Source organism: Roseobacter sp. HKCCD5988, assembly GCF_037830355.1.
Taxonomy (GTDB): domain Bacteria; phylum Pseudomonadota; class Alphaproteobacteria; order Rhodobacterales; family Rhodobacteraceae; genus M30B80.
This window is the reverse complement of record NZ_JBBLYJ010000001.1, coordinates 1413042-1470712: the sequence shown is the minus strand read 5'-3', so window position 1 is coordinate 1470712 and position 57671 is coordinate 1413042. Positions and strand designations below refer to the sequence as shown.

The following is a 57671-nucleotide window of genomic DNA, read 5'->3' as shown; positions in this document are numbered from 1 at the left end:
GGGATCATGATCGACCACGCGCATTCTATCGTGATCGGTGAAACGGCCGTGGTCGGCGACAATGTGTCGATGCTGCATTCGGTGACCTTAGGCGGCACAGGCAAAGAGGAAGAAGATCGGCATCCCAAAATTGGGGATGGCGTGTTGATCGGCGCAGGCGCCAAAGTTTTGGGCAATATCCGTGTTGGTCACTGCTCGCGCATTGCTGCTGGTTCTGTTGTTCTGCACGAGGTGCCTGATTGCACCACAGTAGCGGGGGTGCCTGCAAAGGTCGTGGGCGAGGCAGGGTGCGCACAGCCCTCTATCAGCATGGATCAACTTTTACCGACTGGCAAAAACGAATAAGGAAAAGCCCGCCAAAATGGCGGGCTTTTTTCTTTATCAGCTTGCCGCGCGCGATTGGCGCTTACGCTCGTGCGGATCAAGGAAGCGCTTGCGCAAACGGATCGAATTTGGCGTCACTTCAACCAGTTCATCATCATCGACATAGGCGATGGCCTCTTCGAGGCTGAATTGAACATGCGGGGTCAGGCGCACTGCCTCATCAGAGCCAGAGGCGCGCACGTTGGTCAATTTCTTGCCCTTAAGCGGGTTCACTTCTAGATCATTATCGCGGCTATGTTCGCCAATGATCATGCCTTGATAGACCTTTTCCTGCGGGCCAATGAACATGCGGCCACGCTCTTCAAGGTTCCACAGGGCATAGGCCACGGCCTCGCCATCTTCCATCGAGATCAAAACGCCTGCGCGCCGACCAGGGATTGGCCCTTTATGGGGCGCCCATTCGTGAAAGACGCGGTTCAGCACGCCTGTGCCGCGCGTATCGGTCAAGAATTCCCCGTGATAGCCGATCAAACCACGCGATGGCACGTGTGCCACAATACGGGTCTTGCCGCCATTCTGCTTCATCTCGACCAGATCGCCCTTGCGCGGGCCCGTGATTTTCTCAATCACCGCCCCTGCATATTCATCATCCACATCGACAGTCACTTCTTCGATGGGTTCTAGGCGTTGACCGCCTTCCTCACGGAACAACACTTGCGGGCGGGAAATCGACAGTTCAAACCCCTCGCGGCGCATGTTCTCGACCAAGACACCCATCTGCAATTCGCCGCGCCCTGCGACCTCAAACGCCTCGCCGCCAGGTGTATCAGTGACCTTGATGGCCACATTCGATTCCGCCTCTTTCATCAGACGCTCACGGATCACACGGCTTTGCACCTTTTTGCCATCGCGGCCTGCAACAGGGCTGTCATTGATGCCGAAGGTCACGGTAATCGTAGGCGGATCAATCGGTTGCGCAGGGATCGCCTCTGTGACTTGGGGCGCGCAAATTGTATCTGCCACAGTGGCCTTGGTCATACCCGCAAGGGTCACAATATCCCCCGCTTCAGCTGCATCGATGGGTTGCTGGCCTAAGCCGCGGAAGGCCAAGATTTTGCTTACCCGAAAGCTTTCGATCTGGGTGCCATCACGCGACAGCGCCTTAACGGTTTCATTTGGCTTTAGCGTGCCGCTTTCAACGCGCCCTGTCAGGATGCGCCCAATAAACGGGTCAGAACCAAGCGTTGTGGCCAGCATCCGAAACGGCGCGCTGCGTTCTGCAATCTGACGCGGGGCAGGGACATGGCGCATCACCAGTTCAAACAGCGCCGTCAAATCCTTGCGCGGCCCTTCCAGCGATGTATCCGCCCAACCAGAGCGCCCCGATGCATAGAGATGCGGGAAATCAAGCTGCTCATCACTTGCCCCAAGCGAAGCAAAAAGATCAAAACATTCGTTCAAGGCGCGATCAGGCTCGGCATCTGGTTTATCCACCTTGTTCAGCACAACAATGGGGCGCAGGCCTAGCGCCAGTGCCTTGGACGTTACGAATTTCGTCTGCGGCATGGGCCCTTCGGCGGCATCCACCAACAACACCACGCCATCCACCATGCTCAAAATGCGCTCCACCTCGCCGCCGAAATCGGCGTGGCCTGGAGTGTCCACAATATTAATGCGCGCGCCATTCCATTCCACGCTGGTGGCTTTCGCCAGAATAGTGATCCCGCGCTCGCGCTCTAGGTCATTGCTATCCATCGCGCGCTCAGCCACGGCTTGGTTCTCGCGGAAGGCGCCCGATTGCTTGAGCAGCTCATCAACAAGGGTTGTTTTGCCATGGTCGACATGGGCGATAATCGCGATATTACGCAGTTCCATCGGAATTCCTTATCCGCAAAGGGGGAGAGTTTCGCAGGCCCATAACGGCAAAGCCCGACAAAAGCCAGACGCAAATGCGCGGGGCAGGGATTGGGTGTGCAGGGATGTGGCGGAGAGACAGGCCGCCATTTAATTGTGTCATCCGAGCACATTCAGGTTAAAAATATAATTTTTTACAAGGCCTTGATCGATTTTACTTGTGCACCCTATCTCAGCTAGTCTCAGATGATCGCAAGCATTTGGGTAGGTAGGAAGGTTGGTAATGCCAAAGCTAGCTAAGGAACTATCAGCACTTGAGGTTAAGCGTCTGGAGCATGACGGGGGTAAGTCAAACAAGGTCATTTCGGTCGGCGGGGTGCAGGGTCTGATGCTGCAGATCACGCCGAGTGGGTCCAAGTCATGGCTCCTCCGTACGCCAGTGGGCGGCAAGCGCAGGCATATCGGCTTGGGTAGTTATCCCACCGTGACGCTGGCGCAGGCGCGTGAACGCGCGCGTGCTGAGCTGGAGAAGGTCTGGCAGGGGCTCGACCCTGTCGAGGAGCGCAAGGCGCTGCGCTCCCGGCTGCAGGCCGAGCAGAAACGCGGGCTGACCTTCGAGAAGGCTGTCGAGAAGTTCCTTGATAGCAAACTGACTGAGTTCAAGAACCCCAAACACTGCGATCAGTGGCGCTCGACCCTGGGCACATACGCAAACCCGAAGTTGGGGAAGATGCTGGTGGGTGACATAGGCGTCCCGGACGTGCTGCGCGTACTAGAGCCGATGTGGCAGACGAAGACGGAGACGGCGACCCGCGTGAGGGGGCGTATCGAGGGGGTGTTGGCATGGGCGACCGTGGCGGGACATAGGGAGGGTGACAATCCGGCCCGGTGGAAAGGAAACCTTGACGCAATCCTGCCCAAGCCCTCGAAAGTGGCGAAGGTCACTAATCACCCCGCGCTGTCAATCGGCGACGTGGTTCGTTGGTTTGCTGATCTGAAGGGGCGCGATGGTGTAGCTGCCCGAGCGCTGGAATTCATGGCCCTAACGGCTGCGCGGTCGGGTGAAATCAGGGGCGCTACATGGGCTGAGATCGACCTCAAGGCCGAGCTTTGGACCATACCTGCGCAGCGGATGAAGGCTGGAAAGGAGCACCGAGTGCCGCTCACCGCGCAGGCGGTCGCGCTGTTGCAGGCGCTGCCGCGCGATTTGGGCTCGCCTTACGTCTTTCCGGCGGTGAGGGGTGGGATGCTGTCTGACGCGGCACTAAGTGCCTGCATGAAGCGCATCAACGAAGCTCGGGATGGAGGATACCTAGACCAGCGGTCTGGGCGTCCTGCGGTGCCCCATGGCTTAAGGTCGACATTCAGAGACTGGGCCAGTGAGAAGGGCGTATCACGTGATCTAGCAGAGCGCGCGCTTGCGCATACGATCCGTAATGCCGTCGAAGCAGCCTATCACCGGACGGATTTAGTAGAGCAACGGCGTGGCGTAATGGACGCATGGGCGGCACATGTCACGGGAGTGGCTGCTGGTGGGAATGTTGTTGCGCTGGGAGGGAGGGGGTGAGGATGAAAGAAACAAAAGCACAACGGAAAGCCAGAGAGCGTGCAAAGGCAAATATGCGACAGCAGATGGACAAGGCCGCCGCAAACGTGCCCGACTACTTTCTTAGTCGGCTTGGTCAGCCGTCGCCACTTGCTGACGCGATAGTGTCCGAGACTCCGAATGCGAATGATAAATTTCTTCAATATACGGACGACGAAGAGCATCAGCTGATCAAGCCACCAGAAAGGGGTCCGGCAGGCGGCAAAGGGAAGGCAGCAGCAGCTGATGAGCGGTGCCGTGATGCTCGTACGAGGAACCTCAAGTACTGGGGGCTAAAACACAAGGCGGAGCAGATCGCGATTGCAGAAGGGCTAAGTAAAAGGACCGTTCTACGGTACTTTGAGCGCATGCCAAAATAATCTGGACAGACCAAGTACTGCCCCTGCCATCAGCCGATATGCGTGTGTCATCCAAACGCAACTAGAGGGCACCATGGCCATACCGCAAAGACTTGAAACACTTACCAGCCTGCCTGCTGAGGCATTGGTTTCGGCGAAGGAGCTGTCGATCCTCTCAGGGCGCAGCCGCGCCTCGATCTGGCGTGACGTGCAGGCTGGGCGTTTGCCGCAGCCCATTGCTATTGGACCGCAGGCCCGCCGGTGGCGCGTGTCCGATGTTCGTGCCTACTTGAACGGAGGCGTGTCATGAAACGCGACTATTTCAATCCACCCTCGGCATGCATGGGCGACGTCGTTCCCTATGAACTCAAGGCGCAGAAGCTCTGGTTACTTTGGAAAGCGGTCATAAAGGCCGACAAACCCAAGCCCGACAAGGTGCCGTACTATGCGAATGGAGCAGTGCGGAGCGGCTCTCTTGGTAACCCGGAAGACGTGGCCAATCTTGTGACCTTCGACGAAGCTTTGGCGGCTTATAACGCCGCTCCGCAGCATTACGCGGGCATGGGCATCGCGCTCCTGTCCAGTACGGGTATCGGTGCACTCGACCTCGACAACTGCATCGACGCGAGCGGCAAGCTCATCAACGATTTGGATGTTCGGCGCATAATGAAGGCGTGTAAGGACTGTTATATTGAACGCAGCCCATCGGGGCGCGGTCTAAGGGTAATTGGATCGACGAGCGGATTCGCCCAAATCGCAGACAAGGGCACAGGGTTCGAGGCGTATGCTCAAGGCCGGTTCGTGACCGTTACCGGGGAAGTGCTTATGAACGCCGGAGCATGGGAGTCGGTAGACGCTGGTGTAGCCGCCATGCGTCTTGCGGTGCAGGCTAAAGGCGGCCTGTCCGGAGCACCCGTAAAGAACGCGGGTGCAAAGGCCGTAAACTTCGGTGCCTATGGCCCCGACCCAGAGACACCCGCGAATGTCGAGCGGGTGCGCGGTGCCTTGGCAGTGCTTGACCCCGATATGCTCCACCCGGAGTGGGTATCCGTGCTGATGGCGATCCGTTCCACGGAGTGGGCGTGTGCCGAAGGTCTCGCACGCACATGGTCAGAGGGGGGTGAGAAATACACCGACGCCGCTTTCGACAAGGCGTGGAATAGCATCGAACCGGCGGGCGGCATAACCCTCGGGACACTGTTCGGCATGGCGAAGGCGGCAGGCTGGGAAGACCCTCGGCGTGTACGGCTTTCGACGGTGCTTGTGACTGATCAGGTCGAGGAGCGGGACGTTCTCAACGGCAGTATATTCGCAAATGTCTGGCGGGGGCGGTTGCTGCGCGTGGACCAGACCGGCGATGTGCTCAGGTTCGACCCGCACGCCGGGTGGAGCAAGGCAGGTGACCCGACGAATATGATCCGGCGGGCCGCCCGCAAAACCATCGCGTATATCCACGAGACCGGTGCGGCCTTAATGGAGAAGGGACAGGTCGAGACGAGCCAGAAGGCCGCGAAGCACGCGGCGGCCAGCAGTACTCTGCCGCGCATGGACGCAATGGCAGCCGTGGGATGGACGCACGATGGCATGACGGTGGCGGCTGCCGACCTCGATGCTCAGCCAGACCTCTTGGGTGTCAGGAACGGCGTGCTCGACCTGCGCAAGCGTTCGCTTATCGGGTTCCGCCCTGATCATCTCATCACAAAGCGAGCAGGCGTCGAGTTCGCTCCAGAAGCCGCTGCACCGCAGTTCGAGGCGTTCCTAGCTCGTGTCCAGCCCGATGCTGCGGTGCGCAGATTGATCCAGCAAGTTGCTGGGCTGACCCTTTGGGGCAAGCCAGGCGAACAGCGTCTGTTCTTTTTTCACGGTGGTGGTGCAAATGGGAAGACCACCTTCGTTGACGCCCTGATGTTCATACTTGGCGATTACGCTGTGAGTATACAAGCCGAGGCCCTTATGCGGCAAGATCGGTCCTCCCAAGGACCAAGCGCCGACACCCTTCGCTTACAGGGCGCAAGGGGCACATTCGCTAGTGAGGTACGGGAGGGGCGCTTGGACGAAGAACGTGTCAAGCTCTGGACCGGTGGCGATGTGCTGACTGCGCGGCCGGTATACGGGAGGTCATTTATCGACTTCGCTCCGTCACATACGTTCATCATGGCCGGGAACCACCGCCCAGCGATTCACGACACGAGCCTGGGCATATGGCGCAGGGTGACGCTGATCGACTGGAGCGTCCAAATACCCGAGCATGAACAAGATTCGAGACTTCAGGAACGTTTACGCCGTGAAGGCAGTGGCATCCTGAACTGGGCGCTCGACGGGGTGAAGGACTATTGGGCACACGGGCTGGCCGTGCCCGAATCTGTAAAAACCGCGACGGAAGGCTACCGGACCGATGAGGACATCATAGGTCAGTTTATAAGCGACCGGTGCCGCATGGGCGCAGACCTGAGTTGCCCGACAGGTGATCTTTACGCCGCATATATTAGTTGGGCGGCCGAAAACGGCAGCCGGGCTGCCACTAAAAACACCTTTACACGTCGTCTGAGCGACCGGGGGCATCCAAAGGTTAATTCGGGTCGCGAATATGCCCGGATAGCGCTGCAGCGTGATACGATACACTTGAAATAAAAATATACACGGGCTGCCCCACCTTCTACTGGAGCAGCCCCTCGCATGTGTGGTTATGCGCACTTTGCTCAGTTTCAGAGCTCATCCCGAAACTTTTTCTATAGAGCTTCACATAGGGACTTTATGGGAAATGGACCCAAACCGCGCAAACCACGCAATACTTTACAACCGCTGCCCCGGTCGAAAGGAAACAAGACATGGAAAAGAAGAAGCTGACCTTCATGCCCGATGGAAACAATACATACGCCGGGTTCTATGGAGATGAAATTGTTGCCCTAATTACACCCCTTGATCCGAAAGCAATATTTGGACCTACAACATGGCAATGGTCCGCGCGCAGTGAAGGTGACCGGTACGGGCGCGCGGGATGGACCTTCCCAGACAGAGAAGGCTCTTGCGCGCAGCGAGAGGGTGAGCTTGAGGATGCAGCGCATAGGGCGGCGCAACACGTTGGCCACGGGTTTATCAGAGCCATGAATCTTTGTCCTGAAGACTGCCCTGTATGTCCGGAAGTCGTTATCCTGCCACCACAGGAAGTTGACACATGAAACGCTACATCGACCATCTGCGGGCCGAGCGTGAACGCGCCAAGAACGAATCTAAAGAGGCCATCCGTGCAGCGGAGCGCAAGCGCCTGCGCGACAGTCGCATTCAATGCGACATCCCACTGACCAATCAGATCGAGGCCCTCATGCGCTCCCTGCCGCCCGCACAGCGCAACCGCCCGTGGGCCATGGACGAACTCGTGGCGCGGCTGCACGGTCGGTACAACGCCCGCCCCTGCGCAGGCAGTATCGGATTGGCTCTAAGACGGTTAGGCTGGACACGAAGCAGGGACTGGTCACAAGATGGGGGAGGTAGAAGAGTTTGGAGGACCACTGTGTGAAAAAATTTCTGCAGATTTTTTTTTGTATTGCTTGGACTTTGCCGGTGTCCGCACAGAATATCGATTTGACATTGTCACCTTGTGTAGTGGCATCTCAAACTGATCAAATATTAAATCGATTGTCTGTGCTTAGTGGGATTCCGAATCCTGAGACAAATAATGGATTAACGCCAGAGGCGCTGAGGGTCGCTGATGTCCAGGTTTGCCAACAATATTTGCGGGGTTTTGTTGCAGGCCAAAGAATGAGTTTGGGTGAGAGTGGTTTTTCAACTGCATGTGAATACATCTCCAGATACGGCACCGCGTCATATGCTTCATTGATGGTCGCAGAAGGTTATGGACCCACATTCTCCAAGTAAGTCGCTGATTTCGCTGTCGTAATCGTGATATTTCGCATATAAATCATGGCGTTGACGGCTGCGAGGGGCGCGTTTCATGGATCACCTGGAGGGTGCGGGCTTGGCGCGGGGAGATCGGGTTGATTTCGACCGCCGTGTGCGTCTGGAGTTCCGTGGTGCGCAGATCAGTTCAGACGGTGGCCTGCTGGTGATGCGCGAGCTTGATGACGTGCTCGGCCTGTCCAATCTGGCGTCGGAGGCGCTGCGAGACAGCCGCACCGGGAAGAACACGCTCCATCGGCTTGACGGATTGTTCCGGCAATCGGTGTTCGGACGACTGGCCGGATACGAGGATGTGAACGATGCCGACCGCTTGGCCCTCGATCCCGTGATGCGTCAGGTCGTTGGCGGCAGGGCCGTCGAGGCGCAAGCTGCTTCGGCATCGCAGATGGGACGGTTCGAGACCGAGACGCTGGCTCTGGCCGCGAACCGGGCGGCGCTGGCCGATCTGAACGGCCAATGGATCGACCGGTTTCATGACCGCAACGGGTTGAAATACATCGTGCTGGACATGGACAGCTCGGTCAGCCCCACCCACGGCGATCAGGAAGGTGCTGCCTGGAACGGGCATTTCGACTGCACCTGCTATCACCCCATCTTCTTGTTCAACCAGTTTGGCATGCTGGAGCGCTGCGCCCTGCGTAACGGCAATGTCCACAGCGCCGATGGCTGGCGGGATGTCCTTGATCCCGTCATTGCCCGATATGCTGGCCGCGACCTTGGTGGACGCTTCTTCCGGGCCGACGCTGCCTACGCGATCCCCGCGATCTATATGCGGCTGGAAGAAGCCAGGTTCTTCTACGCCATCCGTCTGCCCGCCAACGCCGTCTTGCGCGAGAAGATCGCGCATCGGCTGACACGGCCCGTGGGACGGCCTTCGCTGACCAAGGTCAAACGGTTCTTCGAGGACTTCGAGTATCAGGCGGCGTCCTGGGACAAGCCGCGCCGCGTCATCGCCAAGATCGAATGGCATCCGGGCGAGCTGTTCCCCAAAGTCGGCTTCATCGTCACCAACCTGCCGATGGAGCCAGACTGGGTGGTGAGGTTCTACAACCAGCGCGGCACCGCAGAGCAGCACATCAAGGAAGGCAAATATGCCTTTCGCTGGACGCGGCTGTCATGCCGGAAGTTCCGGCACAACGAGGTGCGGCTGCAACTGCACGCGCTGGCCTACAACCTGGCAACCTTCCTGCGCTGCATCGAACTGCCCGAGGCCATGGCGGACTGGTCGTTGACCAGCCTGCAACTCAAGCTGATCAAGATCGGCGCCCGCGTCGTCCGCCACGCCCGCGCCATTACCTTCCAGTTGGCCGAGGTCGCCGTCACCGGCCCGATGGTGCGGGCCGTCCTTGCCGCCATCCGCCGTCTTCGAACGCCTCCGTCATGCGCATGACCACGATCCATGCCCAAGCTGAACGAAAGCGGCAGGACAGGTCCGTCTGCCGCGCGGAAAAGCGGCTCTGCCGGGCCAGAATGCTGCGGGTTCGAGGCTTGATCCACCCGACTTCGGCCGTTTGCGCGACGACAGACACCGCTCGGGGCCAAAAAAACGCTTGCCCAGCGAGCAAAATCAGGCGATCTTGAAGTCAAGCGGCAGGCCACTTGGGGAATGTCGGCTTGCATCGGCGCGAGGGAGGAAACCATGGCACCGCACCCCTACTACAATCACGACGTGCACGGCGCATACGACCTGATCGGGATCGGAGATCTTGATCTGGAAGAAGGCGGCACGCTGCGCAATTGCCAGTTGGCCGTTGCAACGCAGGGCACGTTGAACGCAGATCGCAGCAATGCGGTCCTTGTCCCGACCTGGTATTCGGGCACCAGCAGGATCATGCAGGACGTCTACGTCGGCTCAGGTCGCGCGCTGGACCCTGCAAACCATTTCTTCATCTTCGTGAACCAGATCGGGAACGGGCTCTCTACCTCGCCGTCGAATACTTCGGGCCCCGGCGGCGGCGCGGATTTCCCGTTCGTCCGCATCGGCGACGATGTGGTTGCGCAGCATCGACTGGTGACACAGCACTTCGGGATCGAGCGGTTGGCACTGGTCATCGGCGGATCGATGGGTGCGCAGCAGACCTACGAATGGGCGGTGCGCTTTCCCGACATGGTTGCACGGGCGGCCCCGTTGGCCGGTACCGCAGCCAATACCGAGCACGACTTCCTGTTCACCCAGACGCTGATGGAAGCCATCACCACAGATCCAGGTTACGCTGGCGGAGCCTATCAGACCTCCGCCGATGTGGCGGCCGGACTGCGGCGCCACGCGATGCTCTGGACGGTGATGGGCTGGTCGACCGAGTTCTTTGCCAAAGGACGGCACCGGGCGCTCGGCTTCACTGACATGGGACATTTCGTAGATGCCTTCATGTGCGGCTATTTCGGACCGATGGACCCCAACAACCTGCTGCGCATGGCGTGGAAGTGGCAGCGCGGCGATGTTTCGCGTCATGCGGGTGGAGATCTTGCGGCGGCCCTGAGCCGCATCACTGCGAAGATGTTCGTGATGCCTATCAGCCACGACATGTTCTTCCCGCCATCCGACTGCGAACGCGAAGCCGCGCTGGTTAAGGACGCCCAGTTCAGGGTGCTGGACAGCATCGACGGACATCTGGGCCTCTTCGGGACGGACGCGGCGATGATCGCGCAACTCGATACAAACCTGCGCGACCTCATGGGTTGAACAGTCGGACCCGTCGGCACATAGAAATGGCCGGCGGGCTTCTTTCAACTCTTTTGGGAACGGCGAAGGCTGGAAGCCATGGACAGGAGTGACCGCTCCATCTTGAGGACCCGAGAGCGGCAGCGCATTCCGCCATGGCCGGAAACCTGTAGTCGCGGGCACGCCGATACGGCGTTCTGCCGCGAAGTCGAACAGCCCGGCCTTTGCCTTTACGATTGAGAGTATTGCTCTGCGAATTCGGAACCGAGTCGGCTATGCGGTGGAGAAGGTTTGACGTCAGGCCCATCCCCTCCGCCATTTTCAGGAATGTCTTTTAAATTTTATGTTTAGGCCATTTATCTTGGGCTGGGTTGCCCGTTGGTAACCTATTTGATCGCGCGTTGTTGCTCTGACGGTTTCCCTTTTTGGTCACGGCCTGCGTTCAGTGGGGTGGCCTTTGAAATATTGTGCGGGTCGCGACGGCACAGGGATAGATGTTTTCAATCAGAGATCCCGGGGTTCAAGTCTTTTTGCTGGTGCCAAAAATTCAAATAGGATCAGTATCGCGTGGGCGAGGGGATAAACGGAAGAAAGCGCAATTTTGATGCTTGCCACGAGATCTGTAATTGGGATCTGCGCAATTCTACGCTCCATGTTTTTCACCAAGGATGACAGCCTGATCACCCGGCTTGCGCAGATCGACACCGCGAACACCCCCGTGCATCTGCTGGTGGGTGCCTATGATCTGACCTGCACGCCCGAAGATGCGCGCCGCACCGCCGCGGCCATTCCCGGCGCCACCCTTGCGGTGATGGACGAACTTGGCCATTTCCCGATGAGCGAACACCCCGCGGGCTTTCGCCCCTTTTTCCTCGATGCGTTGGCCCGCATGCCCATGGCCTGCGCCCACGCCGTTTGAAAGGCACGACCCCCATGACCAACCCTTGCATCATCTGCGTCGCGATCACCGGATCGTTGCCCACCAAGGCCAACAACCCTGCCGTGCCGATCAGCGTTTCGGAACAGGTCGAAAGCAGCCATGCCGCCTTCGAAGCCGGGGCAAGTATCATGGAGCTGAATTTTCTCGCTATCAAGCATTCCTGACGTGGACTGCTTGCAACCTGGTCCAGTAGCTATTGCAAAACTTAATCACAAAGCTGATGTCGGTTTTGTGTTATTCATGGCGTTAACGACTTGGTGCAACCTTCAGGGAGACAGGGGTAGATCCTTCAAACCGCAAGCTTTCAAGTGGGCATAGGTCTCATCGTAGTAACTTGGCGTTCGCGTGGGGTCCAATGAGCTACCTAGCGGGACAAAGATGATCATGCCCTGCCGGGCCCTGGTCAGGATCACACGATAGGCGTTTTTCAGGTAGAGTTGACGCTCAGCCTGATTGACTTTCTGCCAGGCGGTGCCCCGAAAGCTGTAGAACTGCCAATCGTCGCCAGTATGTCGGAAATCAGCATCCCAACAAACTCCAACCCAGTCGAGTTCAAGCCCCTGGACGTCGAACTCGGTTGCAACCTCTTCAAGGTAGAACGATGAGCGCACATCTGTTCTTTCGTTTAAGAACCAAGTTGAAGCGTCGATCTTTGCCTTTACGTTCACGCCCTCGGGGCGCAGGCGATGCGCGCCTGAGGATGAAACCAGCCCAATGCGTTCGCTTCCGCGGGCGATGTTCCGAAGCCACCCCCGCGCTGCATCGAGATCTCGCGTTAGCCAAATCGGGTAGCGCCCCTCAATCTGACGATAGACTTCCTTCGCTGCTTCTGTACGATTGTCAACAATGCTGCCAATAAAGCTCGATAGCGCTTCCGCCCTGAACGATCGCATTGATACGCTCAGATGGAGTTCGGGAGATCGTTGAACTGGAAGCTCGTGCAGAAGGCGCACTGATGTCGCGTCCGTTACGTACTCTCCGTCCTCGAGCCGATCTGAGATGTAGATGTCCCAGTTCTTAAAGCGGTCGTTGAGCGCCGATAGCCATTCTCCAAGCCCGGCCTCACCTGTATTGATCTCCTGACCGCCTCCAATCAAGCAAACCACCACACACCAATCGTCGTGACGATCCATCACGCTAATCAAGAATTCTGGTTCCGACATGTCGAAGCCGAGATGTCCACGCTTTGTTTGCATGAATCGGCTTGCCTGCTCACGCGTCCAGGCGCGTTGTGCTTCATCGAATACTGCAACTTTCTCATGGGGCGCGGCAGTATTGTTTAATGCCTCGTCCCGAAAATGGTGGATGTTTTGAATGAAGCTAGAAACTTTACGATGGGCATCTGTTTTTGACGTTCCTTCACGCGTGGCCTCATCCCGCGATAAGGCTTCGCGTAGCACCGAGACCAGGGGACCATTTCCAGAGAGGAACACAGCGTGCTCATCAGAGTGTTCCTGTGCGCGTTTGGTCGCGATGTTGAGGCCGGCTAAAGTTTTGCCGGCCCCTGGAACACCAGTAACGAAGCAGATTGACTTTCGTCCCCCAATTTTGGAGCGATCGATAATCTCTGAAATGCAGCCTGTTGTCTGTCTAAGGTTCCGAGCGCCAGCATCCGATCGGGCGATTTCCTCGACGGCATGATTTTGGTAAAGCGCCTGGGCCGCTTCAACAATTGTAGGCGTCGGCTGATAGCCAGACCTCAGCCAATTCTGAACATTGATGGGGTCAAGCGCAGTTGCGCCAGTGCAGTAGACGAACAACGCAGGCAGTTGGTCAATCCGTGCAAGAACGGGGTACGCGATACCATCCGGCGCGAACCTCACGTTTGGCAGCCCTGCGACTGCCGCCTCGGTTGCGAGGACTATAGGGACGATCGGCAGTTCGTGGCTGCCCTTATGAAAGTTCTTCAGGTCCAGAGCGTAGTCATGGACCTGTTCGATAGCTGAGCGGTCAAAGTTCCGAGCGCCCACCTTGAATTCGAGAATAAAGACTACGCCGTCGAAAAGAAGAACCACATCTGCACGCTTTCCCATTCTTGGGATCGCAAACTCGAACAGGATGTGACCGCTCGCGAGGTCCGACAGCACCGGCTTGAGTAAGTTTATCTGGTTAATCCAGGCGCCGCGCTGCTGGTGTTCTAGAGCGAAGCCATGATGCTGCACGAGAGTGCCCAAGATGGAATCTTCATCGGCTTCAAGAAACGCCGCAATTGGAGCGTCGTAATACGCCACCTGCATCAACTTCACCCGGGTTATTTACCTGACCCCTTTTTAGTAGGGCATGTAACTGATTTTTTCTACTGTGCGTAAGCGGACTGTCATGTGCTTTGTGCTATCTCTGACGGTATCGGGTTGCATTGAATGGCTATCACAGGACGAACTGCCGCGGGAATCTCAGAACTGTGAGTACCGCGCCACAGGTTAAGAGCAGCCCTCATTGCAAGGTCAAGCAGGATGCGCTCGGAGAACTCGCACAAAGCTGTCAAAGTCTACAAACGTTACACCTTTTCTTGACCACCCTACGCAGTTACAGCCAACCCATTATACCCCGGGGCGGGGTCCATCCTCTGGCCATGTGGCCGCCCCCCCCCCCTCGCACTCCCCAGGGTCAAGACTCGCCAGCCCATCCACAGTGGACCTCACAACGGTGTTCAACAACAGTCACGATGGGTCGTCTGGTGGGTGGGTTGGGTGAGTGAGCGCAAAAATAACTCAACAAGATCAATAGCTTGAAAAGGATATTGGCGGAGAGACAGGGATTCGAACCCTGGGTGGAGTCACCCCCACAACGGTTTTCGAGACCGCCCCGTTCGACCACTCCGGCACCTCTCCGCGCTTTGGGTCAGGGTGGTGGGGGAATAGCGGCAGGCGGCAGGGCGCGCAAGGGGGTGTGGGCAGCTGCTTGCAAGATTTTTTGCGGCCTTGAATGCATAGCCCTGTTTGCCATGATTTGCCTCTGACTTCACCTTGACAGTCAAACGCCCTTGGGGCATACGCAGCACACAGGCCGCGCGAGGTGACTCGGGCGGTTTCTGATTTTTGTGATGAACGCCCTGAAATCAGGGTGCGCAGCCAGAGGCGCAAGTGGGTCAAACCCTTGCATCAACACCCCAAGGCGGGGGCCGCACGGCGCGAAACTGGAAAGGAAAGGCCCATGTTCGCGGTCCTTAAGACAGGCGGCAAACAGTATAAGGTGCAGGCGGGTGACGTTCTGCGCGTTGAAAAACTGGCGGCTGCAGCGGGTGAAACCGTTCAATTCAACGAAATTCTGATGGTCGGTGGCGACAAGCCAATGCTTGGTGCGCCGCTTGTGTCTGGTGCTGCTGTTCAGGCCACTGTGATCGACCAGATCAAAGGCGAAAAGCTGATCCACTTCGTCAAGCGCCGCCGTAAGCACAGCTCTAAGCGCACGAAGGGCCATCGTCAGCAACTGACCCTGTTGCGTGTGACAGAGATCCTTGCCTCGGGCGCGGATAAATCTGGCGTTAAGGCGGCTGTTGGCGCGGGTTCTGTTTCTGCGGCTGAAATGGCGGCCTTGGTTGCAGCAACCCCTGCAAAAGCCCCTGCCAAGAAGGCAGCGGCGCCGAAGGCGGCAGACGCGGCAGAGAAGCCTGCAAAGGCAGCCGCGAAAAAGCCTGCGGCCGCAAAAGCAGAGGATGCAAAGGCAGACGCCCCTAAAAAGGCCCCTGCCAAGAAAGCAGCCCCCAAGAAGGACGCCGCCGAGAAGAAAGCCGCAGCACCTAAAAAGGCAGCTGCGAAACCCAAAGCCGCGAAAGCGGACAAGGCATAAGGAGAGAGACACATGGCACATAAAAAAGCAGGTGGCTCGTCCCGCAACGGCCGCGACAGTGCTGGTCGCCGCCTTGGCATTAAGAAATTCGGTGGCGAAGCCGTAATTCCAGGTAACATCATCTGCCGTCAGCGCGGCACAAAATGGTGGCCGGGTGAAGGTGTTGGCATTGGCAAAGATCACACGATCTTCGCAACCGCCAAGGGCAATGTCAGCTTCCGCAAGGGCTTTAAGGGCCGCACATTTATATCCGTGTTGCCGACAGCAGAAGCTGCTGAGTAACGCCACGCTTTTCGCGATGATTTCGAAAAGGGGCCGGCGTTTCAGCCGGCCCTTTTTTCGTTGGTTAAGCCCTAAAATGGGGCAATAGGTGCGATCATGAAGCAAGACAAAATCACCGCGCAATCTGTCATCACGACAGGTCGCTTTCAGCTGCGCCCCTTAAGCATCGCGGATACAGGGTTGATGTCGCTTTACGCATCCGACAAACGCGTGGCCGAGATGACACCCAATATCCCGCATCCGCTGCCACCAGGGGCAGTTGAAGCCATGATTGAGCGCGCCTTGGCGGATCAATCCCAAGATGTGATTTGGGCAATTGATGCCAGCCCTTCAGGTGGGGCGGAATTGGTTGGCGTGATCGAATTGCACCAAATGGATCGCAGGCAGTCGGAAATCCGCTATTGGGTGGCCCCCACAATGTGGAACACGGGTATCGCCTCTGAAGTGGTGCGCGCCCTCATTGCTGCCAATCCGCTAGCCAATGACACAATTTTCGCAAGCGTCTTTCAAGACAACCCAAGCTCGGCGCGGGTTTTGGTGAATGCAGGCTTTGAATATCTGGGCGATGCAGAAAGCTATTCAGTCGCGCGTAGCGCGGCATTGCCCACATGGACATATTTGAAAAAACTGATCTAAGGCGCTAAGGCAGGTTAGACATTCCTAATTTGGCAAGGGAGCGCCATAAGCTGCCCGCGAAAGGTGAACTTATGAAATTCCTTGATCTTGCCAAAGTTTATATCCGCTCGGGCGCGGGCGGTTCTGGCTGCGTCAGCTTTCGCCGTGAAAAATTCATTGAATATGGCGGCCCTGATGGTGGCGATGGCGGGCGCGGCGGTGATGTCTGGGCGGTTGCGGTTGATGGGCTAAACACCCTCATTGATTTTCGCTATCAGCAGCATTTCTTTGCCAAAAACGGGCAGCCTGGCATGGGGCGGCAGCGCACGGGCAAAGATGGTGACGAGATCATTTTGCGCGTGCCTGCGGGCACAGAAATCCTAGACGAGGATATTGAAACCGTCATCGCCGATCTGACCGAGGTTGGCCAGCGCGTGCTGTTGGCCAAGGGAGGAAATGGTGGCTTTGGGAATTTACATTTCAAATCTGCCACCAATCAGGCCCCCCGCCGTGCAAATCCTGGCCAAGAGGCGGTCGAGCGCACCATTTGGCTGCGCCTTAAACTGATTGCGGATGCGGGGCTTTTGGGTTTGCCAAATGCGGGGAAATCGACATTTCTCGCAGCAACGTCCAATGCCCGCCCGAAAATCGCGGATTATCCCTTTACCACCCTGCACCCGAATTTGGGGGTTGTTGGGGTCGATGGGGTCGAATTTGTGGTTGCTGACATCCCTGGTTTGATCGAAGGCGCATCTGAGGGCAGGGGGCTTGGCGATCTCTTTTTGGGTCATATCGAACGCTGCGCGATCTTGTTGCATCTCATTGATGGCACATCCGAGGATGTCGTGGGTGATTGTGAAACCATTCTGACCGAGCTAGAGGCCTATTCAGACGCGCTGTATGACAAGCCCCGTGTCACAGTTCTCAATAAAATTGACGCGCTCAGCGATGAAGAAATCGCCGAAAAGCGCGAGGCCTTGCAAAAGGCGATTGGCGGTAAAGTCATGTTGATGTCAGGGGTCGCAAAAACAGGCGTGACCGAGGTGTTACGGGTCTTGCGCGCGGGGATTGATGACAGCAATCTGCGCCAAAAGAAATTGGACGCAAAGGAAGACGAAGCGTGGCGGCCATAACACAGCCCCAGCAGGCGGTGCCGCAACTGGCACAGGCGCGGCGATTGGTGGTTAAAATCGGCTCGGCCCTTTTGGTCGATGGTGTATCAGGCCAATTGCGCGAGGCATGGTTGCAAGATTTGACCGCGGATATCGCGCGGCTGCGCAATCGCGGCACGGATGTGATCGTGGTGTCGTCTGGTTCAATCGCGCTTGGTCGCGGCGTGCTTGGATTTGGGGCCAAGGCGCTCTCCCTTGACGAGGCGCAGGCCGCCGCCGCCGTAGGGCAAATCCGTTTGGCCCGCGCCTATGAAGAATATCTCGCCCCGCATGGGATCACGGCCGCACAAATCCTGCTGACCTTGGATGATAGCGAGGATCGGCGGCGCTATTTGAACACGCGCGCGACTTTTGCAACGCTTCTCGCACAGGGTGCTGTTCCCATCGTCAACGAAAATGACACTATTGCCACTGATGAAATCCGCTATGGCGACAATGATCGTCTGGCGGCGAATGTGGCCGCCATGGCGGGCGCGGATCAATGTATTTTGTTGTCAGATGTGGATGGGCTTTATTCCGCCAACCCTTCACAAGACCCAAGCGCCATACATTTCCCCGTGATCCATGACATCACCCCTGAGATCGAGGCGATGGCAGGCGATGCGGGAACGGGTCTGTCAAAGGGTGGAATGAAAACCAAACTGATGGCCGCACGCAATGCCATGAGTGCAGGATGCGCAATGGCGATTGCCCAAGGGGCGGTGAGTGCGCCCCTTTCGGCGATTGAGGGCGGCGCGCGGGTGACATGGTTTATTCCAACACTCGACCCCCAAGATGCGCGCAAGCGTTGGATTTTGGGAATGAAGCCCAAAGGCAGCCTGACCTTGGACGCTGGCGCGTTGCGCGCGCTCAATCTGGGGAAGTCTCTACTGCCTGCTGGGGTGCATAAAGTTTCAGGCAGTTTCTTGCGCGGCGATCCTGTAGAACTGCTTGGCCAAGACGGCGCGCATATCGGAATTGGCTTGTCGCGCTATAGTGCCGATGAAACCAAGATTATTGCAGGCCATCATTCTGATCAGATTGAAGAATTACTTGGCTATCCAGGGCGCGCGGCCTTGGTGCATCGCGATGACATGGCCTTATAAGGGAGGGCTGCGCCAGTGACAGAGGATATCACAGGATTGATGAACGGTCTATGCTCGGGCGCGAAAACTGCGGCGCGCGCCTTGGCCATAGCATCGGCTGAACGCAAACATGCAGCCCTGATTGGCGCGGCAGACTATGTGTGGAAATTCCGCGCGGATATTCTGGCCGCGAATGCGCAAGATCTGGATTACGGACGTGGAAAAGGGCTGACAGCGGCGATGATGGATCGCCTCACCCTGATCGAGGATCGACTGCGCGATATAGTGAGTGGCCTGCGGGCGATTGCAGAACAGCCCGATCCGATTGGCGCCACGATTGCAGAATGGGACAGGCCCACAGGGTTGCATATCGCCCGCGTGCGCACCCCGCTTGGCGTGATTGGCGTCATCTATGAAAGCCGCCCCAATGTGACTGCGGATGCAGCGGCGCTATGCCTGAAATCTGGCAATGCCGTGATCTTGCGGGGGGGATCGGAAAGCTTTCATTCTTCGCGCGCCATCCACGCTGCGATTGTGCGTGGCATTACTGAGGCTGGCCTGCCCGCAGAGGCCGTGCAAATCGTGCCAACACGGGATCGCGCGGCTGTCAGCGCCATGTTGAATGCACAAGGACAGATTGATGTCATCGTGCCGCGCGGTGGCAAGGCCTTGGTCGGTTTGGTGCAGGCTGAGGCCCGCGTGCCTGTCTTTGCCCATCTTGAAGGCATCTGTCATATCTATATCGACAAGGATGCCGATTTGGATAAGGCGCTGCCCGTGGTGTTAAATGCAAAAACCCGCCGCACAGGTATTTGTGGCGCGGCTGAATGTTTGCTGATCCATCAAGACGCGATCAATAGCCATGCGGAACCCATTATTGCCGCACTTCTTGCCGCAGGGGTTGAGGTGCGCGCCGATGGGGCTTTGGCCGATATCGCAGGCACAAACCGCGCCGCACCAGACGATTTTGGCAAGGAATTCTTGGATATGATCATCGCCGCCAAGCCAGTGGAAAACCTATCTGCTGCGATGGATCATATTGCCCAGTTTGGCTCGGGCCATACGGATGCGATCCTGACGGAAAACCCTGAGGCCGCACAGATTTTTGCCGCGAATGTCGACAGCGCGATTGTGATGGTCAACGCCTCAACTCAATTCGCCGATGGTGGGGAATTTGGAATGGGCGCTGAAATCGGTATCGCCACAGGCAAAATGCACGCCCGCGGGCCTGTAGGCGCAGAGCAGCTGACCTCATTCAAATATATCGTCAAAGGAAATGGGACGACCCGCGCATGAGTAAAGATCCCAAAACCACCAGTCAGATCATCCGCCGCCAAGCCATGGATATTGGCGTGGCGCGGCCAGTGGCCACACCTTTGCACCAATCCGTAGTCTATGCCGCAGGCAGCCCTGACCAACTGGACGCACAATATCGTGGGCAATTGGCGGGCTATACCTATGCACGCGAAGGTCATCCTAACGCAGCCGCATTGGCCGCGCGTATTGATGCCCTAGAAGGCGCAGAGGGCGGCCTGATCACGGGGTCTGGCATGGCCGCGATCACCGCCGCACTTCTGGGGCTTTTGAAGGCGGGCGATCACATGATCGGCGCCGACCAGCTATATGGCCGCTCCTTGCGGTTGATGTCGCAAGACCTGCCGCGTTTTGGAATCGAGACGGGTCAATTTGATCCGACCGATGCGCCAAGCCTCAAACGCGCCCTTCGCCCCAATACAAAATTGGTTTTGGTCGAGGCCCTCTCAAACCCCACCTTGCGTGTGGCCGATATGGCAGGCATTGCCGAGATTTGCACCCAACATGGTTTGATCATGGTGTTGGACAACACCTTTACCACGCCCGCAATGATGCGCAGCTATCAGGTCGGGGCAGATATCATCATCCATTCCGTGACCAAGCTTTTGGCGGGCCATGCCGATGTGACCTTGGGCTATGTTGCCGCGAAAAACCCAGACCATCGCAAAGCGATCTATGATTTTGCGGTCACCACGGGCTTGACGCCTGCACCCTATGAATGTTGGCTGGCCGAACGGGGTCTGTTCACCTTTGATCTGCGCTATGCGCGGGCAGAGGAAAATGCAGCCGCCTTGGCCGAATTTTTGGCCCATCATCCAAAGGTAAAGCGCGTGCTATATCCAACGCGTCCCGATCACCCTGATCACAACCGCGCCATGGCGCTATTTGAGGGGCAGGGGGGCAATATGCTGTCCTTTGAGATTGAGGGCGGTCGCGATGCGGCCAATCGTTTTGTGCAAGCGGCCCCCAATATCGCCTTTGCGCCCACATTGGGGGATGTGGCCTGCTCTCTTAGCCATCCCGCCTCGAGCAGTCACCGCGCCTTAACGCCAGAGGGGCGCGCGGCCCTTGGCATCAGCGAAGGCTTTTTCCGCCTGTCAGTCGGGATTGAAGATGTGACGCAACTGAAATCCGATTTCACAGCGGCATTGGCAGCGGTGTAAACCCTGATCTACCTGTCCTTATCGCCCAAAACCAACAGGCTAACCGTGAACCCCAAGGCCTGATTTTCCAGTTCTTGTCGGATCAAAGCGGGGTCAGGCAGCTTATCGCAAATGACCACCAGCCGCCCCCGAAATACGGCCTTGCGCAGTTGAACCGCCAATTCAATCGCGTCAAATTTCGGGCCAATCAAGGGTGAGATCACCATATCAGGGCGCTCAGTGGCCAAAATTTCGGGCATTTTATCAATATTTGCCGCAATAACCATTTCCGCGGCATCAACCACCATGCGCGGCAAACGAGAGGCGAGATTTGGGGGAACATCCACCAAAACCAAGTTGCGCATCTGACCCAACGCGGTGTCATTATTCGAAGCCGATGACATCGTCCCGCACTTTCAATTCGGACATCTAAGACCTGACGCCTAATCCATTATCCGCCGCAAAATCGTTACAGATGCAACGAATTAGAATGAAAAAGCACAAAAAAAAGGGGCGGTCGACATTTTCTGAAACTTGGCGAAGCTAAAGTGCATATTGATTCGACCCTTTACCCCCAAAAAAGGCCCAAAAAATGACCAATACCCATTCCTTTGAGGCAATTGTGACAGCCATGTTCGATTGCGTGCCTGACCCAATGGTTCGCTTGGGGCCAAATGGTATTTTGCTCGAACAAAACGAAGAAGCTGAGGCCATGTTTGGAACATGGGCGCAAGGCCGCTCGTATGTGACACTGTTCCGCCAGCCTACTTTGGCGCGGGCGATTGAACAGGTTTTGCAATCTGGCGTCTCATCCGAGGCGGAATTTATCCAAACCAGCACCGCAGGGGCCGAGCGGTTTATCGTGCGCATCACGGCCTTGCCCGAAGCAAAGCTTGGTATTGTCTTGCATTTCGAAGATGTCACCCATTTGACCGAGGTTGAAGAAATGCGCCGCGATTTTGTGGCCAATGTCAGCCACGAATTGCGCAGCCCGCTTACGGCAATTCTTGGGTTTATCGAAACACTGCGCGGGCCTGCCGCCAAAGACCCCGCAGCGCAATCGCGTTTCTTGCAGATCATGCAGGATGAAGCACAGCGGATGAACCGCCTAATCGGGGATCTTTTGTCGCTGTCACGGGTTGAATCACAACAGCGTCAGCGCCCCGATCAAGTGATTGATGTGATGCATGTTGTCTCGCGCGTGCAGGCAGCCTTGCGCCCCTTGGTCGAAGAAAGCGGCTGTCAGGTGATGATACAGCGCCCCGATGATGTTAGCACCGAATTGCGCGGCGACAGCGATCAACTGACACAGGTTTTCCGCAACCTTATTGAAAACGCCCTGAAATATGGCGGACAGAACAAGACCCTAACAATCAAGATGCGCCACGAGACAGGTCAGGGCAGCCTTAAGGGCAGGCTTTTATGTGTCGATGTCATCGATCAAGGGGAAGGAATTGATGCCTTGCACATCCCGCGCCTGACAGAGCGATTCTATCGCGTGGACAATCACCGCAGTCGCGCCATGGGGGGAACGGGTTTGGGCCTTGCGATTGTAAAACACATCGTCCAGCGCCATCGCGGGCGTTTGAAAATCACTTCGGAACAGGGGAAAGGCAGCTGCTTTTCCGTGATTCTTCCGAGCGAATAACCATCGAAATCCGCTATTTTCCTAAAGTAATGCTCAAAATTTCGGAATTTCACAGAATTTTCACAAAATTTGGGCGATCCGAGGGCATTGTCATATAAATGTTACGTTTCTGTCACAAAAGCTTGGCGAACCACGCATAGGCAGGCCCACAAGAGCGCGGCACTGGTGCCCGTTCTGCCAACCCGAAAACCACTTGGAGTGACAGAAGAATGTCTTTCACAAAATTGACCGTTTCCGCCCTTGCCTTGGCGGCATTGTCCGCAACGGGCGCAGCCGCGCAGAGCCGTGACTATGTCAGCATCGCGGGCTCATCCACGGTTCTGCCTTATGCAAATATCGTTGCCGAAGCGTTTGGCGCTGAAACCGATTTCGCAACCCCCGTTGTTGAGGGTGGCGGTTCGTCCACTGGCCGCCGCATGTTGTGCGAAGGCGTTGGCGAAGGCACAATCGATATCGCGAACTCCTCTAGCTTGATGAAAGACTCCGAGCGCGAAGTATGCGCAGGCAACGGCGTAACCCCAATCGAAGTTCGCATTGGCTATGACGGCATCGTATTCGCCTCTGACATCAATGGCCCTTCTTTCGCTTTTACACCTGCAGATATCTACTTGGCGCTTGCCGCTGAGTTGCCTGTTGATGGCGCAATGGTTGCCAACCCAAACACCAACTGGGCTGACGTAAATGGCGATCTTCCTTCTCAGGAAATCAACATGTTCGTTCCTGGCACGAACCATGGCACGCGCGAAGTTTTCGAAGAAAACGTGATCCTCGCAGGCTGTGAGGAAACTGGCGCAGCAGAAGCAATGGCTGGCATGGGCATGGACGAAGATGCGGTTGAAGAAGCCTGCATGACCCTTCGCGCCGATGGCCGTTCGGTTGATATCGAAGGCGACTATACACAGACGCTTGCAAATCTCGACAGCACCCCAACAGGTATTGGCGTATTCGGTCTGTCTTTCTATGAAAACAACACCGACCGTCTTCAGGTTGCGACTATGTCTGGCGTAACCCCAACCGTTGATGCAATCGCATCTGGCGAATACCCCGTATCGCGCCCTCTGCAGTTCTACGTCAAGCAAGAGCATATCGGCGTAATCGCTGGTTTGAAGGAATATGTTGAGTTCTTCATCTCTGACGAAATTGCAGGCCCTGGTGGCCCATTGGCTGATTACGGCCTTGTGCCAGATCCAGAATTGGCAGCGACTCAAGCAATGGTTGCAGGCCTCTAAAATCTGACGATCTTCTAAATTCGGCCTGGGCGGTTCCACCGCCCAGATCCACCCCGCCCAAAGGGCAAAACTTAAAAGAGCAGAGCGGACGACCAAATGCCCCTGACAATCAGCATTTCGCTTGTTTTGGCCCTTATCGCAGTGCTTGCGATTGTAGGCTTTTTTATCGGGCGCGCCCGCGCGATTTCTGTCGCAAACGGGGTTGAGTCGAGCCTGCATTCGCTTCCGAAACAACATGGCATGCATGTGGCCCTTGCGGCCTCTGTGCCTGCACTGATTTTCATTATTCTCTGGTCGATTGGTTCAGGGATTGCTTCTAACAGCTATACCGCCTCGATCATTGATCCCAATGCACCTGAATTGCAGTTATCCGCTGACGTTACCGATGGCTTGCCGCAGGACGAGATAGACGTTCGTCTTGCCGCGCAGCGCGATCTCTTCGTTGCGAATGTCAAAGGTTTGGCGGTTGCGATTGATGGCTATATCGCCAATGGCAACGCAACCGAAGCCGATATTGAGAGCTGGCGTGTAGATTTCACCCCGTTGGCGCAGCGCTTGCGCGATGACGGGCAAATTATTGGCGCGAATATCTCGCAAAAAATGTTTGAGACCGCTTTGCGCCTGCGCGGCTTTAACGCCACAGTCGAACTGACAGGGCGGCTCGGCGCAGTATTTTTGGCCATCGGCGGGTTTCTCTATGGTCTAAAATTGATCAACCCCGATTTCCGCGCGCGCATCTCGGTCGAGCGTTGGATCCTTGCCTTTTTGATCTTTGCCTCCACCATCGCCATTTTGACCACTGTTGGCATTCTGTCAGCCATCACATTCCCCACATTAGCCTTTTTCAAGGAATACGGGATTTTCAATTTCCTCTTTGGGATGGAATGGGCCCCTGCAGGCGATGTTGCAGGCGCGCCTGAGGGGCCAGATGGCAGCTATGTGTCGGCGCTTGGGTTTTTGCCTTTAATATGGGGCACCCTTTACATTGCGCTTGTGGCATTATTGGTGGCGGTTCCTTTGGGCCTCTCCGCGGCAATCTACCTGTCGGAATTCGCCCCAAGCGCGCTGCGCGCCACGATCAAACCCGCGCTAGAGATCCTCGCGGGGATCCCGACAATCGTTTATGGTATCTTCGCCCTTGTGACAGTCGGCCCGTTTTTACAGGCGGTGGTGGGGTCAACGATTATGCCCAACACGGTCTCGGTTCTGACCGCAGGCGTGGTGATGGGAATGATGTTGGTGCCGTTCGTATCGTCTTTGTCCGATGATGTGATCAATGCCGTGCCGCAGGCGATGCGGGATGGCTCGCTTGGTCTGGGGGCGACACCCGCGGAAACGGTGACCAAGGTGATCTTGCCTGCCGCGCTGCCTGGCATTGTGGGCGCCATCGTTTTGGCCGCGTCCCGCGCGATTGGGGAAACCATGATTGTGGTTCTGGCCGCAGGCGCATTGTCCTCGGTCACAGGATTGGAGCCAAACCCATTCGGGGCGGTTGTGACTGTGACAACCCGCATCGTGGCCGTCCTCACGGGCGAGGGGTCAGGGTTCGACTCGATTGATGTTCTGGCGGTTTTCGCGCTGGCCTTCACGCTCTTCTTCGTCACGCTGGGGTTGAACCTGCTCGCACAGCGGATTGTTGCCAAATATCGGGAGCAGTATGACTGATGACTGATCTGTTCAACCCCTCTGATCTGCCAAAGCGCAAGATGCAATCGCTATATGCCCGCTCAGAACAGGTGCAAAAGCGCCACCAAAAGGGTCTTGCGCTGCGCATTCTTGGCATCTCGGCCATCACAGTGGTTTTGTTTTTCCTGTGTGTGCTTCTGTGGTCAATCGTCTCGCGCGGCATCCCTGCGCTCTGGCAATATCAAGCCGAGATTGAACTCTATTACGACCCTGCAATTCTGAATGAAAACGGGGGCGAAGTTACGCCAGAGGAAATCGCTGACGTCAGCCTGCGCTCGGGGTTTGAGCGCGGGATTTACGCAAACTCTCTCAAGGCCACAATTGAGGCCGCAGGGATTGACGTCATGGCCACTGTGACCGCGCGCTACGCTGACCGTGCGGAGGAAATTCTTGCCCAAGCAGGGCTAATGGATGGGGCAGGGGTGCCTTTGTCGGATCTGCGAAACGGTGCTGTTGCAGGGGGTGATGTCGCCCGTATCTTCGGCCAACCGGGCAGCGCCTTGCGCGGGGCACAATCTGCCCTTGAGGGCGATGATATCGCCGCCGCAAATACCGCGCTTGATGCCGCCGTTACGGCCCTTTCTGGTGCGGGCTTTGCATCTGCCGCGTTACAGGTTCAGGCCATTGCCGATGGGATCACGGCTGATGCCATGCCCGCTGCCGCCACCGCATTGGCGCAAACAGGCCTGCAATCCGCCTTACTCGATGCCGCAGGTCTGATGCGCCAACCCGCAGAATTTGATGATGCTGCCTTGGCCTCGATGATCTATACCGCCAATCGCCGTGATACGCGTGATTACCTCGTAGCTAATCCCAATCTGGTCGGTGATACTGAATTCACTGGCGTGCCTGTTGCAATCTCACTCACCCGCTATCTGACGGGTGAATTGCAAGGCCGCGGTCAGGCCGATATGCCACCTGGTTTTGGATTGGGTCATCTGGCCATGGCGGATGCAATGGTCAAGGCCGACATCATCAATCGCCATTTCCATTGGAAATTCTTCACCAATCTTTACTCGCAAAGCGGCGAGATTACGGGGATTGGCCCTGCCTTGATGGGCTCGCTCTATATGATGCTGGTGGTCTTGGTGTTCTCGCTGATTTTTGGGGTCGCAGCCTCGATTTATCTTGAAGAATTTGCGCCCAAAAACAAATTCACCGATTTTATCGAGATCAACATTGCCAACCTTGCGGCGGTGCCATCCATCGTGTTCGGTATCCTTGGGGCCGCAATTTTGTTCGCGCTGACGGATCTTGGAATTACAACCTCCATTCGGGGCACGGCCTTACTCGGTGGCTTTGTTCTGTCTTTGATGACACTGCCCACCATTGTGATCGCAACCCGCGCGGCCCTCAAGGCGGTGCCGCCTTCAATCCGCGAAGCAGCCCTCGGGGTAGGGGCCTCGAAGGTGCAGGCCATGTTCCACCATATTCTGCCCCTCGCAGCACCTGGCATTCTAACGGGCACAATTATCGGTATTGCGCAGGCCCTTGGGGAAACCGCACCTTTGCTGTTGATTGGTCTGTCTGTATCAACGGGCGCGGATCTGCTATCCTCGCCCTTCAGCGGGGGTCTGTTGGAGCAGACACAATCGATGCCAACGGTTGTTTACCTTTTGGCACAAAATGAAGATGCGCCTGTGCGCGAAGGTTTGGCACAATCCGCGATTATCGTGATGCTGGCCCTTCTGTTCTCGTTGAACTTCCTCGCCATTATCCTGCGCCGTAAATTCGAGCGGAGGTGGTAAGTCATGGAGACGAAAGTGAATAATATGCAACTCGACACCCGTATTGCAGGCGAGGATGCCATCAAGATCGCCACGCGCAATGTGCAGGTCTATTATGGCGAAACCCATGCGATTAAGGATGTGAATGTCGACATTCTCGATAAAACTGTGACCGCCTTCATTGGGCCGTCAGGCTGCGGGAAATCGACCTTTCTGCGCTGCTTGAACCGCATGAATGACACCATCTCGATTGCGCGTATTGAGGGCGATATTCGCATCGATGGCGAGGATATTTATGACCGCCGCGTTGACCCTGTGCAATTGCGCGCCAAGGTGGGGATGGTGTTCCAAAAACCAAACCCGTTTCCAAAATCCATTTACGAAAACGTGGCCTATGGCCCGCGCATTCACGGCTTGGCCCGCAGCAAGGCCGATCTAGACGAGATCGTGGAGAAAAGTTTGCGCCGTGCGGCCCTTTGGGATGAGGTGAAAGACCGCCTTGATGCCCCTGGAACGGATCTATCGGGCGGGCAGCAGCAGCGCCTTTGTATCGGGCGGGCTGTGGCCACCAACCCTGAGATTTTGCTGATGGACGAGCCTTGTTCAGCGCTTGACCCTATCGCGACCGCGCAGGTGGAAGAATTGATTGACGAGCTGCGCAGCAATTATTCGGTCGTGATTGTCACCCACTCGATGCAACAGGCCGCGCGCGTCAGCCAAAAGACCGCGTTTTTCCACCTAGGAAACTTGGTTGAATTTGACGACACCTCAAAGATTTTCACCAATCCCGAAGACCCGCGCACCGAAAGCTATATCACGGGCCGTATCGGTTAATTCTCGGCTTGGAAGGGCTGCCATGAACACGAATGAACATATCGTTTCCTCATTTGACCGCGACCTAGAGAGCATTCAGGCGGGGATCATGAAGATGGGCGGGTTGGTCGAGGACTCGATCCATAAATCGGTCTTGGCTTTGGACACGCGCGACCCTGAACTGGCCGATCTGGTGCGGGCAGGGGACGCGGCCATTGATGCCTTGGAAACCCAAGTGAACGAGGAAGCCGCGCGCATTTTGGCCTTGCGCTCGCCGACAGCGTCCGATTTGCGCACGGTGCTTTCTGTTTTCCGTGTCTCGACCAATTTGGAACGGATTGGGGATTACTCGAAAAATATCGCCAAGCGCAGCCATGCGGTGATGGCGCAGCCCCCGATTGAGGGCGCAACTGCCTCACTGCGCCGAATGGCGCGCGAGGTGGAACTGATGCTTAAAGATGTGCTTGATGCCTATATCCAACGGGATCTGGGCTTGGCCGAAGATGTGCGCGAGCGCGATCTTGAAATTGATCAGATTTATTCTGCACTTTTCCGCGAATATCTGACGTTTATGATGGAAGATCCAAGATCAATTACGGCCTGTATGCATTTGCATTTTATGGCAAAAAATATTGAGCGCATGGGGGATCACGTCACCTCGATTGCCGAGCAGGTGGTCTATCTTGTAACGGGCGCAATGCCTGAGGATATCCGCCCCAAGCAAGATGTGATCTCTGAAACCTCTAACCAGTTGTAATCCAACAAAAAAGTAGCGTAACATGGCACATTCCCCCGTAATTTTGGTTGTCGAAGACGAACCCGCACAGCGCGAGGTTTTGGCCTATAATATCGCGGCCGAAGGGTTTGATGTGCTGACCGCCGATAGCGGTGATGAGGCATTGCTTATCGCGCGCGAAACACCGCCCGATTTGATTATCTTGGATTGGATGCTGCCCAATGTGTCAGGCATCGAAGTGTGTCGTCAGTTAAAGTCAGGCACGCAAACGGCGCGGATACCTGTGATCATGCTTTCTGCGCGATCCGAAGAGGTCGACAAAATTCGCGGCCTTGAGACGGGCGCTGATGACTATGTCACGAAACCTTATTCCTTGGCTGAGCTTTTGGCCCGCACCCGCAGCCAGTTGCGCCGCACACGGCCATCTTCGGTGGGGGAGACATTGGAATATGAGAATATCAAACTCGACACCAGCGCACATCGCGCATTCCGCGGTGACGCACAGATTAATCTTGGGCCGACTGAGTTTCGTTTGCTGACCGCGTTCATGGAACGACCAGGTCGCGTTTGGAGCCGTGAACAATTACTCGACCGCGTCTGGGGCCGCGATATCTATGTCGACAGTCGCACAGTCGATGTTCATGTTGGCCGTCTGCGCAAGGCGCTGCGAGGCGGGGGCGAGGGTGACCCAATTCGCACTGTGCGCGGCGCTGGATACGCGCTTGGGTGATCATGGGGGTGCGCGATTTTGCGCCCATCCATTTATCCGATAATCATGATTATGTTAATTTTTGTGATGCGGAAACACGCGGGATCACTTCAATAAAGTATTAAAACCATCTAATTTAACGAAGAAATAATATTCGCTCGACAGCCATCCCCCCGGCGCAGATACATTTAATTCGCTAGATGCTGACGTCTTACAGCTTTCGCTATTTCATATATGCCACCAACCCGATTGCTGCTGAATTTGGCAAAACGGGTCACGCGCATGACAACCGTATCCTGTACAACTGCCCAAAAACGTTGATTGCGGGCTATGTTGGCGAAAATCTCTATCGCGTCTGTCCCATCGTCAAATGGGCCATGTCCAACACTGGTGCAGAACCTTGGACGCATCTGTCATCAGCGCCACCTGACGGAACCGCGTTATCTCGTGCCGAGCGCGAATTATATGAGCTTTTTACGGCTCACGCGATCACAGCGGGATATACAGTCTCGCTGCCACGGCGCCACCATGCGGCGAATGCGGAATTCGGATTGATTGGCGCAGAACATATGACCCAAAAGGCGCTTATCGAGATATGGGATGAACACGGTGAAATTATCTTTGCCTATTGCCATCTGTTTCACCTATGCGCCACTGCACTGCCCGTCTCGCCAAATTTGCGAATCCTAACCGAACGGCAGCGCGAAGCATTGGAATTGGTGATCAAGGGACGCACCATGCGCGAAATAGCCTTTGCCATGGAGATAAATGTAACAACGGTTGAGAAACATCTACGCGGCGCACGAGATGTGCTACAGGCTGACACAACAGCACAGGCTGCCGCTAAGGCACTGGTTTTAAATTAAATTTTTATTTAAAATTGATCTCAGAACAATTTTATTAACTAATTATTAACCTATCTCACAGTTGCGTGACCATGGTCAGCCCTGAGGAATTCCTCAGTGTCGAATGTTCTTAAATCGAATATAATAACGCTATGTGTCGCGCGGTGTCCCCCGCAGGCACATACAGGTTGTACCTAGAGCAACCTGTCAGTCCCGCGTCCCCAAATAAAAAGCGGGCTGTTGGCGGCGTCATTCATGTCCCTGAGTGACGCCGTTTTCATTTTACAAGAAAAAAGGCAGGGGTTGCCCCCTGCCCTTCATTGTTTCGCAATTTGGTGCGAAGTTAGCCTTGAACGGCCTTAGCAACTTCTGCGGCGAAATCTTCTTTCTCAACCACAATGCCTTCACCAACCTCAAGGCGCACAAACCCTGTCAGCTCAACACCCGCTTCTTTCGCTGCAGCCGCGACAGTCAGGTCTGGGTTGATGACGAAGGCTTGGTTCACCAAGGTCACCTCGGAGAGGAATTTCTGCATACGGCCTTCGATCATCTTCTCGATGACGGCCTCTGGCTTGCCAGATTCACGCGCGATGTCGATTTGCACCTGACGCTCTTTTTCCACAATTGCAGGATCCAGATCATCCGTAGACAAGGATGCAGGGTTCACCGCTGCAACATGCATCGCCACCTGACGGGCAAAACCTTCATCGGTGCCATTGAACGCGACAAGAACGCCGATCTTGCCCATGCCATCAGCCGCGGCGTTGTGCATATAAGACACAACCGTCTGGCCCGACAATTTTGCCATGCGGCGCAGCGCCATGTTTTCACCGATTTTCGCAATCGCATCGGTGATCACGGTTTCAACAGGCTTGCCGCCCATGTCCGCCGCTTTCAAGGCGTCTATATCATCCACGTCAAGCGCCGCTTGCGCGATGCCTGCAACCATGGATTGGAATTCAGCGTTTTTCGCAACGAAATCGGTTTCCGAGTTCACTTCAACCGCAACCGCGCTGCCGTTTGAGACTGCAACAGCAACCAAACCTTCGGCCGCGGTGCGACCAGATTTCTTGGCCGCTTTCGCCAAACCTTTGGTGCGCAACCAGTCAATCGCGGCGTCAAAATCGCCATCGGTTTCGGTCAGCGCTTTTTTTGCGTCCATCATGCCTGCGCCAGTTGCTTCGCGCAGGTCTTTTACCATTGCAGCAGTAATTGCCATGGTGAGAATCTCCTGATTTGTAAGTCAGGCGGGGATATGCCCCGCCGATATGTCACAGATATGTCAGTCGAGCGGGAAAGGCGCGCTTTCCCGCCAAACTTAGAACCCCTTAGGCAGAAGCGTCTTCTGCGGCTTCTTCAGCAGGTGCTGCTTCGGCCAAGGTTTCTTCGACAGTCTCTTCCATTGCGCCAACATCAACGCCAGCTGCATCCATCTGCGCGCTCATCCCATCAAGGGCTGCGCGCGAGATCAGATCACAGTAAAGGCTGATGGCCCGCGCCGCGTCATCATTTCCAGGAATGACGTAATCCACGCCTGCGGGCGAACAGTTGCTATCAACAACCGCCACAACAGGAATGCCCAGCTTGTTAGCTTCGGCAATGGCGAGGTCTTCTTTGTTGACGTCAATCACAAAGATCAGATCAGGCAGGCCGCCCATTTCGCGGATACCGCCAAGCGAGGCTTGCAGCTTCGCCTGATCGCGCTCCATGCCAAGACGCTCTTTCTTGGTCAGGCCTTCAATACCATTTTGCATCGCTTCATCAATCTCGTTCAAACGCTTGATCGAGTTGGAAACAGTCTGCCAGTTGGTCAGCGTGCCGCCCAACCAACGGTGGTTCATGTAATACTGTGCGCAACGCTCTGCCGCTTCGGCAATGGGGCGCTGTGCCTGACGCTTGGTGCCTACGAACAAGATGCTGCCGCCTTTGGCAACAGTTTCGCGCACAGCAACCAAAGCCTGCTCAAGCAGATCAACAGTCTGGGTCAGGTCAAGAATGTGAATCCCATTGCGGTCGCCGTAGATATACGGGGCCATGCGAGGGTTCCAACGATGGGTCTGGTGACCAAAGTGAACGCCAGCTTCCAAAAGCTGACGCAAAGAAAAATCAGGAAGCGCCATAATAGTTTCCTTTCCGGTTTGCGCCTGAGCGAGGGATCAGGGGCCATGCCCCAACCGGTGGATCGATAGGGATGTCTCCCCTATGCGACCCGCCCTCGCCTGTGAATTGCCCTTTCGGACAAGCGCGCCTTAGGGCATTTTTCCCCTGCCCGCAAGGGCCATCTACAACAGCACTGCTGAGGCATAGACGTAGGCCCATAGGCGGGATAGAGACGCAGCCATGACAAAGAACAGCATTATCTGCATCGGATCGGTTCTGTGGGACATGATTGGTCGCACAGATACGGCTATGGCCGTTGGCGATGATGTTGCGGGGCGTATTACGCGCATCCCTGGGGGGGTGGCGTTGAATATTGCCATCGGGCTTGCCGCCTATGGGATGCAGCCCGTTTTGCTGACCATGATCGGGCGTGATGCCGAAGGCGCGGATTTGCTGGCCTTTTGCGAAAAGCGCGGCATGAATTGCGACCATATTTTTCGCAGCTCTGAATGGCCGACCGACCACTACATGGCGATTGAGGCGCAAGGCCAAGTGATGGCTGCCATCGCCGATGCACATGGCCTTGAGGCCGCAGGCGCGCAGATTCTAGCCCCCCTTGAGCATGGCCCCTTGGGGGATGCCGCGGCCCCCTATCAAGGCGTAGTGGCGCTTGATGGCAATTTGACCGAGGCGCTTTTGGCTTATATCGCGGATGCCCCTGCCTTTCAGGCGGCGGATTTACGCATCGCGCCCGCATCACCCGGCAAGGCCACGCGTCTTTGCCCGCTTTTGCATCACCCAATGGCAAGCCTTTATGTCAATCGCCGTGAGGCCTGTTTGATTGCAGGGCAAGCGCCTGACCTCTCGGCCACAGAGGCCGCAGATGCGCTGATCGCGGCGGGGGCTGCGCGCGTGATCGTGACCGATGGTGCGGGCCGGACTGTAGACGCCAAGGCGGGCGCTGAAACAGTGACGGGCAAGCCACCACAGGTCACCGCCACCCGCGCGACAGGTGCAGGGGATCGGTTCATGGCCGCCCATATCGCCGCCGAAACCGGTGGTGCATCGCGTCAAGAGGCGCAAATTTTTGCACTCAACGAAGCCGCCGCTTATGTGGCAGGAAAGGATTAAGCATGCTTCCCCTCACCATCGCCCCGGATGTTGCACATGCCCTAAAGACAGGCGGCGCTGTAGTTGCCCTTGAAAGCACCATCATCACCCATGGCATGCCCTACCCTGCCAATTTTGAAACCGCACAGGCCGTTCAGGCCGAAATTCGAGATCAGGGTGCGGTGCCTGCCACAATCGCAGTGGTTCAGGGGGAAATTAAAATTGGGCTTTCCAAGGCAGAGTTGCTCAACCTTGCGCAGGTCACGGGGACCGCGAAACTTTCGCGGGCTGATTTGGCGGCGGCGCTTGTTCTTGGCCAGACAGGTGGCACCACAGTGGCCGCAACAATGATCTGCGCCCATCTTGCGGGCATTCGCGTGTTTGCTACAGGGGGCATTGGGGGCGTGCATCGCGGGGCGGAGCACAGTTTTGACATCTCTGCCGATTTGCCAGAACTGGCCGAAACGGCTGTGACGGTGGTCTGTGCGGGGGCAAAGGCCATTTTGGATTTGCCCAAAACATTTGAAACGCTCGAAACATTGGGCGTGCCTGTCATTGCCTATGGCCAAGAGATGATCCCTGCCTTTTGGTCACGCGACAGTGGCATTCGCGCGCCCCTGCAAATGAACAGCCCCCAAGAGATCGCCCGCGCCCATCTGATGCGCGGGACATTGGGGCTGAATGGCGGGCAATTGATCACAAACCCAATTCCTGTGGCGGATGAAATCGCCGCCGAAACCCTTGCGCCTGTGATCGAAAATGCGGTGCGCAAGGCCGATGCACAGAACATCACCGCAAAGGCACTGACCCCCTTTCTTCTCGCTGAAATTCTAGAGGCCACCCAAGGGGCAAGCCTTGCAGCCAATATTGCCCTGATCCGTAACAATGCGCGCCTTGGCGCGCAGATTGCGCTGGCCATGGCAATGGAACCCTGACGACCCCACCGTCCCTTGCCTCTTGTAAGGTTAACGAAACCCCCTTACATCTGATCGAGACAGGTTTAACGGTTCCCCAACGCGCCCCCGCATCATGCAATTGCCCGAAAATCCCAAACCCCCACGCCGCGGTATCTTGGCCGCCCTACGCAATAATTTCTTTACAGGCGTGGTGGTCATTGCCCCGATTGCGGTGACCATTTGGTTGGTCTGGACGCTGATCGGATGGATCGACAGTTGGGTTTTGCCATTTATTCCAGGCCGCTATAACCCGCTGCTTTTGATCCAACATTATACGGGCCTTCAGGTTGATATTCGCGGCCTTGGCGTGGCGACCTTCCTCGTTTTTGCGGTGATTGTTGGCTGGATTGCCAAGGGCCTCATTGGCCGCTCGCTGATCCGTTGGGCCGAAAGTTTGGTTTTGTCGATCCCGCTTGTGCGCTCTGTCTATTCAGGGCTGAAACAAATTGTTGAAACTGTTTTGGCACAAGGTGAGCAGAATTTTGACCGTGCCTGCATGGTCGAATATCCGCGCAAAGGTATCTGGGCCATCGCCTTTGTCTCGACCAAGGCCAAGGGCGAAGTGGCCGAAAAGCTTGGCGATGATCTGATTTCCGTGTTTTTGCCCACCACACCAAATCCGACATCAGGCTTTTTGCTCTTTGTGCCTCGCAAGGACACGATTGAACTGGATATGACTGTCGAGGACGCAGCAAAGCTGATCATTTCCGCCGGGCTTGTCTACCCTAATGGCAAGGATGCAAAAAAAGCGGTCGAGGCTATGGCCGCGTCCAAGACCGCAAAATAGACCCGCGACCGCATCAGCCTAAAACACTAAAAAAGGGCGGCCCTCCGACCGCCCTTTTTTTATTGCGCCTCTACCCACCAGACATCGGGCTGCCATCCGATCCAATCGCCATAAATCGGGATGTAGTCGGGGAATTTCAGCTCTGCATTATGCGCCAAGCGGCTGATTGGCGAATACCAAAACGGGATTATATAACGCTCGCTCATCAGCACGCGATCCAAGGCGTGGACAGCCGCGCGGTAATCCTCTTGACTTGCCGAGGTCAACATTTGGTCAATCATCGCCTCAATCGCAGGATGGCAGGCCCCCATCAAATTGCGTGATCCTGTGGTTTCCGCCAAATCACAACCCCAATAAAGTCGCTGCTCATTTCCAGGGCTAAGCGACAGACCACGGTTGATATCGGTTATATCAAAGTCAAAATTATCAATCCGTTCGCGATATTGTGCGCTGTCAACAGTGGTAACTATGGGAACAATCCCAAGCCGTGCCAAAGCCTCGACATAAATGTTCACGATGGATTGCATCTCGGTCGACCCTTGGGAGAGTAGAATATCAAAGGTAAAAGGCGCCCCGTCAGGTGTCTGCATCACCCCATTTTCAACGCGATATCCTGCCTCCTCAAGCAGGGCCATTGCGCGGCGAATGCCTGCGCGATTGGCCTCGGTGCCATCGGTTTGTGGCAGAGCATAGCCCTCAAGCGCCCCTTGCAGCAAATCCGCCTCAAACGGCGCAAGGAACTCGGTCACACGGCCCGTAGCCGCCCCATCGCGCATGCCCAAGGGCGAGTTTGAGAAATAAGAGGTAATCCGCGGCTCGACCCCGCCATTCAAGGTGAGATTGATATATTCGAAATTAAAGGCTTGGATCATCGCCTCGCGGACGCGCCAATCGGAAAAGGCCGCGCGGCGCGTGTTCATCACCAACCCATTCATTCCAGAGGGGCGTTGGTGCGGCACTTCGGAAAGAATAACCTCGCCCGATTGCACGCGGGGGAATTGATAATTTTCAGCCCAATTTGCCGCGTTTGTTTCGCGCATTGTCGTAACAATACCCGCTTTGAAAGCCTCAAACATGGCGTTGCCATCGGCAAAGAATTCCAAGCGGATTTCATCAATCACATTTGTGCCACGGCGCACGGGCAAGTACGCCCCCCAATAATCAGGATTACGGCGTAAGGACACAAAACGCCCCGCCTCGAAATCATCAACCACATAAGGGGCCGAAGCGATGGGGATCACATCCAAACCTGAGGCCTGAAAATCTTGCCCGTCCCATTGCGCCTTTTTCAAAATGGGGCGCAGGCCCATGATCAGCGCCATTTCACGATCAGCTTCCTTGAACGTGATCCGCAAGCGGCGCTCATCAAGCGCCTCGATTGTTTCGACATTCTGCCACGCATTCAGATAGCGCGGATGCCCTTCGGTGCCCAAAGTCTCGTATGACCAAACCACATCTTCCATTGTGACAGGGCTGTTATCCGAGAATCGCGCCGCAGGGTTAAGCGTGAAATCAACCCAAAATCCCGCAGGATCAACCTCAACCGATTCGGCCAACAGGCCATAAAGCGTGAACGGTTCGTCCCAAGAGCGGATCAAAAGCGATTCATAAGCCAAGAACCGCAATTGCCATGGCGTGCTGCCCAAACGGATATGCGGGTTGAGGCTGTCAAAGCCCCCAACCTCGCCTGTCACGATCCGCCCGCCTGTTGGCGCATCTGGATTTGCATAGGGCAAATGCACAAAATCTGGTGGGAGGGCTGGCTCGCCATACATAGCAATGCCATGTTGCGGTTCGGCATGTGCGGTTGACACAGCGATAATCGCGGCCCCCACCCATACCCCCAAACGTCTGAAACAAACTCGTGCCATTTTGAAAACAATCCCCGTTTTCTTTTTAATTATAGGAACAATGCTAGTGGCTTGGCGCAAGAAGCGCAAACTTTTCTCTTGGAACTCTACCGCAAACATGGTTATACATAAGGCACTGCTCGATAGGTTTCTTGCCTGTATGAAACCTGCCTCAATAACTTGCGCCGGCCTTGTGCCGGCGTTTTTTTTGGGGTTTTCTCTGCGGCAGCGGGTCTAGGCCCCCTCCCCCATATTCGAGCCGCAGGAGATTCTTACCATGGCATTACAGACTGATCTTTCAGGAAAAACCGCTGTTATCACGGGTTCAAACTCGGGGATTGGGCTGGGCGTGGCTGAGATACTGGCGCAGGCGGGCGCGGATGTTGTTCTCAATTCCTTTACGGACCGCCCCGAAGACCATGTTCTGGCGGCTGATTTAGGCAAACGTCATGGCATCAGCGCGCGCTATATCGCGGCAGATATGTCGAAGCCCGATCAATGCCGCGCCCTGATTGAGGCGGCAGGGCGATGTGATATTCTTGTTAACAATGCGGGCATTCAACATGTCGCCCCGATTGAGGGCTTCGCACCCGAAAAATGGGACGCGATCATCGCGATCAATCTCTCCTCCGCGTTTCATACCACTGCTGTGGCGCTGCCGATGATGCGCAAGGCGGGTTGGGGGCGCGTGGTCAATATCGCCTCGGCGCATGGATTAACCGCCTCGCCCTATAAATCAGCCTATGTGGCGGCAAAGCACGGGGTCGTTGGCCTGACCAAGGTGACCGCCCTTGAAACCGCCGAAGACCCCATCACAGCAAACGCCATTTGCCCGGGCTATGTCTTGACGCCATTGGTCGAGGCCCAAATCCCCGATCAAATGAAAACGCATAATATGAGCCGTGACCAAGTTGTGCGTGATGTGATGTTGGCCCGCCAACCTTCCAAAGAATTCGCCACAGTTGAACAACTGGGCGGCACAGTTGCGTTTCTGTGCAGCGCCGCAGCCGATCAGATCACAGGAACAACCGTATCCGTTGATGGCGGTTGGACAGCCCTATGAGCATCAAACTCGACATCCTATCCGATCCGATTTGCCCGTGGTGCTATATTGGTTGGACAAACCTTGCCCGCGCAATGGAACAGCGCGCAGACCACCCCTTTGTGGTCGAATGGCATCCGTTCCAATTGAACCCCGATATGCCGCCCCAAGGGATGGATCGTGCTACCTATCTTGAGACAAAATTCGGCGGGCGGGCCAATGCCGCCACCGCCTATGCCCCCGTTCTGGAACATGCCGAAAAAGCCGGTTTGTCGATAGATTTTGCCGCTATTCCCCGCACTCCCAATACATTAAACGCGCACCGCCTCATCCATTGGGCGGGGCTGGAGGGGCGCCAAACCGCGGCTGCGGTGGTAATTTTCAAGGCCTATTTCATTAGCCACCGCGATATCGGTGCCGCAGATGTTCTAGAGGGTATCGCAAGCGAGATCGGTCTTGACCGCGCAATGATCGCGCGCCTCTTAGCGGGTGATGCGGATCAGGCCGACATCACCGCACGCGACCAACATGCCCGCACCCGTGGGGTGACGGGGGTGCCCTGTTTTATTATCGCCAATCAACACGTTGTTACCGGAGCACAGCCAAGCGATTTCTGGCTCAATGTGATTGATGAGCTGAACCAACAAGTCCAAGAAACGGCCCCCGAATGACCCCTGCCTCAAAATCCCCGTCAAAGCTTGAATTTACAGCGATGATGGGGGTGCTCTTTGCAACCATCGCCTTTTCGATGGATGCAATGCTGCCCGCCCTGCCCCAAATCGCGACCGAGCTTTCGCCAGATGACATCAACCGCGCGCAATTGATCCTGACATCATTTATCTTTGGCATGGGGATCGGAATTTTCATCGCTGGCCCAATTTCAGACGCTTTGGGACGCAAGCCCGTGATTTATCTCGGCGCAGGGTTCTACGCGCTTGGGGCGATCTTGGCCCATTATGCCCCCTCTCTCGAGCTTGTTTTGGCGGCGCGCGTTTTGCAGGGCATCGGTGCGGCAGGCCCGCGTGTTGTGACCTTGGCAATGGTGCGCGACCTTTATCAGGGCCGCGCGATGGCGCAGATTGTGTCCTATGCCATGTTGGTTTTCACCATTTTCCCCGCCATCGCCCCGTTGATCGGTGCGGCGATTATCGCGGGCTTTGGTTGGCGGGCGATCTTCGTGGCGTTTTTGGTCTTTATCCTTTTATCGGTATCATGGCTGGGTCTGCGGCAGCCCGAAACGCTACCGCCCGAGCGGCGGCAAAAGCCAAATCTTGCTGCCCTCAAATCCGCCATTTCGACCGCCCTTGGCATGCGCCAAATGCAGCTTTCTATTCTTGTGCAAACCTGCATATTCGGGGCGCTTTTTGGGGTGATTTCCTCCATTCAGCAGGTGTTTGACCTCAGCTTTGGACGCGGCGCTGAATTTCCATTCTGGTTTTGTGCGATTGCATTGATGGCTGCCCCCTCAGGGCCGATCAACGGCAAAATGGTTATTCGATTTGGTATGCGCGCTATGGTGCGAGGCACGTTATTTGTGGTGCTGTTCAACAGCAGCATCGCGCTATTGGCCTTTGGCCTGATCTTTGAGGCTGGGCAAGGCTTTGCGCTTTATATTGCATGGACGCTGACCATCTTTGCCGCTGCGGCCTTTACCTTGGGCAATCTGAACGCCCTCGCGCTAGAGCCTTTGGGCCATATCGCGGGCACGGCCAGTTCGATGATGGGCGCCATCGCAACCATCGGCGGCGCGGTTCTGGGGGCGATTGTGGGCCAGTTTTTTGACGGCACGCCCCTGCCCCTGATCTCATTTGCGCTGTTCTTTGCCGCAATCGCCGTGGGGCTGATGCAAATGATGCCGAAATCCGAACAGGCGGGCTAGCCCTTTGCCCGTTCGGCCAGATCGCGGGCAATTGCGAAGGCCCCTTTGATCTTATCGGCATCCTTGGCCCAGTCACGGCGAATGACGATTTTATTCTCTTTGATCTTGGCCAACCCGCGCTGATTTTCGACTAAGGCCACAAGGCCCGCAGGGTTCGGGAATTTGTCATTGTGGAATTGCAAAGTCGCCCCTTTGGGCCCCGCATCCATCTTAGCGATATGGGCGCGTTTACACATCGCCTTGATACGCATGACCAAAAGCAGCGTGTTAACTTCGCGCGGCAGCGGGCCGAAGCGGTCAATCATCTCGGCGGCAAACCCTTCGAGATCGACCTTGCTTTCCAATTGCGACAGGCGGCGATAGAGGCCAAGCCGCACATCTAAATCGGGGATATAGGCCTCGGGGATCATGACGGGCACGCCCAAATTGATCTGCGGCGACCATTGCCCGTCACTGACGGTGCTTTCGGCCGCACCAGAACGGATCGCGGCAATCGCCTCCTCCAACATGGATTGATACAGCTCGAACCCCACCTCGCGGACATGGCCCGATTGCTCCTCACCCACGATATTGCCTGCCCCGCGAATATCAAGGTCTTGGGATGCAATGGTGAAGCCTGCACCAAGACTGTCGAGGCTGCCCAACACCCTGAGGCGTTTTTCAGCGGCGGGTGTCAATTTTCCGCGCGGCTTGGTCGTGAGATAGGCGTAGGCGCGGGTTTTCGCGCGCCCGACACGGCCCCTGATCTGATACAACTGCGCCAGGCCAAACATATCCGCGCGGTGAATGACCATCGTATTGGCGGTCGGAATATCAATTCCCGATTCAATGATCGTTGTGGCAAGCAGAACATCGTATTTGCCATCGTAAAACGCGTTCATGCGATCATCGAGATCACCTGCGGCCATCTGGCCATGCGCCACCACGAAACTGACCTCTGGCACATGATCCCGCAGAAAGGTTTCAATCTCGGGCAAGTCTTCAATACGCGGCACAACATAAAAGGACTGACCACCGCGATAATGTTCGCGCAACAGCGCCTCGCGGATGGTGGCCGCGTCAAATTCGCTGACATAAGACCGAATAGCCAACCGATCAACCGGCGGCGTTCCAATCAGGCTAAGGTCACGCACACCAGAAAGCGACATCTGCAATGTGCGCGGAATAGGCGTGGCCGATAGGGTCAGCACATGAACCTCAGAGCGGAACTCTTTGAGCCGCTCTTTGTGGTTCACGCCAAAGCGTTGCTCTTCATCTATCACCAAAAGCCCAAGATTGGCAAAGCGCACCCCTTTGGCCAAGAGCGCGTGGGTGCCGATGACAATATCCACTGTCCCATCCGCCAACCCTGCGCGGGTTTCTGCGGCTTCTTTCGCGGACACAAAGCGAGACAATTGCGCAACTTTAAGCGGGAAGCCACGAAACCGCTCGGCAAAGGTGCGGGCGTGTTGACGCGCAAGCAATGTCGTGGGGGCGATCACCGCCACCTGCAGGCCAGAGGCCGCCGCAATAAAGGCCGCGCGCATGGCGACTTCGGTTTTGCCAAACCCAACATCGCCAACAATCAAGCGATCCATGGGGCGGCCACGGGCTAAATCTTCCACCACATCCGCGATGGCAGACAGCTGATCCTCGGTTTCCTCATAGGGGAAGCGGGCGCAGAAATTCTCCCACATGTCATCGGGCGTGCCCAAAATCGGCGCTTGGCGCAATTCGCGTTCTGCGGCGATCCGGATCAGCTTATCCGCAATCAGGCGGATGCGTTCCTTCATCCGCGCCTTTTTCGCCTGCCATGCGCCACCGCCAAGTTTATCAAGCAGACCCTCATCATGGCCATAGCGACTGAGAAGTTCGATATTCTCAACGGGCAAGAACAGACGATCCCCGCCTGCATATTCAAGCGCCAAACATTCATGCGGGGCGCCTGCGGCGGTGATGGTTTCCAGCCCCTTGAACCGCCCGATGCCGTGATCAACATGCACCACCAGATCACCCGCTGAAAGGCTTTGCGCCTCGGTCAGGTAATTCTCGGCACGTTTTGTTTTGCGGCGGGGACGGATCAGCCGGTCGCCCAACACATCTTGCTCTGAGATCACTGCTAGATTGGGGGCGGTAAACCCCTCCTCAAGCGGCCAGATCACGCAAGAGATGCTGCCTTTGGGCAGATCAGGCGTGAAATGATCAAGCTTGACCAAACTAGACAAGCCTTGATCGGTCAAAATCTGCATCAGGCGTTGCCGCGCCCCTTCTGACCAAGAGGCCAAAATTACCGCGCACGATTGGCGTATATCGCGGATATGATCGCAAAGCGCCTCAAATATATTGATATTCTCTTGCTGCCGTTCAGGCGCGAAATTGCGCCCGACACGCCCGCCTGCATCAATAACATTCGGGCCCATGGCGGCAGGCAGCGGTGAGAAATGCAAAACCCGATGCGGCGCCAAGGCGGCGGCAAACCGCGTCTCGTCAAGATAGAGCAAGTCAGGCGGCACAGGTTTATAGACGCTGTCCAACCGCCCCTTTTGCGTCAATGCCGTTTTGCGCGTGTCATATTGATCGCTGATCGTCTCCCATCGTGCGGCGTGCTGCGGCACAGTCTGGTCATCCATAGTGACCACGGCATCGGGCAGATAATCAAACAAGGTCTCAAGCTTGGGGTGAAAATAGGGCAGCCAATGTTCCACGCCTTGGTATTTACGCCCCGCACTGACTGCCTCATAGAGCGGATCATCATTTCCCACAGCCCCAAATTCGATGCGGTAATTCTGTCGAAACCGCGTGATTGCGGCCTCGTCCATCACAACCTCGGAGACGGGCGAAAGCGATAAATGGGTCAGGGTTTCAAGACTGCGCTGCGTTACAGGGTCAAAACTGCGCAGCCCATCAAGAACATCACCAAAAAGGTCAAGCCGATAGGGTTGCGGCGTTCCCGCAGGCCAAATGTCAATAATCCCGCCGCGCAGGGCATAATCCCCCGCCTCGGTCACAGTGGGAGTTTGCGTGAACCCCATGCGCACCAAAAAGGCGCGCAAGGCGTCTTCGTCTATGCGCTGAGCCACAGTGGCGTGAAAGGCCGCCTCACGCAGCAAATCGCGCGGGGGCAAAAATTGCGTGGCCGCATTAAGCGTGGTTAAAACAACCGCAGGCCCAATCCCGCCCTGCACCAACCGCGCCAAGGTAGCCATGCGCCGCGCTGAAATCTCGGCGTTGGGGGAGATGCGATCATAGGGCAGACAATCCCAGCCGGGAAAGCGCAGAAGGGTCAGATCAGGAGCAAAGAATTGCAGCGCGACGGCAATGCTTTCAGCACGTTTGTCATCACGCGCAATATGCAGCACCATTGCCTCATCAGACCCCGCGCGCTCTAATTCGCGCAGGATCATCTGCGCGTCATATCCTTCGGGCACGCCAGAGGCGCGAATATGGGCGGGTTGGGGTTTTGCGTGTGACATGGAAGCGTCAGGTAAAGGGGCAGCCCCGCGTGTCAAGATCAAAGCGGTGATTGCGGCACACGTTGAAGGAAAAACACGCCCTGAATCGCCGTGAAAAAAATCAACACGCTGCCAAGGAATTGCAAACGGCGGCGATGGCGCATCAATGCGCGGATCTGATCCTGTGGCGGGGTCTGCGGCCAAGCCTGCGCCAAACGATTGCGCAAATAGCCGACACCTACGGCGGGCATCACAAGAAAGAACACCGACTGCGCCAAAGGACTGTCATAATAAAAGCCAAGCGCAGCCAGAAAGCCCAAGATCAGCCCTAAAAGCGTCACCAAGATTGGCCCAAGCTGTGCATCGAGGCCGCGCAAATCACGCGCGGTGATCTCGGCCAATTGCAGCGCATCGCTTCGCGCAGTTTCATCCCCCAATTCGGCACGGCGGATCATGGCAAAGGGCACACCAAGCGTGGTTTGTGTCCAATGTGACCACAAAAGCGCAAATAACACCCAATACCACACCGCCTCAAAAGCGGAGAAATCCAAAACCGTGATGATATGATCGAGAAACTGCACTGATTTTCTTGGCCCTATTTTCGCACCCCGCCCCCTTCTACGCGGCAATTATGGCCTTTTCTAGCCTTGAGAAATCTCCTGTGACCTGTCAGAAATTTGAGACAGATAGGATCAAGGAGATCAGCGTGACCCAAGCCCCGTTTCCCCTCGCCCGTCATCGCCGCACCCGCGCAAGCGTCGCTTTGCGCAATCTGACCCGCGAGGTGGAATTAAGCGTCAATGATCTCATTTGGCCCGTGTTTTTGCGCGATGGCGAAGGGGTTTGCGAACCTGTCGTTTCCATGCCTGGGGTCAATCGTTTGTCGCTTGATTTGGTGGTCAAAGCTGCGCAGGAGGCCGAGGCGCTTGGCATTCCCGCGATCTGCCTGTTCCCCTATACAGATTCCGCGCTTAAAACCGAGGACTGCGCCGAGGCGTGGAACCCTAAAAACCTGACCAATCGCGCGATTGCCGCCATTAAAAAGACCGCCCCCAATATTGCGGTCATGACCGATATTGCCCTCGATCCTTATAATATCAACGGGCATGATGGCTATGTGCGCGATGGTGAAATCATCAATGACGAAACCGTTGAGGCATTGGTGAAAATGGCATTGGCGCAGGCCGAGGCAGGCGCAGATATCTTGGGGCCATCGGATATGATGGATGGCCGCATCCGCGCCATTCGCAGCGCCCTTGAAGGGGCAAACCACCGCAATGTGACGATTATGTCCTATGCGGCCAAATTCGCCTCAAGCTATTACGGGCCATTTCGTGATGCGGTAGGTGCGTCTGGTGCGCTGAAAGGCGATAAAAAAACTTATCAAATTGATCCCGCCAATCGCAACGAGGCCTTGGCCTGCGTTGAGCGCGATTTGATGGAAGGGGCGGATATGGTTATGGTGAAACCAGGCCAGCCCTATCTCGACATTGCGCGCGCGGTCAAAGACCGCTTTGGCGCGCCGACCTATGCCTATCAGGTCTCAGGCGAATACGCGATGATCGAGGCCGCCGCCGCGCAAGGGTGGATAGACGGGGAGAAAGTCATGCTTGAAAGCCTGATGTGTTTCCGCCGCGCAGGATGTGATGGTGTGTTGACCTATTTCGCCCCACGGGTTGCGGCCATCCTACAGGGCTAGGCAAAAACACATCAAACCTGCGTCATTTGATAAAATTGGGCCGCTTTGGTCATGACAAACCACGCGCAACCCCGTAAAAGATGGGCAGAGACATTACAGGGAATGAGGTCACATATGAGCAGTGAAACAAAAACATCTCATTCGCCCCAAATTTTGACCCGCCGCAATTTCGTGCTTGGCGGGACAGCGGTGCCGCTCTTGGCGGCCTGCAGCAATGGGGTGAATTCGCAAGCCTCCCAGCGTCTGGATGCACGCGTGGACAGCGCGCAGGAATTCATGTTCCAAGAAGTTCAAGGAACAGAAGAACTGGCCTATAACGCGGCTGGTGTTCTGATCATGCCATTGGTCACCGAGGCTGGCTTTGGCTTTGGCGCATCTTATGGGCGCGGCGCATTGCGTATCAATGGCGCAACAGTTGATTATTACAACGCAATCAGCGGATCTTTCGGATTTCAAATCGGTGCGCAGCAATATGCACATGCGCTGTTTTTCATGACCGAAGAGGCGCTTAGCTCGTTCCGTGGCTCGCCGGGTTGGGCGGTTGGTGCCGATGTGCGCTATGCCTTTAACGCAAGCGGTGCATCTTTGGGCATCGACAGCAACACCCTGACAAATCCCGTGATTGCGGTGGTGTTTGGTCAGGCGGGGCTGATTGCGGGCGCCACGCTTGAAGGCACGCGCTACTCGCGCATCATCCCGTAACTGACAGGGCAATGGGGTCGCTGCTGCGTTGGTTTGTGCGGATCACCTCAGTGGTGATCTTTGTGGTCGTGGTTGCAACCACGATTGCCTATTGGTTTGCCGCGCGATCCCTGCCCCAGTATAACGCCACATGGCGTATGGCAGGCTTGGAAAACGGCGCCGAGATTGTGCGCGCCCAAGGGGCAATCCCGCATATATTTGGGACGACCGACCAAGATGTGTTCTACGGCCTTGGTGTTGCGCATGCCCAAGACAGGCTATGGCAGATGTTGGTTTTACGCCGCACGGCACAAGGCCGCCTTTCTGAAATATTCGGAGACCGCAGCCTACGCAGCGATGACCTCATGCGCCGCCTTGATCTAGAGGCCTATGCGGAAGCATCTTATGCCAATTACTCGGCAGCCGCCCGCAACGATCTCGAGGCCTATGCCGCAGGGGTCAATGGGTGGTTGGATCAAATCGCGCGCGAGGCCTTAGGGCGTGGTGCGCCCGAATTGTTCTTGTTTGAACCCGATATCGCCCCATGGCGACCGCAAGACAGTATCGCAATCTCAATGTTGATAGCCCTTACCTTGAGTGACCAAGCGCAAAGCGATGTCTTACGGGCCCGCGCGATTTTGGCCCTAGATCGCCCTGAACGCATTCGAGATTTGCTGCCCGATGCCCCGGGTGCGGGCATCGCGGCGCTGCCGCAATATGCAAGCCTATTCAACGCAGATCCCAGTGATTTTGCTGAAATCACAACTATGCCCCGCATTGAGAACCCGCTCTATCCTGTGGCGCCCCGCGGCCTTGCGGGTGCGTCCAACGCATGGGCCGCAGCCCCATTTCGCTCCACAAGTGGCGCGACCCTTCTGGCCAATGACCCCCATTTGGGTTTAAGCGCCCCATCGATTTGGTATCTGGCGCGGCTTGAATTGGCTTCAGGCGGGGTGATTGGGGCGACCATTCCTGGCATGCCCATCGTGGCCGTTGGGCGCTCTGATCGTTTGGCATGGGGCATGACCTCGGCCTATATCGATGATATGGATCTCTTCGTTGAAGAACTTGATCCAAACGATCCCACGCTTTACCGCGCGGGGGCGGACTTTATCCCCTTTGAAACGCGCCAAGAAATTATTCAGGTCGCCGATAGTGCGCCTGTAACCATCACTCTGCGCAACAGCCGAAATGGCCCCGTCATCCCTTCGACCCATTGGAATTTGGGAACGGTCACGCCTGAAAACCATGTCATGGCTTTGGCATGGACGGCGCTCAACCCCCGCAATACCAGTTTGCAAGCGGGGCTTGCCTTGATGCGTGCGCAATCCGTGGATGCAGCCATTCGCGCCACGCGCGCTCATATCGCGCCCTCGCAAAACCTGACTTTGGCCGATAGTGCAGGCAATATTGCGCTGCAGGTCATTGGCCGCCAACCCCGCCGCAATCCTGAGATGATTGGTCAGGGGCGCATCCCTGCGCAAGGATGGCTTGACCAGAACCGATGGCGCGGCATGATGCCCGCTGAGGCCAATCCAAGCTTTGTGAACCCAGAGGGCGGCATCGTTGGCAACACCAATAACAAAACGATAGATCGCGCCTTTCCAGATCATTTGAGCTATAATTGGGGCGATACGCAGCGCGTGTTGCGCTGGCAGCGGTTGATGCAAATGCGCGCAGTGCATACGCGCGATAGTTTCAGCGAAGCGCAGCTTGATCCCGTCTCTGCTGCGGCTGTGAATATTCTGCCTTTGGTTGGGGCGGAGTTGTGGTTCACAAGCACAACCGCCCCCGAAGGCACGCCCGAGCGGATGCGCGCCCGCGCCTTGGAGCGTTTGGCGGATTGGGACGGCAATATGAACGAGCATATGCCCGAGCCCTTGATCTACATCGCGTGGATGCGCGCGCTGCAACAGCGGCTGATCCGTGACGATATCGGCCCCTTGGCTGATCAATTTTATGCGGTTGAACCAATTTTTATCGAGCGCGTGTTCCGTAACATCGATGGCGCAGCGGTCTGGTGTGATCTGCGAACAACATCGCGCGTTGAGACCTGCCCTGAAATCGCAGAGGCCGCGCTTGACGGTGCCTTGCTTGAATTGCGCGAGACATATGGTGCGAATTTGGACAGTTGGCGGTGGGGCGCGGCACATGAGGCGGTGCATCGTCACCCCGTCTTGGGCCAAACCGATCTTTTTTCGTGGATTGTGAATATCCGCCAATCCACATCGGGCGGGCCGCATAGCCTGATGCGCGGGGCCATTTCATGGGAGGGGAATGCGCCCTATGAAAATAGTCACGCGGCAGGCTATCGCGGGGTGTATGACTTTGCCGATCTCGACAGCAGTGTCTTTGTCATTTCCACGGGCCAATCAGGCCATCCGTTAAGCCGTCATTATGACGACTTATCTGAACTGTGGCGGCGCGGTGAATACCTTCCCATGAGCCTTGATCCAACCCTTGCGCGGGCAGGAAACCTTGGGATCACAACCTTGATCCCGCGCTAAAGTTTTGAAAACCGCGCACTTTGGGTGGCAGTCCATTCGACTGTGAAATGCTGGCCCTGATCATCAACCTGCTCTTCGCGCACCACGCCCTGCTCAAACAGCCATGCACGCGCGCGGCCTGCGGAATGGGGCAGATGCAGGGTTTCGGTGATCTTTGGCGGGGCCAGTTGCGCTGCAATCATGCGGTGCAGGTGATCTACCCCCTCGCCTGTCAATGCAGACATTGCGACAACATCAGTGCGCCGCGCGGCTAACACGCGCAAACTGTCCTGCGCCTCAGGGCCAAGTCGGTCGATCTTATTCCATCCTTCGATCTGCGGCACATCCTTGGACACCCCCAATTGCTCAAGGATCAAATGCACTTTGGCGGCCTGTTCCTCGGTTTGCGGGTGCGAAATGTCGCGCATATGCACAATAAGATCAGCGTCCAAAACCTCCTCCAAGGTGGCGCGAAAGGCCGCCACCAATTGGGTCGGCAAATCCGAGATAAAGCCAACCGTATCAGACAAGATCACCTCTGACCCATCAGCCAAATGAATGGCGCGCATGGTTGGATCAAGCGTGGCAAAAAGCATATCTTGCGCCAAAACATCCGCACCGGTTGCGCGATTGAACAGCGTGGATTTCCCCGCATTGGTATATCCCACCAAGGCCACAACGGGATAAGGCACTTTGGCGCGCGCCGCGCGATGCAAAGATCGGGTTTTGACCACCTTTTCCAATTGCCGCTTCAGGCGCACCATTTGTGCGTCAATGGCACGGCGGTCTGCCTCAATTTGGGTTTCGCCAGGGCCGCCTACGAACCCCAAGCCACCCCGCTGACGTTCAAGATGCGTCCATGCACGAACAAGGCGGGTGCGCTGATAGGACAGGGCCGCCAAGTCGACCTGTAACACCCCCTCGCGGGTGGCGGCGCGGGCTGCAAAAATCTCAAGGATCAGGCCTGTGCGATCCAGCAGCTTGACCCCCCAATCCTTTTCCAAATTGCGCTGCTGCACGGGCGTAACAGCGCCATTGATCAAGACAAGCCCCACATCGTGGTCTTTGATTTGATCTTTCAACTCCGCCAATTTGCCCGTGCCAAACAAGCGCCCCGGCTTGGCCGCAGGCAGACGCACCACCTGAGACAGGGCCACCTCAAGATCAGGCAGCGCCATGGCAAGTGACACCGCCTCCTCAAGGGCTGCGGTGGGTTCGAGACGGTTCTTATCGCTAAAGATGTCAGGGTGGAGAACAAAGGCGCGCATATCCGCGCCCTTGGTCAGACCTTCATCACGGCCTTTATTTGGCGTCACTCTTCGCCTTCATAGAGACTGATTGGTTGCGCGGGCATAATCGTGGAGATCGCATGCTTATAGACAAGCTGCGACTGGCCATCGCGGCGCAGAAGCACGCAGAAATTATCAAACCAAGTGATGACGCCTTGCAGCTTCACCCCGTTAATCAAGAAAATTGTCACAGGCACTTTTGCCTTGCGCACATGGTTCAGGAAAGAATCCTGCAAGTTTGTTTTCGTGTCGGCCATTTTAGTTTCGCCTTATCGTTGTGCTGTTTGGTTGGCTCCAAACACTTTCATATTGCGTGAAGTATGAAGATAATTTTGGGAAAATTAAACCCCGATTTCAAACTGCCAAAATAAAACGTGAAAAAATATATATTAACCGCGCCAGAACCGGGGCGAGATCAAAGCGACCAGCACCAATGTCTCCATCCGCCCCACAATCATCGCAAAGGCCAATAACATTTTGGCAAGGTCATTCAGACCCGTAAAGCTGATCGCCGTCCCCCCCCCAACAGCGGCCAAAGGCCCTGTGGTGGTGAGCGCAGAGATGGTCAAAATCATGGCGGTTTCAAAATCGAGGCCCGTGGCGGCCAAAAGACACATGAACAGCGCCATGGAGAGGGTCAAAAGCATGAAAAACACCCATGCGATATAGGCCCCCTCACGGCGGATACGCCGCCCCAAGCGGCCTGCGCCCGCGACCGAATGCGGGTGGATCAGTTTCTCGACCTCTCGCAACCCGTGCTTATAGAGCGCGTAAACCCGCAGCAACTTCACCCCGCCCGCCGTGGTCGCAACCCCACCCCCCATCAGGGCCAGACCGATCAACACCATGCCCGGCGCATCAATGCCAGACCATTGGCTTGCAGCATCCCAGCCTTGGCTGACAAAGCCCGTTGTGGTCAGGAAAGAGGCCACGGTGAATATGCCCCCCCATAGGGATGCAACCGCATCTGAAAACCGCGCTGTTTCCGTCTCAACGGCACCAAACCAATGGCGCAGGAACAACAGCGCAGGCACGATCACAATCGCGGCTAAGGCCAAACGCACTTCGCGATCTTTTAACATGCGGCGCGGGTATTCGCGGTTCAACGCATGGGTAAAGCTGCGGCGTGACAGGGCGAAGATAAAAAAGATCAAAACCATCGCCTCGGCCCCAACAGAGCCGATTTGACCATTCAAACTGATCCCCGATGTGGACAAGGTTGACATTGCATGGATCAGCGCGGGCAAGCTTTCCGACCCAGTGATCATCAGCAAAACCCACAAGATAATCGTCAAGGCGATATAGGTCGGGGCCAAGCGGCGTGCATGTTTGACAAGGCGCTGCTCTGGCGTAGCGGCGCGCATCTGCCCTGCTGATCGGGTCTGAAGCCCCTGCACCTGCGCCTCGGATGTCACCTCATAGCCGCCCAAATTCAGCGGTGCCAAAATCGCAATCGCAGAGAGCCAGATTAAGAAACCGCCAAACCACGCCACAGTCGCGCGCCACATCACCAACGGGTCGCTGAGGCGTTCTGCATCAAAGAAACTGGCGCCTGTCGTAGTTAGGCTCGAAACCATATCGATATAGCAGGTGAAAAAACGGGCATCCTTCATGGAGGCATCCATGGGAAAAGCCAAGATCAGCGGCAAAAGCAGATAGGTCAAAATCAAGGTGATCAACTGTGTCCACCCCGTTTGTACCCGCGCAGAACTGGTGGTTACAAACCCAAGAAGCATTGCCAAGATGAAGAATAAAATCGCGCTGTAAAAGAAGACGCGGCTTGTTGGCATATCGTCTTGCCCCAAAGCCACGATTGAGGGCAATAACATCGCCCCTGCCGAAATCCCGATGAGGATCACGAAAAGCGGCAGTTTAGCGATGCTTTGACCAATGCTCATACTGACTTCACGGGCTGACTAGACGGGCGGGCCGCAGCGGCGGCTGCTTAGAAGAAATCGACCGAGACTTGCAACAGGGCCTCGACCGCAGGCACATCTTTCGACAAGGCGAACATCACGATAATATCGCCCTCATCCAAACGGGTCGAGCCTGCAGGGCGGATCACATCCCCCGTTTTCAGCAGCGCCCCAACCAAAACGCCCTCGGGGAATTCGATATCGCGAATTTGCTTACCTGCAAGCGGCGAGGTTGACATCACTTCGGCCTCAATGATCTCGGCCTCGGCATCGCCTATTGAATAAACCCCTTGCACACGGCCATGGCGGATATGGCGCAGGATGCTCGACACTGTGGTTGCACGCGGGTTGACATAGGCATCAATGTCCAATGGCCCCATCATAGGCACCATAGTAGGATCATTCACAAGCGCAATCGCCATCCCTGCCCCTTCGGCCTTGGCGCGCACAGAGGCGAGAAGGTTGGTTTTATCGTCATCTGTGACGCAAAGAACGGCGTCTGATTTATCAATCCCCGCCTCGCGCAGGATTTCGATATCCATGCCATCGCCATAAAGCACGATGGAGCGTTCCAACGCATCTGCCGCCCGTTCAGCGCGGGCGCGATTGGCCTCAATCAGACGCACGCGGGGGCGATGTGCAGCACTTTCCAATTTGCGCGCAACAGCAAGACCCACATTGCCCCCGCCAATGATCACAACACGCTCTTGGCGCGATTGCGTTTTGCCAAAAATCTCAAGGGTGCGCGCCGCATCATCCGTATGGGTGAAGACGTAAATCTGATCCCCTGCAAAAAGCTGATCGCGAGGTTCGGGGGCAAAGAGCGTGCCGTCACGGCGCACCCCAACGACCATCGCGCGCAAGGTCGAGAACAATTCCGTCAACTGGCGCAACGGGGTTTCCAAGACGGGGCTGTCATCCTCAAGCTGAATGCCAAGCAGCTGCACTTTACCGCTGAGGAATACCTCGGACTCAAAACTTGCGGGTTGTGACAAGCGGCGCAATGCGGCCTCGGCCACCTCGCGTTCGGGGGAAATTACAACATCAATGGGCAGGTGATCCCTACGATAGAGATCGGAATAATCCGCCTTTAGGTAGGATTGCGCGCGCAATCGCGCGATTTTGCGCGGAACCCCAAAGACCGAGTGCGCCACTTGACAGGTGACCATGTTCACCTCGTCAGAATAAGTAGCTGCGATAACCATATCGGCATCGCGCGCGCCTGCGCGCTCTAGCACATCAGGGTGGCTGGCGAACCCCGTGAGGCCCTGCACATCCAACGTATCGGTCGCACGGCGCACCAATTCGGGGTTATTATCCACCACCGTTACATCGTTGCTTTCGCCTGAAAGATGTCGCGCAATTTGCCAACCCACTTGGCCCGCGCCACAAATGATGACTTTCATCTTTCCCGTATCCTTACGCGATAACGTTCAGTGCGCCTTCAAGGGGATCAGGATTGGCAGAAACCCAGCACGGGGTCAATTGCCAATACCCACCCGCATGATCGTGGCTTACTCCACCTCTTCGCCTGCTTGCGTCTTGCCAGATGTCACCACGCCGAGCGATTTCAGCTTGCGGTGCAGCGCGCTGCGCTCCATCCCGACAAAGCCCGCAGTTCGGCTGATATTGCCGCCAAAGCGGTTGATCTGGGCCATCAGATATTGCCGTTCGAACAATTCACGCGCCTCGCGCAAGGGCAGCATGGTCAAACCCGGTGAGAGGCTGGCCTCACTGGTGGCTGATTTTCCTTCATCGCTCATAGGAAGATCATCCAAGCTGATCGGGCCTGTCCCTTCGCCCAAGATCAAGACGCGCTCAATTAAGTTGCGCAATTGGCGCACATTGCCTGGCCAGCGCATGGTTTGCAAAGTTGCCATCGCATCATTGGCAATTTTGCGCAAAGCCAGACCTTGCTCGCGGTGGAACATCTCGATGAAATATTCAGCCAAGACGGGAATATCTTCGCTGCGCGCTTCAAGGCTTGGCACCTCAATCGGCACAACATTGAGGCGATGATACAGCTCCTCGCGGAAGCGACCTTCGGAAATTTCGTTTGGCAGATGTTTTGTGGTCGAGGAAATCACCCGCAAATCCACATGCACCTTTGAAGCACCGCCAACGCGGGTAAAGGCCTGATCGACCAAAACCCGCAAGATTTTCGACTGCGTGCCAAGGGGCATATCCGCCACCTCATCAAGCAGCAAAACACCGCCATTTGCCTGCTCAAGTAACCCCTGCTCAACCCCGCGTTCGGGGCTTTCGCGGCCAAATAGCACTACCTCCATCTGATCAGGTGCAATCGCGGCACAGGCCACAGTGACAAAAGGCCCGTCCGAACGGTTGGAATGCGCATGAATATAGCGCGCGGCCATCTCCTTGCCGCTGCCCGCAGGGCCTGTCAGCATCACGCGACCATTGGATTTCGTGACCTTATCCAATTGTGATTTGAGATTGCGAAAGGTGGCAGATTGCCCAAGCATGTCGCCAACCCGCGTCTCGCCACGTTTCAGTGCCGAATTCTCGCGGCGCAGTTTGGACGTTTCCATAGCGCGGCGAATGACCACCAATAGCTGATCAATGTTAAAGGGCTTTTCAATGAAATCATAAGCCCCCTGTTTAATCGCTGCCACCGCGATTTCGATATTCCCATGACCAGAAATGATGACCACGGGCACTTCAGGCATATCGCGCTTGACCGTTTTGAGGATATCAATCCCATCCATATGGCTGTCTTTAAGCCAAATATCGAGGATGATCAGCGCGGGCAGCTCTTGCTGTAATTGCGCCATGCATTCATCGGAATTTCCCGCCATGCGCGTGGAAAACCCCTCATCCTGCAGAATGTCGCAAACCAATTCGCGAATATCACGCTCATCATCGACAACAAGTATATCAGCCATGAATACCCCTCATTTAGCCAATCATTAACGGCAGGTGGATCACCGCCTGCGCTCCTTGATGCGCGCCATCCCCAAATGGCGGCGCATCTCTCAATTCTAGGCTTGCGCCATGTTCTTCGATTATTTTTTTCACAATCGGCAGGCCAAGCCCCGTCCCCTTTTCACGGGTGGTAACGTAGGGCTCGAAGAGGCGCGCGCGGTCTTCGGGCAGGCCAATTCCATTGTCGCTGATTGTGATTTTTAGTACGGGCTGCGCGGCACCAGTTTCAATCGCCAAAGCCACACGAACCTCGCCGTGATGGGGCGTTTGTGGATGTTTCTCGCGATATGTTTCGATGGCCTCGCCCGCGTTTTTGATCAAATTGGTAAACGCTTGCCCAATCATGGTTGCGTCAATCTCCGCCCAAATCTCGCCTTCGGGCTTTGTGAGGGTGATCTCAACCTCAGGCTGACCTGCGCGTTGAAGAGTCACAACCCCTTCCAACAGTTTGGCGATATCCTCACGGCGGCGGCTTGGTTCAGGCATACGCGCAAAGCGCGAGAACTCATCCACAATATGGGCCAGATCATTGGTCTGGCGCACGATCACATCGGTCAACTCTTTCAGGCTTTGACCGTCTTCTTCCGGCAAAATCTTAGTAAATTTACGGGCCGCACGTTCCGCTGACAAACGAATAGGGGTGAGTGGATTTTTGATCTCATGTGCAATGCGCCGCGCAACATCGCCCCATGCGGCCATGCGCTGTGCCGCGACCAAATCGCTGACATCATCAAACGCAACCACATATCCCTCAATCGCGCCATCACTGCGCCCCCGCACCGCGATGCGCACCAAAAGCGTCTCTTGCGCCCCATTACGGGTGAGGCGCAATTCCTCCTGCAACGTATCGCTGCCCCGTTCCCGCAAGCGCGAGGGCAGATCAGCAAATTCAGGCACAAGCGCCGCCAAGGCACCGTGATGGTGCAATTCATCTTCAGACAGGCTCAAAAGCCGCTGCGCAGAGCGGTTGATAAACTCAACATCGCCCTCTGCTGTGACACCAATCACGCCAGCCGTAACCGACCCAAGCACACTATCAAAGAGGCGTCTTTGCCCCTCGGTTCTATCATTTTGTTCAACCAAACGATCGCGCTGCGCCTTCAGTTGCAAGGTCATCTGGTTGAACACGCGGCCAAGCGTTGCGATTTCATCGCCGCTTTTTTCTTCAGGCACGCGCGCCTCAAGATCACCTTCACCAATCCGTTCGGCGGCGGCGGCCAAACGCCCCACAGGACGCGACAGACGTTCGGCAAACCACAGCCCCAACCAAATGGCCGCCATGATCACAATCAGCGCAAAGCCAATATAGAGCAGGCCAAATTCGAATAACACGCGCCCGCGCTCATTTTCCAATTGTCTGTAAAGCTGCACAGTTTGTTGGGTTTCATCAAGCAGTGACATAATCTGCCCATCCACCTCGCGGCTGACATAGAGATAACGGTCAAGATATTGCGAGAGCTTCAGCAGGGCGCGAAACTCGTTTTGGGCGCGATCTTCGATCAACACCACCTCACCCTCAGCCGCACGGATAAGATCAGGGTCACTGGGTTGATCATAATCAAATAAATACGAGCGCTCCCCGCGCGCGCGGATTTCGCCTGCTGCACTGATCACATAAGCCTCACGCAGACCACGCTGGATGAGGCCCTGCCCTTGCCCCAAAAGACGGCGAAGGTCGCCATCGGTGGCAGCCCCGTCATTGCGGGCGGCATTGTCCAAAAAGGCCGCAAGGGCGCGCACATCCTCGTCTAAATCCGTGCGATGTTCTTGTTGATAAGCAATGGCCGCATCCACCGAATTGCCAAGCGCGCCTGAAACGCGGGTCGAAAACCATCCTTCAAGTCCCATGTTCAAGGTAATGGTTGCAAAGACCGCGACCAAAATGGTCGGCAAAAGTGCAACAATCGCAAAGACACCTGTCAGGCGCATATGCAATCGCGATCCTTGCGAGCGGCTGCGCCGTGCTGCGATCATCCGCACCACTTGGCGCGCCACGAGCGCGGCAATTACAAGAATGTAGACCAAATCCGCCAACAAGATCAGGCGCAAGGCAGGCGAAGAGGCTAAATCGCCAAGCGGGCCAAGCACCAAAAAGGTCAAAAGCGCCAATACAGGCCCGAGCGTTACAAGCCCCAATGTGCCCGCATTGCGCAAGCGTTTGGTGCTTTGTAACAGGATCAATCGGCGCCAAGCCGATATCGCCTTATCATTTGATGGCTTTGCCACCTGCCCCGCCTGTCTTTTACGCGGCCCGCAAAAGCGGCCACGAATTTCGCCTGACGCGCGCCATATGTCGCTCATATGTCACGCCCTGTGGCGGGTTTACATCAATTTGCGCCGCCGTGTCACGCGGATATCGAGATCAGAGACTTTCTTTCTGAGGGTATTTCGATTGATCCCGAGCAAATCGGCGCATTTCGCCTGATTGCCGCCCGTGGCCTCAAGCGCGATTTCCAAAAGGGGCGTTTCAACTTCGCGCAGGATTCGTGCGTGCAAGCCAGGAGGCGGCAAAACACCGCCATGGAGATCAAAATAACGCCGCAAATGCTTGGCCACAGAGGCGGATAAACGATCCCCACCGCCGCCGCCCGTTAATGGCTCCATCGCGGGCTGATTGCCAAGCACAATTTGCAATTCGGCACGCGCGATTTCTTCGCCCTGCCCTGTGACCACCAAACGGCGAACGGTGTTTTCCAATTGCCGCACATTTCCCGGCCATGAATAGGCGCGCATCAATTCAACCGCATCATCGGACAAGCGGCGCAAGGGCATGCCATCGCGTTCAGCACGGATCAAGAAATGCTCGGCCAAAAGCGCAATATCATCCACCCTTTCGCGCAAGGAGGGCACAGAAATCGACACGCCCCCAAGGCGGTAGAATAAATCTTGGCGGAAATCGCCTGCATCCATTTTTTCGGACAGATCGCGCTGGCTTGTGGCCATTACACGGGCATCATTCTCGCGCAACGTGTCAAGCAGACGCACGATACGGGCCTGCGCCTCATCGCTGAGATCAGACACCTCATCAAAGAGGATCGAGCCGCCCTTGGCCCGCGCAAGCAGCGTGGAGGGGCCATCGACCCCCTCAA

Annotated in this window: 48 protein-coding genes, 1 tRNA gene and 2 pseudogenes (2 of these 51 cut by a window edge); 35 read left to right on the top strand and 16 right to left on the bottom strand. The window is 56.2% G+C overall.

The annotated features are described in order from the left end of the window. A protein-coding gene (gene cysE / locus AAC636_RS07290) for a serine O-acetyltransferase (RefSeq protein WP_340300935.1) crosses the window boundary here: on the top strand, positions 1 to 345 show its 3' end. 471 nt of this gene lie to the left of the window's left edge; 345 of the gene's 816 nt are visible here — the last part of the coding sequence; the start codon falls outside the window, past its left edge; it ends in the stop codon at positions 343 to 345. Positions 346 to 381: 36 nt separating this feature from the next. Here cysE and typA read toward each other — a convergent pair whose 3' ends face one another. Then, positions 382 to 2199 carry a translational GTPase TypA gene (gene typA, locus AAC636_RS07285; protein WP_340300934.1) on the bottom strand — a complete coding sequence of 606 codons (1818 nt, stop codon included), beginning with the start codon at positions 2197 to 2199 and terminating at the stop codon, positions 382 to 384. 262 nt (positions 2200 to 2461) lie between these two features. Here typA and AAC636_RS07280 point away from each other — a divergent pair, with 262 nt between their 5' ends. The 10 genes and pseudogenes from AAC636_RS07280 to AAC636_RS07235 all read left to right on the top strand — a co-directional run. Continuing rightward, positions 2462 to 3745 (top strand): tyrosine-type recombinase/integrase, encoded by a 1284-nt coding sequence (locus tag AAC636_RS07280; protein WP_340251205.1) that lies wholly within the window; start codon positions 2462 to 2464, stop codon positions 3743 to 3745. A gap of 2 nt (positions 3746 to 3747) precedes the next feature. Continuing rightward, positions 3748 to 4143, top strand: a complete 396-nt coding sequence (locus AAC636_RS07275) for a hypothetical protein (protein WP_340251207.1) — start codon at positions 3748 to 3750, stop codon at positions 4141 to 4143. Between the two features lie 285 nt (positions 4144 to 4428). Then, entirely contained in the window at positions 4429 to 6753 is a 2325-nt protein-coding gene (locus tag AAC636_RS07270; protein WP_340251212.1) for a phage/plasmid primase, P4 family, read from the top strand. A 197-nt stretch (positions 6754 to 6950) separates the two neighbouring features. After that, a complete protein-coding gene (locus AAC636_RS07265; protein ID WP_340251214.1) occupies positions 6951 to 7301 on the top strand; it encodes a hypothetical protein in 351 nt (116 codons plus the stop codon). After that, on the top strand, positions 7298 to 7639 hold the full coding sequence (locus tag AAC636_RS07260) for a hypothetical protein (RefSeq protein ID WP_340251216.1): 342 nt from the start codon (positions 7298 to 7300) through the stop codon (positions 7637 to 7639). Before AAC636_RS07265 ends, AAC636_RS07260 begins: the two co-directional genes overlap by 4 nt. After that, positions 7636 to 7998, top strand: a complete 363-nt coding sequence (locus tag AAC636_RS07255; protein ID WP_340251218.1) for a hypothetical protein — start codon at positions 7636 to 7638, stop codon at positions 7996 to 7998. Before AAC636_RS07260 ends, AAC636_RS07255 begins: the two co-directional genes overlap by 4 nt. Before the next feature lie 76 nt (positions 7999 to 8074). Beyond that, positions 8075 to 9430: an IS1380-like element ISPme1 family transposase gene (locus AAC636_RS07250; RefSeq protein WP_012112698.1), complete on the top strand. Its 1356-nt coding sequence runs from the start codon at positions 8075 to 8077 to the stop codon at positions 9428 to 9430. 249 nt (positions 9431 to 9679) lie between these two features. Next, positions 9680 to 10723 carry an alpha/beta fold hydrolase gene (locus AAC636_RS07245; RefSeq protein ID WP_340251221.1) on the top strand — a complete coding sequence of 348 codons (1044 nt, stop codon included), beginning with the start codon at positions 9680 to 9682 and terminating at the stop codon, positions 10721 to 10723. A 634-nt stretch (positions 10724 to 11357) separates the two neighbouring features. Further along, positions 11358 to 11621: pseudogene (locus AAC636_RS07240) on the top strand (alpha/beta fold hydrolase); the annotation flags it as partial. 14 nt (positions 11622 to 11635) lie between these two features. Continuing rightward, positions 11636 to 11770 (top strand): annotated as a pseudogene (locus tag AAC636_RS07235) (3-keto-5-aminohexanoate cleavage protein); the annotation flags it as partial. A 138-nt stretch (positions 11771 to 11908) separates the two neighbouring features. Here AAC636_RS07235 and AAC636_RS07230 read toward each other — a convergent pair. Further along, a complete protein-coding gene (locus AAC636_RS07230; protein ID WP_340251223.1) occupies positions 11909 to 13879 on the bottom strand; it encodes a DUF2075 domain-containing protein in 1971 nt (656 codons plus the stop codon). 504 nt (positions 13880 to 14383) lie between these two features. Then, a tRNA-Ser gene (locus tag AAC636_RS07225) sits at positions 14384 to 14473 on the bottom strand. A gap of 322 nt (positions 14474 to 14795) precedes the next feature. Here AAC636_RS07225 and rplU point away from each other — a divergent pair. From rplU to AAC636_RS07190, 7 genes are all read left to right on the top strand, one after another. After that, on the top strand, positions 14796 to 15431 hold the full coding sequence (gene rplU / locus AAC636_RS07220) for a 50S ribosomal protein L21 (protein ID WP_340260661.1): 636 nt from the start codon (positions 14796 to 14798) through the stop codon (positions 15429 to 15431). 12 nt (positions 15432 to 15443) lie between these two features. After that, positions 15444 to 15713, top strand: a complete 270-nt coding sequence (gene rpmA / locus AAC636_RS07215; protein ID WP_340300933.1) for a 50S ribosomal protein L27 — start codon at positions 15444 to 15446, stop codon at positions 15711 to 15713. 96 nt (positions 15714 to 15809) lie between these two features. Then, positions 15810 to 16349: a GNAT family N-acetyltransferase gene (locus AAC636_RS07210; RefSeq protein ID WP_340300932.1), complete on the top strand. Its 540-nt coding sequence runs from the start codon at positions 15810 to 15812 to the stop codon at positions 16347 to 16349. A gap of 71 nt (positions 16350 to 16420) precedes the next feature. Continuing rightward, positions 16421 to 17461 carry a GTPase ObgE gene (gene obgE / locus AAC636_RS07205; protein WP_340300931.1) on the top strand — a complete coding sequence of 347 codons (1041 nt, stop codon included), beginning with the start codon at positions 16421 to 16423 and terminating at the stop codon, positions 17459 to 17461. A gap of 17 nt (positions 17462 to 17478) precedes the next feature. Beyond that, complete coding sequence (proB, locus tag AAC636_RS07200; protein ID WP_340261440.1) at positions 17479 to 18585, top strand: glutamate 5-kinase; 1107 nt, start codon at positions 17479 to 17481, stop codon at positions 18583 to 18585. A 39-nt stretch (positions 18586 to 18624) separates the two neighbouring features. After that, entirely contained in the window at positions 18625 to 19860 is a 1236-nt protein-coding gene (locus AAC636_RS07195) for a glutamate-5-semialdehyde dehydrogenase (protein WP_340301113.1), read from the top strand. Then, positions 19857 to 21041, top strand: a complete 1185-nt coding sequence (locus tag AAC636_RS07190; protein ID WP_445322545.1) for a trans-sulfuration enzyme family protein — start codon at positions 19857 to 19859, stop codon at positions 21039 to 21041. Before AAC636_RS07195 ends, AAC636_RS07190 begins: the two co-directional genes overlap by 4 nt. A gap of 8 nt (positions 21042 to 21049) precedes the next feature. Here the strand turns inward: AAC636_RS07190 and AAC636_RS07185 are convergent, their stop codons facing one another. Next, the gene (locus tag AAC636_RS07185) at positions 21050 to 21424 is read right to left on the bottom strand and encodes a hypothetical protein (protein ID WP_340300930.1); all 375 of its coding nucleotides are present in this window, start codon (positions 21422 to 21424) and stop codon (positions 21050 to 21052) included. Between the two features lie 188 nt (positions 21425 to 21612). Here AAC636_RS07185 and AAC636_RS07180 point away from each other — a divergent pair, with 188 nt between their 5' ends. The 8 genes from AAC636_RS07180 (at position 21613) to AAC636_RS07145 (ending at position 30434) form a co-directional block, all read left to right on the top strand. Beyond that, complete coding sequence (locus tag AAC636_RS07180; RefSeq protein ID WP_340300929.1) at positions 21613 to 22668, top strand: ATP-binding protein; 1056 nt, start codon at positions 21613 to 21615, stop codon at positions 22666 to 22668. A gap of 209 nt (positions 22669 to 22877) precedes the next feature. Then, complete coding sequence (locus AAC636_RS07175) at positions 22878 to 23897, top strand: PstS family phosphate ABC transporter substrate-binding protein (protein ID WP_340300928.1); 1020 nt, start codon at positions 22878 to 22880, stop codon at positions 23895 to 23897. A 96-nt stretch (positions 23898 to 23993) separates the two neighbouring features. Beyond that, on the top strand, positions 23994 to 25562 hold the full coding sequence (gene pstC, locus AAC636_RS07170; protein WP_340300927.1) for a phosphate ABC transporter permease subunit PstC: 1569 nt from the start codon (positions 23994 to 23996) through the stop codon (positions 25560 to 25562). Beyond that, the gene (gene pstA / locus AAC636_RS07165) at positions 25562 to 27331 is read left to right on the top strand and encodes a phosphate ABC transporter permease PstA (protein ID WP_340300926.1); all 1770 of its coding nucleotides are present in this window, start codon (positions 25562 to 25564) and stop codon (positions 27329 to 27331) included. The genes pstC and pstA overlap by 1 nt, the downstream gene beginning before the upstream one ends. A gap of 3 nt (positions 27332 to 27334) precedes the next feature. Next, a complete protein-coding gene (gene pstB / locus AAC636_RS07160; protein ID WP_445322544.1) occupies positions 27335 to 28144 on the top strand; it encodes a phosphate ABC transporter ATP-binding protein PstB in 810 nt (269 codons plus the stop codon). A 22-nt stretch (positions 28145 to 28166) separates the two neighbouring features. Continuing rightward, positions 28167 to 28880: a phosphate signaling complex protein PhoU gene (gene phoU, locus AAC636_RS07155; RefSeq protein WP_340300925.1), complete on the top strand. Its 714-nt coding sequence runs from the start codon at positions 28167 to 28169 to the stop codon at positions 28878 to 28880. A gap of 22 nt (positions 28881 to 28902) precedes the next feature. After that, positions 28903 to 29589 carry a phosphate regulon transcriptional regulator PhoB gene (phoB, locus tag AAC636_RS07150; RefSeq protein WP_340300924.1) on the top strand — a complete coding sequence of 229 codons (687 nt, stop codon included), beginning with the start codon at positions 28903 to 28905 and terminating at the stop codon, positions 29587 to 29589. A 179-nt stretch (positions 29590 to 29768) separates the two neighbouring features. Further along, positions 29769 to 30434, top strand: a complete 666-nt coding sequence (locus AAC636_RS07145) for a helix-turn-helix transcriptional regulator (RefSeq protein WP_340300923.1) — start codon at positions 29769 to 29771, stop codon at positions 30432 to 30434. A 322-nt stretch (positions 30435 to 30756) separates the two neighbouring features. Here AAC636_RS07145 and tsf read toward each other — a convergent pair whose 3' ends face one another. Continuing rightward, entirely contained in the window at positions 30757 to 31632 is an 876-nt protein-coding gene (gene tsf / locus AAC636_RS07140) for a translation elongation factor Ts (RefSeq protein ID WP_340300922.1), read from the bottom strand. A 109-nt stretch (positions 31633 to 31741) separates the two neighbouring features. Then, positions 31742 to 32533 carry a 30S ribosomal protein S2 gene (gene rpsB, locus AAC636_RS07135; protein ID WP_340300921.1) on the bottom strand — a complete coding sequence of 264 codons (792 nt, stop codon included), beginning with the start codon at positions 32531 to 32533 and terminating at the stop codon, positions 31742 to 31744. A 220-nt stretch (positions 32534 to 32753) separates the two neighbouring features. Between rpsB and AAC636_RS07130 the strand changes: the two genes are divergently transcribed. From AAC636_RS07130 to AAC636_RS07120, 3 genes are all read left to right on the top strand, one after another. Beyond that, a complete protein-coding gene (locus AAC636_RS07130; RefSeq protein WP_340300920.1) occupies positions 32754 to 33644 on the top strand; it encodes a PfkB family carbohydrate kinase in 891 nt (296 codons plus the stop codon). A 2-nt stretch (positions 33645 to 33646) separates the two neighbouring features. Beyond that, entirely contained in the window at positions 33647 to 34558 is a 912-nt protein-coding gene (locus AAC636_RS07125; RefSeq protein ID WP_340300919.1) for a pseudouridine-5'-phosphate glycosidase, read from the top strand. A 94-nt stretch (positions 34559 to 34652) separates the two neighbouring features. Then, the gene (locus tag AAC636_RS07120) at positions 34653 to 35366 is read left to right on the top strand and encodes a DUF502 domain-containing protein (RefSeq protein WP_340242733.1); all 714 of its coding nucleotides are present in this window, start codon (positions 34653 to 34655) and stop codon (positions 35364 to 35366) included. A 59-nt stretch (positions 35367 to 35425) separates the two neighbouring features. Here the strand turns inward: AAC636_RS07120 and AAC636_RS07115 are convergent, their stop codons facing one another. After that, entirely contained in the window at positions 35426 to 37237 is a 1812-nt protein-coding gene (locus AAC636_RS07115; RefSeq protein ID WP_340300918.1) for an extracellular solute-binding protein, read from the bottom strand. 256 nt (positions 37238 to 37493) lie between these two features. Here AAC636_RS07115 and AAC636_RS07110 point away from each other — a divergent pair, with 256 nt between their 5' ends. The 3 genes from AAC636_RS07110 to AAC636_RS07100 are packed head-to-tail and all read left to right on the top strand — an operon-like array spanning position 37494 to position 40137. Beyond that, entirely contained in the window at positions 37494 to 38279 is a 786-nt protein-coding gene (locus AAC636_RS07110) for a 3-hydroxybutyrate dehydrogenase (RefSeq protein ID WP_340300917.1), read from the top strand. After that, entirely contained in the window at positions 38276 to 38929 is a 654-nt protein-coding gene (locus AAC636_RS07105) for a DsbA family oxidoreductase (RefSeq protein ID WP_340300916.1), read from the top strand. The genes AAC636_RS07110 and AAC636_RS07105 overlap by 4 nt, the downstream gene beginning before the upstream one ends. Continuing rightward, positions 38926 to 40137: a multidrug effflux MFS transporter gene (locus AAC636_RS07100; protein WP_340300915.1), complete on the top strand. Its 1212-nt coding sequence runs from the start codon at positions 38926 to 38928 to the stop codon at positions 40135 to 40137. The genes AAC636_RS07105 and AAC636_RS07100 overlap by 4 nt, the downstream gene beginning before the upstream one ends. Here the strand turns inward: AAC636_RS07100 and mfd are convergent. Both mfd and AAC636_RS07090 read right to left on the bottom strand, forming a co-directional pair. After that, positions 40134 to 43589, bottom strand: coding sequence for a transcription-repair coupling factor (gene mfd, locus AAC636_RS07095; RefSeq protein WP_340300914.1), 3456 nt, complete (start codon positions 43587 to 43589; stop codon positions 40134 to 40136). The genes AAC636_RS07100 and mfd overlap by 4 nt on opposite strands. Positions 43590 to 43627: 38 nt before the next feature. Next, entirely contained in the window at positions 43628 to 44149 is a 522-nt protein-coding gene (locus AAC636_RS07090) for a hypothetical protein (RefSeq protein ID WP_340300913.1), read from the bottom strand. Positions 44150 to 44268: 119 nt separating this feature from the next. Here AAC636_RS07090 and hemB point away from each other — a divergent pair, with 119 nt between their 5' ends. The 3 genes from hemB (at position 44269) to AAC636_RS07075 (ending at position 48455) form a co-directional block, all read left to right on the top strand. Then, positions 44269 to 45267, top strand: coding sequence for a porphobilinogen synthase (hemB, locus tag AAC636_RS07085; protein WP_340301110.1), 999 nt, complete (start codon positions 44269 to 44271; stop codon positions 45265 to 45267). 114 nt (positions 45268 to 45381) lie between these two features. Further along, positions 45382 to 45969 (top strand): lipid-binding SYLF domain-containing protein, encoded by a 588-nt coding sequence (locus AAC636_RS07080; RefSeq protein ID WP_340300912.1) that lies wholly within the window; start codon positions 45382 to 45384, stop codon positions 45967 to 45969. Positions 45970 to 45980: 11 nt separating this feature from the next. Then, positions 45981 to 48455, top strand: a complete 2475-nt coding sequence (locus AAC636_RS07075; RefSeq protein ID WP_340300911.1) for a penicillin acylase family protein — start codon at positions 45981 to 45983, stop codon at positions 48453 to 48455. Here the strand turns inward: AAC636_RS07075 and hflX are convergent. The 7 genes from hflX to AAC636_RS07040 form a co-directional block, all read right to left on the bottom strand. After that, complete coding sequence (hflX, locus tag AAC636_RS07070) at positions 48452 to 49702, bottom strand: GTPase HflX (RefSeq protein WP_340301109.1); 1251 nt, start codon at positions 49700 to 49702, stop codon at positions 48452 to 48454. The genes AAC636_RS07075 and hflX overlap by 4 nt on opposite strands. Before the next feature lie 44 nt (positions 49703 to 49746). After that, complete coding sequence (hfq, locus tag AAC636_RS07065; RefSeq protein WP_317654620.1) at positions 49747 to 49980, bottom strand: RNA chaperone Hfq; 234 nt, start codon at positions 49978 to 49980, stop codon at positions 49747 to 49749. 132 nt (positions 49981 to 50112) lie between these two features. Next, positions 50113 to 51621 carry a TrkH family potassium uptake protein gene (locus AAC636_RS07060; protein WP_340300910.1) on the bottom strand — a complete coding sequence of 503 codons (1509 nt, stop codon included), beginning with the start codon at positions 51619 to 51621 and terminating at the stop codon, positions 50113 to 50115. A gap of 47 nt (positions 51622 to 51668) precedes the next feature. Next, complete coding sequence (trkA, locus tag AAC636_RS07055; protein WP_340300909.1) at positions 51669 to 53045, bottom strand: Trk system potassium transporter TrkA; 1377 nt, start codon at positions 53043 to 53045, stop codon at positions 51669 to 51671. Positions 53046 to 53153: 108 nt separating this feature from the next. Beyond that, a complete protein-coding gene (ntrX, locus tag AAC636_RS07050; RefSeq protein ID WP_340300908.1) occupies positions 53154 to 54542 on the bottom strand; it encodes a nitrogen assimilation response regulator NtrX in 1389 nt (462 codons plus the stop codon). Between the two features lie 13 nt (positions 54543 to 54555). Then, complete coding sequence (locus AAC636_RS07045; RefSeq protein ID WP_340300907.1) at positions 54556 to 56883, bottom strand: sensor histidine kinase NtrY-like; 2328 nt, start codon at positions 56881 to 56883, stop codon at positions 54556 to 54558. Positions 56884 to 56904: 21 nt separating this feature from the next. Then, positions 56905 to 57671, bottom strand: the 3' portion of a protein-coding gene (locus tag AAC636_RS07040; protein ID WP_340300906.1) for a response regulator. It continues 628 nt past the right edge of the window; the window shows 767 of its 1395 coding nt (coding positions 629-1395); its start codon lies off the right edge, out of view — the gene reads right to left on this strand; it ends in the stop codon at positions 56905 to 56907.

What these genes read in the sequence shown, in the direction of transcription:
- typA (WP_340300934.1), bottom strand. Translation starts at nt 2,199, where the DNA reads ATGGAACTGCGTAATATCGCGATTATCGCCCATGTCGACCATGGCAAA.
- AAC636_RS07280 (WP_340251205.1), top strand. Translation starts at nt 2,462, where the DNA reads ATGCCAAAGCTAGCTAAGGAACTATCAGCACTTGAGGTTAAGCGTCTG.
- AAC636_RS07275 (WP_340251207.1), top strand. Translation starts at nt 3,748, where the DNA reads ATGAAAGAAACAAAAGCACAACGGAAAGCCAGAGAGCGTGCAAAGGCA.
- AAC636_RS07270 (WP_340251212.1), top strand. Translation starts at nt 4,429, where the DNA reads ATGAAACGCGACTATTTCAATCCACCCTCGGCATGCATGGGCGACGTC.
- AAC636_RS07265 (WP_340251214.1), top strand. Translation starts at nt 6,951, where the DNA reads ATGGAAAAGAAGAAGCTGACCTTCATGCCCGATGGAAACAATACATAC.
- AAC636_RS07260 (WP_340251216.1), top strand. Translation starts at nt 7,298, where the DNA reads ATGAAACGCTACATCGACCATCTGCGGGCCGAGCGTGAACGCGCCAAG.
- AAC636_RS07250 (WP_012112698.1), top strand. Translation starts at nt 8,075, where the DNA reads ATGGATCACCTGGAGGGTGCGGGCTTGGCGCGGGGAGATCGGGTTGAT.
- AAC636_RS07245 (WP_340251221.1), top strand. Translation starts at nt 9,680, where the DNA reads ATGGCACCGCACCCCTACTACAATCACGACGTGCACGGCGCATACGAC.
- AAC636_RS07230 (WP_340251223.1), bottom strand. Translation starts at nt 13,879, where the DNA reads ATGCAGGTGGCGTATTACGACGCTCCAATTGCGGCGTTTCTTGAAGCC.
- rplU (WP_340260661.1), top strand. Translation starts at nt 14,796, where the DNA reads ATGTTCGCGGTCCTTAAGACAGGCGGCAAACAGTATAAGGTGCAGGCG.
- rpmA (WP_340300933.1), top strand. Translation starts at nt 15,444, where the DNA reads ATGGCACATAAAAAAGCAGGTGGCTCGTCCCGCAACGGCCGCGACAGT.
- AAC636_RS07210 (WP_340300932.1), top strand. Translation starts at nt 15,810, where the DNA reads ATGAAGCAAGACAAAATCACCGCGCAATCTGTCATCACGACAGGTCGC.
- obgE (WP_340300931.1), top strand. Translation starts at nt 16,421, where the DNA reads ATGAAATTCCTTGATCTTGCCAAAGTTTATATCCGCTCGGGCGCGGGC.
- AAC636_RS07195 (WP_340301113.1), top strand. Translation starts at nt 18,625, where the DNA reads ATGAACGGTCTATGCTCGGGCGCGAAAACTGCGGCGCGCGCCTTGGCC.
- AAC636_RS07190 (WP_445322545.1), top strand. Translation starts at nt 19,857, where the DNA reads ATGAGTAAAGATCCCAAAACCACCAGTCAGATCATCCGCCGCCAAGCC.
- AAC636_RS07185 (WP_340300930.1), bottom strand. Translation starts at nt 21,424, where the DNA reads ATGTCATCGGCTTCGAATAATGACACCGCGTTGGGTCAGATGCGCAAC.
- AAC636_RS07180 (WP_340300929.1), top strand. Translation starts at nt 21,613, where the DNA reads ATGACCAATACCCATTCCTTTGAGGCAATTGTGACAGCCATGTTCGAT.
- AAC636_RS07175 (WP_340300928.1), top strand. Translation starts at nt 22,878, where the DNA reads ATGTCTTTCACAAAATTGACCGTTTCCGCCCTTGCCTTGGCGGCATTG.
- pstC (WP_340300927.1), top strand. Translation starts at nt 23,994, where the DNA reads ATGCCCCTGACAATCAGCATTTCGCTTGTTTTGGCCCTTATCGCAGTG.
- pstA (WP_340300926.1), top strand. Translation starts at nt 25,562, where the DNA reads ATGACTGATCTGTTCAACCCCTCTGATCTGCCAAAGCGCAAGATGCAA.
- pstB (WP_445322544.1), top strand. Translation starts at nt 27,335, where the DNA reads ATGGAGACGAAAGTGAATAATATGCAACTCGACACCCGTATTGCAGGC.
- phoU (WP_340300925.1), top strand. Translation starts at nt 28,167, where the DNA reads ATGAACACGAATGAACATATCGTTTCCTCATTTGACCGCGACCTAGAG.
- phoB (WP_340300924.1), top strand. Translation starts at nt 28,903, where the DNA reads ATGGCACATTCCCCCGTAATTTTGGTTGTCGAAGACGAACCCGCACAG.
- AAC636_RS07145 (WP_340300923.1), top strand. Translation starts at nt 29,769, where the DNA reads ATGCTGACGTCTTACAGCTTTCGCTATTTCATATATGCCACCAACCCG.
- tsf (WP_340300922.1), bottom strand. Translation starts at nt 31,632, where the DNA reads ATGGCAATTACTGCTGCAATGGTAAAAGACCTGCGCGAAGCAACTGGC.
- rpsB (WP_340300921.1), bottom strand. Translation starts at nt 32,533, where the DNA reads ATGGCGCTTCCTGATTTTTCTTTGCGTCAGCTTTTGGAAGCTGGCGTT.
- AAC636_RS07130 (WP_340300920.1), top strand. Translation starts at nt 32,754, where the DNA reads ATGACAAAGAACAGCATTATCTGCATCGGATCGGTTCTGTGGGACATG.
- AAC636_RS07125 (WP_340300919.1), top strand. Translation starts at nt 33,647, where the DNA reads ATGCTTCCCCTCACCATCGCCCCGGATGTTGCACATGCCCTAAAGACA.
- AAC636_RS07120 (WP_340242733.1), top strand. Translation starts at nt 34,653, where the DNA reads ATGCAATTGCCCGAAAATCCCAAACCCCCACGCCGCGGTATCTTGGCC.
- AAC636_RS07115 (WP_340300918.1), bottom strand. Translation starts at nt 37,237, where the DNA reads ATGGCACGAGTTTGTTTCAGACGTTTGGGGGTATGGGTGGGGGCCGCG.
- AAC636_RS07110 (WP_340300917.1), top strand. Translation starts at nt 37,494, where the DNA reads ATGGCATTACAGACTGATCTTTCAGGAAAAACCGCTGTTATCACGGGT.
- AAC636_RS07105 (WP_340300916.1), top strand. Translation starts at nt 38,276, where the DNA reads ATGAGCATCAAACTCGACATCCTATCCGATCCGATTTGCCCGTGGTGC.
- AAC636_RS07100 (WP_340300915.1), top strand. Translation starts at nt 38,926, where the DNA reads ATGACCCCTGCCTCAAAATCCCCGTCAAAGCTTGAATTTACAGCGATG.
- mfd (WP_340300914.1), bottom strand. Translation starts at nt 43,589, where the DNA reads ATGTCACACGCAAAACCCCAACCCGCCCATATTCGCGCCTCTGGCGTG.
- AAC636_RS07080 (WP_340300912.1), top strand. Translation starts at nt 45,382, where the DNA reads ATGAGCAGTGAAACAAAAACATCTCATTCGCCCCAAATTTTGACCCGC.
- AAC636_RS07075 (WP_340300911.1), top strand. Translation starts at nt 45,981, where the DNA reads ATGGGGTCGCTGCTGCGTTGGTTTGTGCGGATCACCTCAGTGGTGATC.
- hflX (WP_340301109.1), bottom strand. Translation starts at nt 49,702, where the DNA reads ATGCGCGCCTTTGTTCTCCACCCTGACATCTTTAGCGATAAGAACCGT.
- hfq (WP_317654620.1), bottom strand. Translation starts at nt 49,980, where the DNA reads ATGGCCGACACGAAAACAAACTTGCAGGATTCTTTCCTGAACCATGTG.
- AAC636_RS07060 (WP_340300910.1), bottom strand. Translation starts at nt 51,621, where the DNA reads ATGAGCATTGGTCAAAGCATCGCTAAACTGCCGCTTTTCGTGATCCTC.
- trkA (WP_340300909.1), bottom strand. Translation starts at nt 53,045, where the DNA reads ATGAAAGTCATCATTTGTGGCGCGGGCCAAGTGGGTTGGCAAATTGCG.
- ntrX (WP_340300908.1), bottom strand. Translation starts at nt 54,542, where the DNA reads ATGGCTGATATACTTGTTGTCGATGATGAGCGTGATATTCGCGAATTG.
- AAC636_RS07045 (WP_340300907.1), bottom strand. Translation starts at nt 56,883, where the DNA reads ATGAGCGACATATGGCGCGCGTCAGGCGAAATTCGTGGCCGCTTTTGC.